Source organism: Tissierella creatinophila DSM 6911, assembly GCF_001940565.1.
In the GTDB taxonomy this organism is placed as follows: Bacteria; Bacillota; Clostridia; order Tissierellales; family Tissierellaceae; genus Tissierella_A; species Tissierella_A creatinophila.
In genome coordinates, this window is sequence record NZ_LTDM01000003.1 from 1 (window position 1) to 57,671 (window position 57,671).

Here is a 57,671-nt window from a genome sequence, read left to right on the forward strand (position 1 = left end):
TCAATTTCCGTTTTGAGTTATAAACAACTTGATACTGTATATATACCCAAAATCGGGGGAATCCCAGCCATTTCAATAGATTGAAATGCAGTAAAATAGCTCGCTACAGAGTTCTGCAACGAGCTATCAAATTTTTAATAAGGGGGCATGTAAATATAATGTCCATTTAAAGAAAATATATACTTAAATTAGTCTTGTTTAAAATAAATTTAAGTATATATTAAATTTCCACTTTTAGGGTATAATTATTAGAGGAGGAGATTAACATTGAAAACTTTTGAAAAATTTGAAATAAAAGATTTAACTCTTAAAAATAGAATAGTTATGGCTCCTATGTGTACCTATTCTTCAGATGAAGATGGACTAGTAAAAGATTTTCATAGAGTCCACTATGGTTCAAGGGCTATAGGTGGAACCGGACTTATAATAGTAGAAGCTGCTGCTATCATTCCTAATGGTAGAATATCAAATAGAGATTTAGGCATATGGGATGACAATCATATTGAAGGATTAAAATCTCTTGTAGAAAATGTACATGAATATGATTCTAAAATAGCCATACAACTTGCTCATGCAGGTAGAAAGAGTGATAGTGAAGATGAATATATAGTAGCACCTTCTGAAATTCTCCATAGTGAGAATTATAAACTTCCCTATGAACTTAAAAGCTGTGATATAAAAGATTTGATAATAAGATTTAAAGATGGCGCTAGAAGAGCATTAGAGGCAGGTTTTGATGCTATAGAAATCCATGCAGCTCATGGCTATTTAATCCATGAATTTCTATCACCTATTACCAATAAAAGAGTAGATGAATATGGTGGAAGCCTTGGAAACAGAACTAGATTTTTAAAAGAGATACTTTTAGCTATAAAAGAAGTTTGGCCAAAAGAAAAACCTATCCTTGTAAGATTTTCTGCTACAGATTATAAGCAAGGTGGAATAGACAAAGATGAAATTGTCGATATAATAAATGAAGTGAAAGAATACTTCGATATAGCCCATATAAGTACTGGAGGACTTGTAGATGTAGATATAAATACATTCCCTGGTTATCAAGTAAGTTTTGCAGAAAGAGTTAAAAAGAAATGTTCTATCCCAACTATATCAGTTGGACTTATAGAAAATTTTAATCAGATAGAAGAGATTCTTTCTAATAATAGATCAGACCTTGTGGCCTTAGGTAGAAAATTACTCCGTGACCCCTATGCACCACTTCATATGGCTTATGATCAAAACATTGATATAGATTTTCCACTGCAATACAAAAGAGCATATAGATAAAAAAAGAAGATCAATTGATCTTCTTTTTTTATGAATCTTTATTTATGATTTCTAGCAGCAGTTGTTTATCTATGTTTCCACCTGTTAAAACAACCGCTATATTTTCCCCTTTAAAAATTTCAGAATTAGTTCTTACTGCTGCTATACCTATAGCTGCTGCTGGTTCTACTATTATTTTTTCTTCTAAAAGAGCATATTTAATCGCATCTGCTATATCCTCTTCTTCTATTACCATTATATCGTCTATACATTCTTTAGCCATTTTATATGGAATATATCCCACTCCCCCAATTAGTGCATCACAAATAGAGTTTTCAGTTGGATAAGTTTCGTAGAACTTTTCATCTCTAAGAGAAGCCACCATAGCAGGGCAAGCTGATGTCTGAAGGCCTATAATCTTTATGTTGGGATTAATATGCTTAGCGGCTATACTTATACCTGTTATGATTCCACCACCACCTATAGGAACAAGTATGGTATCTATATCAGGTTGTTCTTCTAATATCTCTATTGCAATAGTACCTTGCCCTGCTATAACTTCTTTATCAGAGCAAGGGTCTATAAATATACCCCCTCCTTCCTTTATTTTCTCTAAGGCAAATTCGTGGGCTTCATCATAGTTTTTTCCTACCTTTACTACTTTTGCCCCATAGTATCCTATCTTTTCTACCTTACTCTTTGGAGTTGTAATAGGTACATATACAGTTGCTTTTTCAATTCCCAGTAAATTTGATACATAGCTTACTGCTGCTCCATGATTTCCTGAAGAAACAGCTACCACTCCTTTTTCTCTTTCTTCTTTAGTAAGGCTTGTTATTTTACTAGTTGCACCTCTAACTTTTGCACATCTCACCTTTTGTTGATTTTCTAGTTTAAGATATATATTTGTATTCTCATCACTTAGATGTATTGACTTTTCTAAAGGCGTATGATAAACATACCTCTCTATCCTATTCTTTGCTTTTTCTACATCATTAAAACTAATCATTTTTTACATCTCCTTAAAATAGTAAGTGAGCTACCAACACTATAATTGGAAGAGTTACAAGTGTTCTCTCTATAAATATTATAAATAAATCTTTAAGGGAAACTTCTATCTTTGAGCCCAGTATAACAGCTCCCGCTTCTGATAGATATACAAGTTGTGTTACAGAAAGTGTAGCAACTACAAATCTAGTCATTTCACTTGGGATGCTTGCCCCTATAACTGAAGGTAAAAACATATCTGCAAATCCTACCATTACAGTTTTAGAAGCTTCTACAGCATATGGAACTCTTAGAAGTTTTAGTATTGGAATAAATGGCATTCCTAGCCATTCAAATATTGGTGTATGCTCTGCAATTATAAGGGCTATAGTACCAAATGCCATAATAACAGGAAGAACTCCAAGCCATAAATCTAGTACTGATTTTGCACCATTTTTTATAAGCTTAAATATGTTTGAACTCTCATTAGCTCTGTCTATTGCAAGTTTTAGTCCCCACTCTACATTGGTATACCCCTGTGGTATATCTTCTCCTAAATCCTTTTTCTCTCCATGATAGTAAGTATCTTTCTTTCGAGATAATGGAGGAAGCCTTGGGATTATTATAGCTGCAACAACTCCTGTTAAAACTATAGTTAAATAATAAGGAGCAAATAGTCTCATTAAATTAACTTGCTTTAATACTACTAATGAAAAAGTAATGGATACAGCAGAAAATGTGGTAGCTATAATGCTTGCTTCTCTGGATGTATAATATCCTTCTTTATATTGTTTATTTGTAAGACTTACCCCTATAGTTCCATCTCCTATCCATGATGCCACACAATCTATTGAAGATCTTCCTGGCAATCCAAATAGGGGTCTCATAACTGGAGTAAGAAGTACTCCTACAAATTCTAAAAGTCCAAAGTCTGTTAAATATGGCAAAAGGAATCCTGCAAATAAAAATATGGAGAAGAGTCCAAGTATAAGGTCATGTAAAATAAGTCCTCCAGTATTTTCTGACCAAATCCACTCTGGCCCTATTTCAAAATATACAAGTGCTGCTAGTATAAATCCTATCAATCTTACCACTGTCCAAAATATACTTACATCAAATATTCCTTTTAAAAATTCACTTCTTTCTATTATATTGGGTTTTGCAGTTTTATAAATAAGAGTAACTATTGCAGTAAATGCAATAAAGATAAATATAATACTGGGAAGCGATTTTCCAAGTGCTCTTGTAACCCATCCAGCAAATAATGCTGCTGCAATAGTTGTTTCTCCCTTATAATTAAATGGAAACATCAATAATAACATTCCTATTATTGATGGAACTATAAATTTAAAATAATCCATAAATGAATATTTTTGTTTCATAAGTTTTTTCATATTCTCTCCTCCATGCTTTCACTTGTTTCTCGTTTTATCTCTTTCTTATTGTTATAGAGTTACCCATAATATCAAATGATATCACTAAATACTTTAATTTTTTTAGAAAAGTAATATCTCTCCTATAAAATGTTAAGATAGCTTAAAAAATTAAATGTATATTATATATACAAATAGAAACAATAGTATTGAAACTATTTAAATTTTAAAAGGAGTGAATTTTATGGATACAACTGCTTTAGTATTGGTTATAATTGGTGCTCTTAACTGGGGACTTATTGCTCTTTTTCAGTTTGACTTAGTAGCTAGTTTATTTGGAGGCCAAGATTCTTTTTTAAGTAGAATTGTTTACGGCCTTGTAGCTCTAGCTGGAATTTATTGTGTTAAATTTATATTTGATAGACGAAAAGTAATAGAATAGGCATATGCCTATTCTATTTTTTTAATTTTTCCTCTAATATCGTTTTGCTCATTTCTGGATTTGCGCGTCCCTTGGTCTCTTTCATTATCTTACCTATTATAGACTGAAGGGCTTTTTCTTTACCCGCTTGATATTCTTCTACAGCCTTTTGACTCTGTGAAATTATTCCATTTATTAAAGGTTCTAGTATCTCTCTACTATTTATTTGTTCTAGGTTTTTTTCTTTTATTATTTCTTTAGCAGTCTTTTGTGTTTCATTCATAAGTTTTATAATCTGTTTTGCACTATTATTGTTTATAGTTCCATCTTCTAAAAATCTTACTAGTTCTCCTAGATCTTGTGGAGAAATCTCTATATCAAATTCATCAGAAGTTGAAAGACCAAATATCTCACCTATTAAAATATTTGCTAATATCTTAGGTGATTTTACAAGTTCAACACACTCTTGGAAGTAATCTGCACTCTTCTTTGAACTTACAATCTGTTCTGCATCATAAGCACTTAAACCATATTTATCCATATACATCCTTTTTCTTGTATCTGGAAGTTCAGGAAGATTCTTAATTATCTTTTCTATTGTATCTTCATCTATCACTATAGGCATAAGATCAGGATCAGGAAAATATCTATAGTCTGTAGCATCTTCTTTTTCTCTCATAGAATATGTGATTCTTTTTTCATCATCATATCCACGTGTTTCTTGAACTAGCGTTTCTCCACTTTCGATTGCCTTTATCTGTCTTTTTCTTTCATATTCTATAGCCCTCATTATGGAGTTAAAAGAGTTTAAGTTTTTAATCTCTGCTCTTACCCCAAATTTTTCTTCACCCTTTTCTCTTATAGATAGGTTTACGTCACATCTAAATGAGCCTTCGTTCATCTTAGCATCTGATACATCTATATAGATCATAATAGTTCTAAGTTTTTGTAAATATGCTTTTACTTCGTGTTCACTTCTAAAGTCTGGTTCTGATACTATTTCTATTAGAGGAACTCCGCCCCTATTATAATCTATCAGTGTTCCAAGTTCAGGATCATGAACTAGTTTTCCCGCATCTTCTTCTATATGAATCCTTGTGATTCCTATTCTCTTTTGTCCATCTTCTGATTCTATATCTAGATACCCACCATGACAAATTGGAAGTTCATTTTGAGAAATTTGATATGCTTTACCAGAGTCTGGATAAAAATAGTTTTTACGATCTTGTTTGCCTCGTCTCGTAATTTCACAGTTTGTACTAACTCCAGCTTTAATAGCATATTCTACTACTTTTTCATTTAAAGTTGGAAGGGTACCCGGAAGTCCTATACATATTGGACAACAATGAGTATTTGGTTCTCCCCCAAAATCTACCTCACAACTACAAAATATCTTTGACTTGGTTTTAAGCTCCACATGTACTTCAAGTCCTATGACGGTTTCATATTCTTTACTCATCTTTTCCACCTTCCTCTTTACTGTTTAAAATTTTTTCTTCGTAGTTTAAAGCTAATTTAAATAGGAGTTCTTCATTAGAACTCTTCCCCATGATTCCAATTCCAAATTTTTCTTTTTCATAAATGCTTGGAAGACTTATTTCTGGTGTTCCTACTATATTAGCAATTACAGTATAGTTTATATCTTCTCCTACAATAGGGCTTAGGATTATATCGTATTGTTCAAACCTTTTATTTACTTCATCTTTTATAAGGGTTCTTATCTTTTGACTCTTTTCATAATAATCTTCATAGTTGTCCTTACTTAGTACAAAGTTTCCAAACATGATTTTCTTTTTAACATCTATTGAAAGTCCTTTGGTTCTATTTTGTTTAAAGAAATCTTCATTGTCAAGATGTCCTTTAGTTCTATATCCATAGAAAACTCCATCAAATTTTCCCATATCAGAAGAAAACTCTGCTGCTTGAAGGATATTATATATAGAAGAAGCATATTTTGCTGAAGGAATTGTTATATAGTCTATACTACAACCAAGTTTTTTAAATTCTTCTAAAGTCTTATCCATTTCTTTTTGTAGGGCTTCATCTAAGTCTTTTAGGTATTCTTTAGGTACTCCTATTTTTATCTTGTCTATACCTTTTAATTCGATATCTTTTCTATTAAATGTAGTAGAATCTTTTTTATCTTTTCCTGATATAGTATAAAACACCTTTTTCATAGTCTCTACATCTTTAGAAATAATACCTACTTGTTCAAGAGATGGTGCACTTCCTATAACTCCATATCTAGATATACTTCCATAAGTAGGTTTTAAACCATAAAGACCGCTCTCTACTGCTTCTATCCTTATCTCTCCTGATGTATCTCCTCCAATAGATACATCTGCCCCATCTTCTTTTAGTACTCTTCCCAAATTGGAATCTATTTTTTTGCCTACTCCAAATTCTCTTATATCTATCTTACCTGTTACTATGGCATCTTCATCTAATACCTTTTCTACTATAGTTGCATCAAAAGGAGGTATATAGTTCTCTAGCATCTTAGCTCCTACACTTGTGAGCATCTCCTTAGTTGATATGCTATCTTCTAGGGCTATACGCATTCCAAATAAATTGCCTAGTGTTTCACCATTTTCTTTTTTCAACTGCAATACTTTTTCTCTTTGTTTTATCTTTTCTCTATCTATAGTTTTATACAATTTATCCATTTTTTACCTCCCCCTTACTCAATCCCTTTTCTAATAATATATATCCATCATAGATACTATTTGCATGTTTTAAAAGTTCTTCTCTAGTAAAGTTTTTATCTACCTTATCTTCTCTAAAGCTGTTTTCTATAGGGTGAATATTTATAGTGGGAGTTAAACCAGAAACATCCACATCTTGTATATCTGATGTTTTTTCCATCATCTCTATTATATAGTCTTTATAAGCTTCCTTTTTATCTTCTAGATAAATATATGAACTAATCCCTAAAGCATCAATATCTATATCCTTTTTTATCAATTTTTCTTGAGCTGTTTTTTCTCCAGTTGCAAAACCAAAGTCTAAAACCTTTAACTGTTCTGGATCTACAGTACTTGGTGCTTCACTTAGTGGACAAACTCCATCCCCTGTCTTTGGAAATGCTATAACCTCACGAATTGATTCTGCTCCTGCCATCATCATAATTAGTCTATCTAGTCCAAAGGCAAATCCACCATGTGGAGGTGTTCCGTAAGAAAATGCCTCTAAGATAAATCCAAATCTTTCTTCTATATCTTCTTTACTAAGACCTAATACTTCAAACATCTTCTTTTGAATATCACTTCTATGAATACGAATACTTCCACTTCCAAGTTCTACTCCGTTTAACACTATATCGTAAGACTGAGATCTTACACTTTCTGGATCAGTATCCATTAAAGCTATATCCTCTTCATTCATCATTGTAAAAGGATGATGCATTGACATAAATCTATTTTCTTCTTCACTCCATTCAAATAGTGGAAAATCTGTTACCATTAAAAATTTGAAGTCATCTTTTTTTCGTTGACCTAGTTTATCCGCTATATCGAGTCTAAGTCCTCCTAGAGTTTTATTTACTACCTCTATTTTATCTGCTGAAAATACTATTAAATCTCCTGGATTTGATTCCATTTTCTCTAAAAGATCTTTCATTGTCTCCTTAGAAAAATACTTAGTAAGAATAGATCTTGTCTCCCCTGTTTCTTCTATTGCTATCCACGCCATTCCCTTAGCTCCATAGCCTATAGCCCAGGAAGTTAGTTCCTCTATTTCAGTTCTTGTAAAACTATTTCCACCTTTAATATTTATTGCTTTAACCTTTCCGCCTGTCTTTAAAGTATCTTTGAATACTTTAAAATCAGTATCTTTTAATGCTTCACTTAAATCTACTATTTTCATTCCAAATCTTATATCTGGTTTATCGCTTCCATAAAATTCTATTGCTTCTTTATAGGTAATTCTTTCAAAATCCTCTTTTATATCTATATTTAAAACTTCTTTAAATATCTCTTTAAACATCTCTTCTAGATATCCTAAGATCTCTTCTTGTGATGAAAAAGAAAGTTCCATATCTACCTGTGTAAATTCTGGTTGTCTATCTGATCTTAAATCTTCATCTCTAAAGCATTTAGCTATCTGATAATATCTATCTACTCCAGATGTCATAAGAAGTTGCTTAAATATTTGTGGTGATTGAGGAAGAGCGTAAAATTCTCCCTTGTGAAGTCTACTTGGAACTAGATAATCTCGTGCCCCTTCAGGAGTTGATTTAGTAAGTATTGGTGTTTCTACCTCTAAAAATTCTCTTTCCTCTAAAAATCTTCTAACTACCTTTAGAGTACTATGTCTTAATACTAGATTATTGTATAGTGAAGGTTTTCTAAGATCTAGGTATCTATGTTTTAGCCTTAACTCTTCTTTAATATTAGAACTTTCTTCTATCTGAAAAGGTAGTGCTTTAGATTTTGAAAGAATTTCAAGACTTAGTGCCTTTAATTCTATAGTTCCAGTTGGAAGTTTAGGATTATATGTGTCCATATCTCTTTTTCTTATAACACCACTAACAGCTATTACGTATTCATTTCTTATAGTTTCAACAGTTTTAAAAGTCTCAGGACTGAGGTTATTGAGATCACATACAACTTGAAGTATTCCAGTTTTATCTCTTAAATCTAAGAATATTATTCCTCCCATATCCCTTATATTTTGAACCCATCCGGTAAAGCACAGGTTTTTTTCTATATCTTCTTCACTAACTCTTGCAGCATATCTATCTCTTTTCATAAACTTTCCTCCTCTTTTAAAAAACATTAAAAAAACCTTTCAATCCCTGTAAAGGGACGAAAGGTTAAGTTTCGCGGTACCACCCAATTTGATTATAAATAATCCAAATCTCGATTCAATACGGGCTAAAAGCCGATATCTACTGATTTAACGCATCAGGTACGTCTCACCTACTAAAAAAATTTCTTTCAGATTGAAACTCATAGATGTTTTTGGGTTAAAATATTTGTATCTGTTTCTCACTATCACAGACTCACTTTGACTTATCCTTTAACTTACTCTTCTAATCCAAGTTTGTTTTAACTTTTTATATTACCATCACTTTACAACTTTATTTCCTCTTTGTCAAGTATATTTTTTAAAAACCTTTAAATCTTTATTGTTTATACCTTTACCATTATCCCTATTATTATACCGGTAAATAATGGTACATATCAAATTCACTCTTTTAAGATTTTAGAAGTTTTTAAAGCTTTAAAGACTAAATTTGCAGCTATAGCTCCTACAAGTCCTTGGATTAGATTTGCTGGAACTGAAACAATCGCACCTTTAGTTCCATACATAAATATTTCAAATATATAGTATCCAAAAGCCATCCATATACCAGCTATCATGGTGGCAATTAATGGATATTTTTTTCCTATGTTTGTATCTAGTAATCTTCCTGCTATAAATCCTTCTAAGCCTTTTACTATAAAACTTATAGGAGCATATAAACTATATCCTAAAAATATATCTGCCAAAAAAGAACCTATCCCTCCAACTATAAATGCATATTTTCTATTTAATAAAAGAGCAGTTATAAATATTACCATATCACCTAAATTTACATACCCATTTCCACCTACTATTGGAATACTTATTACCATTGTCATAAGTACTGTGAGTGCTATTAATATAGATATTTTTGTAATGATCTTAGTTTTATTATCTCCCATAAACTACATCCAACCTTTCTTCCTAAAGAATATTATCATATAGATAGTTATTATTATGCTTATAATCCAAAATGAAGGATATGAATATTTCCAATATAGTTCAGGCATATATTTAAAGTTCATTCCATATACCCCTGCTACAAAAGTTAGAGGAATAAAAATGGTAGAATAAATCGTCAGGATCTTCATTACATCGTTTGTCTTATTGCCTATACTTGAAAGATATATTTCAAGCATAGAAGAAGCTATTTCTCTATATGTTTCATTTATATCTATAATTTGAATTATGTGATCATATATATCTCTGAAGTAATATATAGTGTTTCCATTTATTATATCATATTCATTTTTAGAAATACTACTTATAGTGTTTCTCATGGGCCAAAGTATATTTCTAATGGAGATTAGATCTCTTTTTAAAAGATAAACTTTCCCAAGTATTGATCTATCAGGATTTTCTAATGTTTCATCTTCTAAATCATCTAATCTATCTCCTATATCTTCCATTATGTTGAAGTATCTATCTACTATTATATCTAAAAGTGCATAGAGTAAATCATCTGCCCCATTTTTTCTAAGGGCTGTTCCTGATTTAAGTCTTCCTTCTATTTCATCAAATATTCCAGTATCTTTATATCTAAAAGATATGAGTTTATCTCGATATATCATAAAGGAAATCTGTTCGCTTAATAATTCTTCTTTTTCTAATATGATATTTTTGGCTATAACAAATAAACCTTCCTCATAGTCTTCTACTTTAGGCGTTTGCTCCATATTTAATATATCTTCTATCACTAATGGATGTATTTTAAACTTTTCGCATATCTCTTCTAAAATACTTTCATCTGCAAGTCCTACTATATCTAACCATCTAACTTCTTTGTCTTCTATATCATTTAAAAATTCATCTATATTGCTTATCTTATTTCTTATAAATTCTTTTTCATCATATTTAGTATATATAAGTTCGGTCTGTTTTTCATCTACAGTAATATTTATCATAATTTCTCCTCATAAAAGTATATTTATATTTAATTATACCCCAAATTCTGCATTTTTGATAATAAAAAAAGTCCCTTTAAAAGGAACTCTTTTTACAATGAATATTTTAATTCTGCACTTGCAACTTTTTCTCTCTCTCTTTGTTTTTCTATTCTTATATTGAGTTCTAGACCTTCATTTCTTATTAGCATAAATGATGCTAAACTTGCTAAAAGATCTGATATTGGATAAGAAATCCATATACCCATAGCTCCAAGATCAAATACCTTTACAAACAAAATAGAAAGTGGAATCATTATTATAATTTGCCTAAGTCCTGATATGAGTATTGAAGTTCTAGCTTTTCCCATTGCTTGAAAGTAGAATATAGATACATAGTATATGCTTATAAGTGGAAATAGAGAAATAACTATTCTAAATGCTTTTGCTGCCTCTTCTATCAACAGTGCATCTTTTACGAAAAAAGATAGTAACTGCTTTGTAAATACTAATCCAATACCCCAAAGAAGTGCTGTGGTTGAAAAAGCATAAATAGTTGTCTTTTTCATAAGTGTTTTAAGCCTCTTATAGTTTTTAGCTCCTACATTAAAGGATGCAATAGGTTGCATAGCTGATGCTATACCCCACATTGTCACAAATAAAAACATATAGAGTTTAGAAACAAGTCCCAGAACTATTATTCCGGTATCTCCTGATGTGTGGGCTAATAGATTATTTAGCACACCCATAACTATCCCATCTTCTATTTCTACTACAAATCCTGCAAGACCTACTAAGAGTATAGGTGTGATTATGTTTTTCTTTATATTAAGCTTTGTATTTAAATTATATTTTTTATTTATCTTTAAGTAATTATAAAATGCATATAAAAATCCAATTATCTGAGAGATAAGAGTTGCAATAGCAGCTCCTTTTATTCCCATTTTAAAATGAACTATTAAAATATAGTCTAATATTATATTAAGTCCTGCTCCTATAGCATTACTTATTATAGAAACTTTATTGTTTCCAAGTGTTATACATATATTTGATATAAATATAGTTAAACTTAGGAAAATACTACCAAATATTATTATCTCTAAATATTCCATTGCTAATGGAAGAATATTTGGACTTGCTCCTAAAAATACGAGTATCTTTTCTTTAAATAAAGATACTATAAGGATTAAACCTATCATAATTAAAAGACAAAAAGAAAACCCACTTTGAAATATCTCTTTTGACTTGTCAATGTCTTCTTCTCCATTTGCTCTTGAAAATGCTGTTGATGTACCTGTTGATATCATAACACTTAGAGCTATTATAAGCCTTTGAATTGGAAACACTAAGACTAAAGCTCCAATAGCAAGGCCTCCGACATTTCTTCCTACAAACAATGTATCTACCATATTATATAATTCTGCAATCAAAAATGAAATTATAATTGGAATAGAAAATTTAATAAGAAGCTTTCCTATTTTTTCTTCTCCAAACATTTTACTTCCTTTACCCATAATAAAACCCCCATCTTTACTACTCTTATAATGATATCATAATGGGGGTAAGGTTATAACTCACTCTTTTACCTAGATTTAAGTACTATTTTAAGTTTTTAAAAAATCTTCTTTTTTCAAAAAACCTTAAAATAGTACTTATCTATTCAATTTCACTGTTTTTAAGAATAAAAAGAACTGCTCCTTCTGGCTTTACTCCAGTTAAAAAATTAAATACTAGGGATCTTTTCCCATAGTAAAATTTTATATCGGGATGAACAAATTCTTTTAAAAGATCCCAATACTCATTTTCTATTCGCTCAGGGCTTCCAAGAAACTTCCACTTATCAAAAGAAGAGCCATAATTTTTATTTAAATTATATTTTGTTATATGAAAATCTCCTTCCATATTGTAAAGGTTTATAGAGACCTTTTTAGCCTTTGGAGCAGATTTTTTATATCCTTCTAAGAATATACCTTCATTTAAGCCTTCTGGATTAAATAAAAGTATTTGATAACCATCTTTAGATTTTGTAACTATATAGCCTTCTTCCCTATAAATCACCTCATCTCCTAAAGATGAAAGTATCATAAATGCATAATATGAAGGTTTATTTAAATAATTGTTTGTATAGAGTCCATCTCCTCCAAAAAAGGTGTCATTTGAAAGAAAAGTGTCTCTATTTATCTCATCCATCATCTTTAAAACTACTCGTTTTTCTAAATTTACATAGGAGTTTATTATAAAAGGTACCATCTCCATAGTATCATATTTAGAATTTATATCTTCTTTTAAAAAAAATGGTTCTAAATCTTTTAGAGAAAAATCTAACCACTCTCTTACATCTTGATGAAATATATTTGAAAAGTTATCTAAAAAGTTATCTATTATATGTTTTTCTACTCCTTTAATATCTATTATTGGAAACAATTTTAGAGAAAGCAAAAACTCTATTATGTTTTCAACTCTAGTCCAGTTTATAAATCTATTGTTTTTCCCTCTATAGATATCCATATCAGCTGAAAACAGTCTATTTACAATAGCATATTTAAAGCCTATCTCCGCTTGTATCTCCCTCAATATATTTCTATTTTCTTCTTCAAGCAGAAGAGATATATCCCCTAAGTCTATAAGTTCTGGTCTTTTAAATTCATCTATCATCTCTTTATTTAAGTCTATATCAAGCTTTATTATTCTATTGTCATAGTTATATCTTTCATAGTGTTCTAGATAATTCTTTAAAAATGGAAGGGCTTCTTCTAATGGAAAATATTTTATAAATCTTTTTGAATCTAATTCATCTTGATCTAGTTCATATTTTTTCCTATACTGAAGAGGTGTCATATTATAATGGAGTTTAAAATGTTTATTAAAATATCTAACATGAGAAAATCCTACTTCCTCTGATATCTCTGAGATTGAAAGATCACTATCTAAAAGAAGTTTTGTAGATTCTTCTACTCTTATTTGATTTAAATACTCATTAAAACCTAGTCCAAATGTCTCTTTTATCTTATATGAAAGATACTGTGAACTTAAAAACTCTTTATCTGCTATATCTTGCAGGCTTACTTTATTCATATAATTATTACTTAAGTATTTTACAATTCTATGATATCTTTGAAGTTGAAGTTCATCTTCTTCTAAGTTTTCACCTTCATAAAAGAGATAGTGAAAGTTGTTTAAAAGGTGATACATCATTTGCAAGAGTGTTTCTTCTGTTAAATCTTCATAATCGTCCAATTTACTTACTACTTCAAATAAGAGTATAGATATATACTCTCTTAATTTATAATACTCTTCATCTTCTTGAACTCTTTTATTAGAAGAATCGGTATAAAAAAACGTATCTTCTGCATCATCATAATATCTTTTAAAAAAGCTTGGATCTATATCTATTATTAAGACTAAATTATCCTTATCATCAGAACTTATCCACGAGACTTCATTTGGATTTACTATTTCAATTTGTCTCTCCCAAAGTTCGTAATGTTCAGTTTCTATACCTATTTTTATCTTTCCTTTTAATACAAATAAGATCTCCAAGGAATCTTTCCAATGGATAGGATATTTTTGTATATTTGCAAGATGAATATTTATCCATAAATCCTTTAAGTATTCCGTATGCTCTTTTCGCATATATCTCTCTCCCAAAACTTTCTTATTTCTTTATATATATTGTATTATACTTTTTAAAAAATACAAGTAAGAGCTTAAATAGTTTTTATTGATATTTTATCATTTATGAGTTAAACTAAATATTACGCTATACATGAGTTAAGGAGGTTTTTAATTGACTAAAGAAAATGAAAAATATATACCAGAAGTTAAATCTATATTAAAATCTAGGATAATAGAAGTTCCAAAGGCCATATACAAGGCAAGTGGTATAACAATATTTGGAACTCGCATAAAATCGTTAATTTTTTCAACAGATGTAGCTATTATAAACAATAATAATGCAGGATCTATTATAGCAGTATACCCTTTTACACCACAACTTTCTATAATTCACTCTATACTTGAAGTGGCTTCAGTACCAGTGTTTGTAGGTGTAGGTGGAGGAGTTACAGGTGGACCTAGAGCTATAAATATAGCACTTCAAGCAGAACTTATGGGGGTATATGGAGTAGTTGTAAACTCTCCTACTAAAAATGAACTTATAAAAGAAATGAAAGAAATTTTAGATATTCCTATAATAGCTACTGTTGGCTCTATCTATGATGACTATCATGGAAAAATAGAAGCTGGAGCAAGAATTCTAAATGTATCTGGTGGTATTAACACTATCTCTCTTGTTAAAGAGATAAGAAATGAATACGGAAAAGAGTTTCCAATTATAGCTACAGGCGGACCTACGGAAGAGTCAATCTTGGCTACAATAGATGCAGGTGCAAATGCTATAACATATACTCCTCCAAGCACAGCTGAGATATTTACTGAAGTGATGAAGGGTTATAGAAAACAAAAAAGAGATAGCTAAAAACTATCTCTTTTTAATCTTCAAACGCTTCTCTATGATGAAGCCCTATCAGATCTTTTACAGGTAGGGTAAATATAATCCCGGTACCTGGTTTTTTAAGATCTCCTGCCTTTACCATTGCTTCTAATATCTGATTTTTCTTTTCTCTCTCTATTAGTATTAGAATTATCTCTTTTGAAGCTTCAATATGAACATTTAAAAACTTCTTTACTTCAGACTCTCCTGTTCCTCTTCCATAAAAAATTGTAGCTCCACTTGCACCTACTTCTTTGGCTGCTTTTACTATTCTTTCTGCCTTCCCTCTTTCTACTATTGCAACTATACATTTAATATCTAACATGAAGTCCTCCTATAAATTACTTAATATTCCAAGCACTAAAACTGATATCATCGCTCCAACAGATGTAAGCCCTACTATACCAAAACCTGAAAGAAGCGGATCTACCCCTTCTATAACACTTGCTATTCCTATGGCAAGCGCCATATTTATTGGAATATTTACAGGCCCTGTAGTTGCACTTGCTGAGTCCATTGCAATGGATACATACATCTTTGGGGATATAAATATTAAGATTAAAACTATAGCTAACAATGGAACTATTATCTTTATATAAGATATATTATTTATGATTTTAAATAATCCTATTCCCATGCCAAGTCCAAATCCTGCCGCAACTCCGTGTATTAAAACTCTCTGACTTATAGCCCCTGCTGATACTTCTTCTACTTCTAGGGCTAGAGTTCTAAGAGCTGGTTCTACAAGTGTTCCAAAATATCCAATTACAAATCCTATTAGCACTATAAAAATCTTTTTATCTAATAGATATAAGTTTCTACCTACTGAATCTCCCAGAGGAATAAGGCTCATGGTCGTCCCTTTTAAAAATAAATGAAGCCCTAAAATAGCTAGAATAACACCAATAGTAAATTCTGCTACATTTTCTATAGGTTTTTTTAATATGAAAACTTGAAAAACTACCATTATAATAGTAAGTGGCAATATACCCTTTACTGTCTCCCATAGTGGAGATAATATTTCTATGAATTTCAATTTCTCACCCCCGATTTTTTGTCTTTGTATTAATATTATAAACTATAGTAAGGAATAAAGGTAGAGATAAAAAAATAAGTACTTAAATTAAGCACTTATTTTTCTTCAAACTTACCCATATTCCTAAACTTTTCATATCTCTTATCTAATAAATCATTTTTATCTAGGGCTAAAAGCTCTTTAAGTTCTTTCGAAATATATGTCTTTATATTTTTAGCTGTAAAATCTATATCACGATGTGCTCCACCCAGTGCTTCTTTTATAATATCATCTATTACATCAAGCTCTAATAGATCTTTTGCAGTAAGCTTCATAACATCAGAAGCTTTACTTGCAAGAGTTGAATCTTTCCAAAGTATACTAGAGAGTCCTTCGGGAGATATAACTGAGTAAATAGCATTTTCAAGCATAGCTACCCTATCTCCTACTCCTAATGCTAAAGCTCCTCCACTTCCACCTTCCCCTATTATGATTGCTATGATAGGGGTCTTTAGAGTGCTCATTTCTAGTAAATTTCGTGCTATAGCTTCACCTTGACCTCTTTCTTCTGCCCCTAGTCCACAAAATGCACCGGAAGTATCTATAAATGTAATTATAGGTCTATTAAACTTTTCGGCCTGCTTCATAAGTCTTAGTGCTTTTCTATATCCTTCGGGACTTGCCATACCAAAGTTTCTAATTATATTTTCTTTTGTATTATTTCCCTTTTGATGACCTATTACTGTAACTGGTATTCCTTCAAAACTTCCTATGCCCCCTACTATAGCCTTATCATCACCGAAATATCTGTCTCCATGAAATTCTATAAATCCATCTATAAAGTTTTCTATATATAAAAGTGTACTAGGTCTTTCTTGAAATCTAGCCATATTTACTCTTTCCCAAGAACTTGGGTCTTCATAGAGTTTCTTTTTCATTTGAGAAACTTTTCTCTTAAGTATATATATTTCATTTTTTAAGTCAACTTCATTTTCTTTTGAAAACTCCATAAGTTCACTTATTTTTTCTTCTAGTTCTAGAATTGGCTTTTCACCTTCTAATATATTACCCATCTATTTCACCGCCTAATGGATGAAGACTTAAAATATGTGAAATCATATTCTTTAACTCTTCCCTCTCTACTATCATATCTATAAATCCTTTTTCGAGTAAAAACTCTGCTCTTTGAAATCCCTCTGGTAGTTTTTGTTTTATAGTTTGTTCTATAACCCTAGGGCCTGCAAAACATATAAGAGTATTTGGTTCTGAAATAATTATATCTCCAAGCATAGCAAAACTTGCAGTAACTCCCCCTGTTGTTGGATCTGTAAGTACTGAGATATAAGGCACGCCTTTTTCCTTTAATCTACCAAGAGCTGCTGAAGTTTTAGCCATCTGCATTAGAGAAAGTATTCCCTCCTGCATCCTAGCTCCCCCGGAAGCTGTAAAGATTATAATTGGCAATCTTTTTTCTTCTGCTTTTTCTATAGCTCTTGTTATCTTTTCTCCTACTACTGATCCCATACTTCCCATCATAAAATTAGGATTCATCACACATATAATAATCTTTCTACCGTCTATATCTCCCTCACCGGTTATAACTGCTTCAGTTTCACCAGTATTTTCCTTTGCTATATCTATCTTTGCCATATATTCAGGAAAATCTAAAGGGTTTGTGGTTTTTAAGTTTTTATCATATTCTTGAAATGTATCTTTATCTATTATACTTTCTATTCTTTCTCTAGCACCAAGTCTAGAATCCTTAAGCTTATCATGAGAAGTACTCTCTTTTTTATTTTCTTCTATCTTTTGTACTTTGATCTCCAAGGGTTTTTCTTTTTCTTCTTTATCTTTTATACCTATTTCGGCATATTTTTTTCTATTAAAGAAATCCTTTAACATCCTCTACCTCCTAATCCTCTTTCTTAAATATCTCTTTTTCTATGAAGGAAGTATCTATATCATTTTTTAAAAATCTTTCATTATTTAAAATAGATTTTTGAAATTCTATATTAGTCTTTACTCCCACAATAACCATCTCATCTAATGCCCTTTTCATCCTATCTATAGCTTCTTCTCTGTTTTTTCCCCAGGTTATTACTTTTCCTATCATAGAGTCGTAAGTAGGTGGGATTGTATAGTCGTTGTATATATGACTATCCACCCTAACACCATATCCTCCAGGCGCAAAATAACCTTCTATAGTTCCAGGTGATGGCCTAAAGTTCATACTCGGATCTTCTGCATTTATTCTGCATTCTATAGCATGACCATTCATCTTGATATCTTCTTGAGTGAACTTTAACTTTTCTCCAAAAGCTACATTTATCTGCTCCCTTATAAGGTCTAGTTCCACTATCTCTTCTGTAATAGGATGCTCCACTTGTATTCTAGTATTCATCTCTATAAAATAAAAATTGTTCTCCCTATCAAGCAAAAACTCAATAGTTCCAACACTTTCATAGCCCACTGAACGCGCAGCTTTAAGTGCAGTATCTCCCATCTTTTTTCTTAGAGAAGGATCTATAACACTGCAAGGTGCTTCTTCCAAAACCTTTTGATTTCTTCTTTGAAGTGAGCAGTCTCTTTCTCCTAAATGAACTACATTTCCATAGCTATCTCCCAGTATTTGAAATTCAATATGACGAGGGTTCTCTACAAATCTTTCTATATACATAGAGTCATCGTTAAATCCTATTTCTGATTCTGATTTAGCCATATTAAACTTTTCTTTAAATTCTTCCTTATTATAGACTATTCTAAGGCCTCGTCCACCGCCCCCACTAGATGCTTTTACCATAAGTGGAAATCCAACTTCAAGAGCTATTTCATATGCTATTTTTTCATCATTTGTAGCTTCTTTAGAACCAGGTACAACTGGAACTCCTGCCTCTATCATAGTCTTTCTTGCCATAGATTTATTTCCCATCATTTCCATATGCAAAGCTTTAGGTCCTATGAATTTTATCCCATTTTTATCACATGCCTCTACAAGCTTTATGCTTTCGGATAAAAATCCATATCCAGGATGAATAGCTTCAGCACCAGTTACAATAGCTGCTGATATAATATTGTCTATATTTAAATAGCTTTTTTGACTTTTGCTAGGTCCTATACAAATAGATTCATCTGCCATATGCACATGAATAGAATCTTCATCTATATCTGAATATACAGAAACTGTTTTTATACCCATTTCCTTACAAGTTCTGATAATTCTAACGGCTATTTCGCCCCTATTTGCAATTAGTATTTTTTTAAACATTTAAATCCTCCTAAGCTTTAATAGAGCCTGACCATATTGAATTATATCTTCATCTTGGGCATATATCTCTACAACTTCTCCATCTATTTCGGCTTCTATTTCATTCATGATTTTCATAGCTTCAACAATACAAAGAGTATCTCCTTTTTTGACTCTCTGACCAACCTTTACAAAGGAGTCTGAATTAGGACTAGAAGCAGAATAGTAAATGCCCACTATAGGAGACTTTGCTATAAAGAAGTCCTCTTGGTTTTCTGGAATTTCCGTAGACTTTGGTTCATCTTTTACTATATCCTCATATTTATTCTTATCTTCATAAAGATACATATCATCAGAGTTTGTATTTCCTCTTGAATTGATTGTTCCAGTGTTTTTATATATATTTATCTTTATATCATCTTTTTCTATCTCTACTTTTTCTATGCTTGTTTTGTCTATTGCTAGTATTAGATCTTTTATATCTTTTAAATCCAAATTTACACCCCCATAATATTATGATTATTTATCTTAACTATTATATCATAATAAGGTCAAGTAAAACAATTGACTTTTAAATGCAAATTCGACATATCTCTTATCTGTACTCCATCAAACATCTTCCATAATGTTTTTTCAAATATTTGTCTTCAATTACGGAGATTATTTTAATTTTAAAGGATATTAAAAATATCATTTCCTTGGATATATAATATACTAGAAATTAATAATAATATTCCCAGTGGTAGAAATAGAGTAACTTCCCATTCTAATAGAACAAAAACTTTACTATATATTCCTTTATAATCTTTAATATACAGTAAAATACTTTTATATGCGAATATTAGAGATATAAAGCTTAAAATTAATAGAACTAAGCCAATAAAAACATTCATTCCATCACTCCATATGTTAGATTACTAGGATTCACTACCATTTCTGGATTGGAAACTTAATACCAATTACAGATATATATTTTAAAGTATTTAACACTATTATTCTCCCTTCACCTTACCTAATTATGTATCATGTGTAATAAGTCCCCGTGGGGATATAATAAATCTCTATCTACATAATTAAACCACTAGAAATGAGTTAACAATCTTTACAAAAGCTTATTTCTATTTTTTCTATATTATATTATAATAAAAAGGGTATAAATTTACTATTAAAGCTAAAGGGGGAGGTTTCTTTGAAAAAGAGGTTTTTATTGTCTGTACTTATTTTATTTACCGCTATTATTCTATTTTCACCTATATCTTTTGCCCAAGATGATTTAAATATAAATAGGTGGTTAGTAGATGGTACATTACTTAAAAGTGGTGATTTAAAGATTTCAGAAGATATTACATTTAATTTTAATGATGATTTTAATGGAGTATATCGAGATATTATTTTAAAGGGAACAGATGGGGTAAAAGATGTATCTATTTCTGAGATGATAGATGGAAAAGAGGTGTTGTACAAACAAGTTAAAGATGCTAAAAAGGGTGATCGTGATAAATTTACTTCATATATAGATGGTAGCAATCTAGAGTTAAAGATATTTTCACCTTCAAAAGACGAATCAAAGACCTTTAGATTAAAATATACACTTAAAAATGTTGCATTAAAGCATAGTGATACTGGTGAACTCTACTATAAATTTTTAGGTAAAGAAAATGAAACTCATATAGATTACTTTTCAGTAAACCTACACTTACCACAGTTTGAAAAAGAAAAGATAAAAATATTTGCCCATGGACCACAAGAAGGTAAGATTTATTTTTCAGATGAAACTATAAAATCTGAAGTAACGGATGTAGAAGGTGGTGAATTTATAGAAAATAGAATTTTGTTTCCAAGGGAATATATCCCATTAAGTGAAAATATAGGAGAAAAAAATTTTAATTCTATTTTAAAAGAAGAAAAAGCTTTTGCTCAAAAAGTTGAAAAAGAGATAGAAGAAAAAGCAAAGAGAAAAGATTTGTTTTCTAAAATCTCTATATATTTAGGCGTACTTGCAGCACCTTTATTTATGCTTTTGTTTTATAAATTCAGAAGAAATGAAGATGTATTTGAAAAAATGACAAGCCCTTATCCAGATGATATAACACCTGCTGAACTCTCCCTCTTTATGAATAAAGTCATCTCACCAAGAGCATTTTTAGCTAGTTTATTCCAGCTCTCTTATAAAGGTTATATCGATATAAAGGAAATAGAAGGAGATAAAGGTTCTAAAGAATATGAATTTAAAAGAATACAAAAGACTCCAAAAGATTTAAAGGCGAACGAAGTTTTTCTTTTGGATTGGATATTTGATAGTGCACAAAACGATAATACCGTAACTACTTTAGAATTAGAAGAATATAGGAATAAAAACTCTACTATGTTTTATCGTTCTCAAACCCAGTGGAATAAACTTGTAAGGGAGGATTTGAAATCTCAAGATTACTATGACCCGTTAGCAAAAAAGTGGGGAGTCTCTATTATAGTTTTAAGCTTGATATGGATTGTTATCGCAATTATAACATTCGTTTTTGAATCAGTTTACGGACTTGTTCCTCTAGTAACTGGTATAGGGATACTTATATATGGTATAGTTTTGATCTATAGCCCTAATGAGAGGGGATATATACAAGCCAATTTATGGAATGACTTTAAAGATCAGATACAAAAGAAATCCAAGAAAAATATAGATATTTCTGATGATAAAGCTCTTATATATGCTATTGCTCTGGATTTACCTATGAAAAATTTAAATAGTTTTAGAAATTCAGTAGGCAATGAATATTATCCATTGGGCTGGGGCTATCTGTTTTTTTTAACAAATAAAAGCGGAGGATCCCAGTTTGAAGATAAATTTACTAATAGATTTTATGGATATGCAGAAAATAGCTCTTCTGGATCTTCTGGCTTTGGCGGAGGCGGAGGATTTACTGGAGGAGGCGGTGGTGGTGCAGGTGGCGGAGGCGCCGGGGGATTTTAAAAGGCATAGTGGAAAATTCCACTATGCCTTTTAAATTAAATCTTTTAAATCCCCTATTATCTTATAGTCCGCTGTCTTTAATTCTTCAATGTTTTTCTTACCCATAAGCATCATAATCATTTTTATCTTATATGCTAATCCATCAAGATAATTTTTCGCATTGTCATATCCCCCATGGATTAGGTAGGAAAGTAGTTCACCACTTATTCCTACAATATCTGCCCCTAAAACTAGAGACTTTACTATATCTTTACTACTTTTAATTCCACCACTTGATACAATTTTTAAATCACTTGAGAGTTCTCTACATTTTATTAGAGATAGTGCTGTAGGTATACCCCAAGAGTATAATTCAGATAAATCGATGTTCATATTTCTAAGATTTTCAATTTCAATAAAGTTTGTACCACCGTGTCCTGATATATCTACATATCTTACACCTATTTCATAGAGCTTCTGGGCAACATTTTTAGATATACCAAACCCTACTTCTTTAACAATTACTGGTTTATCTATATTTTCTAATATATTTCTTATATTTTCATATATACCAGAAAAGTCCCTATCTCCTTCTTCCATTGCAAGTTCTTGTGCTACATTTACATGAAGTTGAATAGCATCTCCATGGATTAAATTTAAAGCTGCCTTTACTTCTTCTAAAGAAGCCGCCGCACTTAAATTCGCAAAGACCAGACCGTTCTGTCCTATTGTTTCTCTTACTATTTCAAAAGATTTCCTGCACCCTTCTTCTTCACATAGTGCTATAGTTTCGGACCCAACCGCCATGGCTATATTGAATTCTTTAGCCAAGAGAGATAATTCCCTGTTTATCCCTTCGGAAAATTCTGTACCGCCTGTCATAGCATTTATGAGTATAGGATAATCAATGGTCTTTCCTAAGAATGTAGTCTTAGTATCTATTTCAGAAAAGTTTAATTCTGGTAATGAGTTATGTTCTAAAAACACATCACCAAAAAGGGTATCTCCTTGAAAACTAGTCTTTAAATAATTTTCCACATGTTCCCTTTTCCTTTTTTTCCTCAATTAATTCACCTCTATCTACCAGTTTTAAAAACTTGTATCAGAGGGAGCTTTAGACTCCAGCTGATATAGTGGTTTGTCTCATTTTAAATATGGACAAACCTTTATATCTAAATAATACTACATATTTCGATAATTTACAATTGAAAAGATTGATTTGTTTAAAGAAAACTTGTATCAGATGCTTTTCTGATGCAAAGTTGCACTTATCCAGGAGCTATGCAATTGCCTACTCTAGATTCTTTTGATAGAGTACTGCAATTGTAAGCTATCGGATAAAGAAAACTTGTATCAGATGCTTTTATAAACTATATTGCCCTTTGCTATGGTCATCTTTACTTTTCCCTTTAACTTTTCCCCTAAAAATGGAGAATTCCATGATTTAGAGAGGAAATCTTCTACCACATATTCTTCATCTGGGGAAAATATTACCAAATCAGCCCTTTTGTTTTCCTTTATATATCCTCTATCTAGATTATAAAGGCGAGCAGGATTTATAGTAAGTTTTTTAAGCATCTCTATCATACTTAAATGTCCCTTATCTACCAAGTTTGTAATAGATAGGGCAAGGGCGGTTTCAAGCCCTATAATGCCACTTGGCGCTAAAGTTATATCTTTATCCTTTTCTTCTTGGGTGTGTGGAGCATGGTCTGTAGCTATTATATCGATTGTATTATCCTTTAATCCTTCAATGATCTTATTCTTATCCCAAGGGGTTCTAAGAGGAGGGTTCATCTTAGCTAATGATCCATACTTTTCCAAAGCATCTTCAGTAAGTGTAAAGTGGTGAGGAGTAACTTCTGCGTAAATATTTGCACCCATCTTCTTTCCCCATCTTACCAGCTCTACTGAAACACCTGAGCTTATATGCTGAATATTTACCTTTGAACCTACAGCTATAGCAAGAGATATATCTCTACTTACCATTACATCTTCCGCTACATGAGGAGAAAATTCATTTATTCCATTTTCCTCTATTAGTGATGGATCTTCTTCATGAAGGCTTATTGGCATATCTAACTCTTTTGAAATCTTCATAGCCGTCTTTAAAACTCTAGTATTCATAATAGGTTTTCCATCATCAGAAAAACCTACTGCACCTGCATCTTTTAAAGCTTTTAAGTCATTTAAGTTTTCTCCATTCATTCCCTTGGTAACTGTACTAACTTGAAGGACTTCTACTTTTAAATCTTTAGCCTTTTCCAATATATATTTAAGCGTTTCTACATTGTCTACCACTGGATTAGTGTTTGCCATACATACGACGCTCGTAAAGCCTCCTCTTGCAGCAGCATCACTACCAGTTACCAGATCTTCTTTAAACGTCTGTCCAGGGTCTCTGAAGTGAACGTGTACATCTATAAGACCAGGAGCTATTATAATATCTGTTGCATCTATTAGGGTATATTCTTCCTCTACTTCAATGGATTTTTCTATCTTTATAATGTTTTTTCCATCTATCAATATATCTAGATGTTCATCCGTTCCACTTAAAGGATCAATAACTCTTCCGTTTTTTATTAAAATCATTTTTTCCTCCTTGAAATGGTATTAAAGGATTATCTTTCTGCTTCCTGGCTTTATAGGAGTACTTCCCTGTTTACACATTGGACAATCTTCTTTATCATAAGTGTTTAAATCTACCTTTACCGCACTATATAGTGGATATTTTATATCTCCAGTGCTTCTATTTACAATTGAAGCTATACCTACTACAACTCCGCCATGTTCTTCTACTACTTTTATGGCTTCATATGCAGATTTTCCTGTAGTTACAACGTCTTCAGTAATTAAAACCTTTTGTCCTTTTTCTATAGAAAAACCTCTTCTAAGTTTCATCTCACCATCTTCACGTTCTACAAATATACTGGGCTTACCTGTTTGTCTAGCAAGTTCATAACTTACTATAACTCCTCCCATTGCAGGACCTACTACTATATCAAAGTCTACCCCTTGGAGCTTTTCTACTATAAGCTCTACTGCCTTTTCTGCCTTTTGAGGATGCATTAGTAGTTTTGCACATTGTACGTATCCATCACTATGTTTTCCTGAAGATAATAAAAAGTGCCCCTCAAGAAGTGCTTCTGTTTCTTTTAATAAATCTATTAACATAAGTTTTCTCTCCCTATTATTCCTTTTATTTCGCTTAAGTCTCTTATACCCTGTTTTTCCATAAAATCTTCTATTCCATCTATTATATCTAAACTTATCGTTGGATTTATAAAGTTCCCACTACCTATTTGAATTAAATCAGCTCCTGCCATTATAAATTCTATAGCATCTTTATAGTCCATTATTCCACCCATTCCTATTATAGGCACATCTACTCTTTTAGATACTTCATAGACCATCCTAAGTGCTATAGGTTTTATACAAGGCCCTGAAAGGCCTGCTATAGTATTGTCAAATACTGGCTTTCTTCCATATATATCTATAGCCATGCCACTAAAAGTATTTACAAGAGAGAGGGCATCTGCACCAGATTCTACACAAGACTCTGCCATATCTCCTATATTTTCCGCATTTGGAGATAGTTTTACTATCAATGGCTTTTTACATATAGTTTTAACTTCTTTTACAACTCTTTCTGCATCAACGCATCTTATCCCAAAAGCCATACCACCTGATTTTACATTTGGACAAGAAATATTTAATTCTATCATATCTATATCTGTATAGTTTAGTTTTTCTATCATCTTTAGATATTCTTCTAAACTCCCTCCACCTACATTTGCAAGTATCACAGTGTTTTGCTCTTTCATAAATGGGAGTTCTTCTTCAATAAAGGCATCTACTCCAGGATTTTGAAGCCCTATAGAGTTTAAAAGTCCTGAAGGAGTTTCATGAAGTCTTATACCTTTATTTCCATCCTTTTTGTTTAAAGTAAGCCCTTTAGAACTAATTCCACCAAGACGTGATAAATCAAAGTAGTCTGCATACTCCCTTCCAAATCCAAAAGTACCAGAGGCTGTAATCACTGGGTTTTTAAAGTCTATACCACATATATTTACTTTAGCATTAGCCATTAAAGATCACCTCACTACCTTTAAAAATAGGACCCTCTTTGCATACTCTTTTCATTCCATCACGAGTTTCTATAGTACAGCCAAGGCAAGCTCCTATTCCACATGCCATTTTGCTTTCCATAGATACCTGCACTGGAACTATACCCTTGCAAAGTTCTATTACTCTTTTCATCATAGGTATAGGACCACAAGTTAAAACTTCATCATATTTTGTAGGGTCAAACTCATCAATACAAAACCCCTTATGACAAACACTTCCATCTTCAGTTGATATAAATACAAAATTTGAATGTTCTTTTACCTTGTCCATCCAGTAAACTTCACTTCTAAATCCTGCATAAAAGTCTATTTCACCTTCTAAGTTTTTCAATAGATAGACCATAGGAGCTATTCCTATACCACCTGATACTATAGCTTTTTTACCAGCTCCCTTTAAGGAAAATCCATTTCCAAGAGGTCCTAATATATCAAGTGTATCTCCTTTACAAAGCTTAGATACTATATGAGTTCCTCTTCCCCTTACTTCATATAGAAATGTTAAAGTGTTTTCTTCTACATCTGCTACACTTATAGGTCTAGGTAAAAATGGATCATTAGTTTCCCATCCTCTTATCATAAAAAACTGACCTGGCTTTATTTCTTTTTCCAAATCCATCTCTAGTTTTATTTCAAAAATATTAGTAGAAATTTCAGTGTTAGATTTTATGGTAAGCGATTTATAACCATCTAGCATTTAAAAGATCCTCCTTCATTTTTAAAACTGCCTCTCTTGCATATTTGTGGAAGTTTTCTTCACCATCTTCATATTTTTTATAATTAGTTATAATTCCTCTAGATGAATTTACAACTCCACCGTTCCCATCATTTAAATAAAGATTAACATCTTCACCTTTAGCCCCTTGAGCACCATAACCAGGGATCAAAAAGAACATATCCTTATATCTGTTTCTAATTTCTGTTGCCTCATCCGTGTGAGTTCCCCCTACAACCATACCAATAGGACTATAACCTGAAGCTCCCTTATATTTTGAAGCGAGTTCTTGTAGCTTGTCCCCTACGCTATAGTATAGAGGTTCTCCAGATACATCTAGGTATTCAAAATCTTTAGCTCCTGGATTAGAAGTTCTAACTAAGACAAATATTCCTTTATCACCTTCTTCTATATATTTTAAATAAGGCGTGATACTATCCATTCCCATATAAGGGTTTAAAGTTATAAAGTCTGCTTCAAATTCTCCATCTAAATGAGCCTTTCCATACATTTCGGCGGTAGATGCGATATCTCCTCTTTTGATGTCCCCTATAGAAAGAGCGCCGATTTCTTTTATATATTTTAATGTATTTTTATAAGCAATAAGTCCTTCTATACCATATGCTTCATAATAAGCTATTTGAGGCTTATAGATTGTCACTATATCTCGTGTCTCATCTATTATTTTTTTATTAAACTGAAATATTATCTTGCTTATATCTCTATATTTTTCTTTTAAGCCTTCCGGTATAAACTCAAGTCTACTATCTAGTCCTAAACATATATTTCCTTTTTCTTCTACTGTATTATACAATCTATCTATAATCAAAGTTTAAACCTCCCAATTATATATATTATCGCAATAATCACATTTATAGCTGAGTTCTTCCTTATCTAAAAGGCTAAACTTTTGAATGACGCCTTTTTCTGTAGATGTAACACATCTTGGGTTTTTACATTTCATTACATCTTCAACACTTTCTGGTGGTGAGATCTTTATCTTTTCTACAATCTTTTCATCTCTTATAATGTTTACCGTAACTGTTGGATCTATAACGCCAAGAACCCTTAAGTCTAAATCTATATTGTTTTCAATCTTTAGTACATCTTTTCTTCCTTCCTTTTTACTTGGTGCATTTATAATCAGTGCCACAGTAAAGTCGGATTTATCTAATTTCAGATACTCAAATATTCTAAAGCCAAGTCCTGGAGTTATATGATCTATTACTATTCCTTTTGAAATACTATCTATATAAAGCATTTATATCGCCTCCATCATTTTAATTATTAGAGCCATTCTTATATACATTCCATATTTTGCCTGCTTAAAATATGCAGCTCTTGGATCATCATCTACTTCTGGACTTATTTCATTTACCCTTGGAAGTGGGTGAAGAATTGCTAAATCTTGTTTTGCACTTTCTAGCTTTGCTTTATCAAGTATATATGTGTCTTTAAGTCTAAGATAATCTGCCTCGTTAAAGAATCTTTCTTTTTGTACTCTTGTCATATAAAGTATGTCAAGAGAATCTATAGATTCTTCTATAGTTTCAACTTCTACAAATGGTATATTGTTCTTTATAAGTACTTCTTTTCTTATATATTGTGGTATTTTAAGTTCTGGAGGTGAGATTAAAACAAATTTTATTCCTTTATACCTTGATATGGACTTTATAAGAGAATGAACTGTACGACCAAATTTTAAATCTCCACATAGTCCAATGGTTTGATCCTCAATTTTGCCTTTTATTTCTCTAATAGTCAAAAGATCTGTAAGTGTTTGAGTGGGATGTTGATGTCCTCCATCTCCAGCATTTATGATGGGAACTTCTGATTTAAATGATGCATATTTGGGAGCTCCTTCTTTAGGATGTCTCATTACGATAAGGTCTGCATAACAACCAACTGTACGAATAGTATCTGGTATACTTTCTCCTTTTGAAACTGAACTTGAACCTACTTCTGAAAATCCAATTATTTGACCTCCAAGTTTTAACATAGCAGCTTCAAAACTAAATCTAGTTCTAGTGCTTGGTTCATAGAAAAGTGTACCCATCAGTTTGTTTTTACAAACATCTCTATATTTGTTTTCATTTTCAATAATATCTCTTGTCAGTACGAATAGTTCTTCTAATTCTTCTAGGGATAAATCCATAGAGTCTATTAAGTGTCTCATTTTTTTCCTCCTCTTATTTGCGATATAATTTAAAGGATTTCGTAAAAAATGCCTTCCTTTAAAGGAAGGCATAGATATGCTCTAGGTTTACGCGCTCCTTTCTAAACTCTCGGTTTAGTTTAAAGGTTATCTATATAAAACTATCATAATCTTATCTGCTTGTCAATAAATTTTAAGCTTATTTTGCTATTGTTTGGGTCTTTACATCTTTTTCTATATTTTCCTTAGCTGTTGAAAGCATAAGCTTTATTCTATTTATTTGATTTACAACACTTGCACCTGGGTCATAGTCTATAGGAGCTATATTTGCATTTGGATATATATCCCTTATTCCCTTGATCATACCCTTACCAGTTATATGATTTGGAAGACATCCAAAGGGTTGAACGCATATTATGTTTTCTACTCCTTCAGATACAAGCTCTATCATCTCTCCTGTAAGAAGCCATCCTTCTCCAGATTGATTGCCTAAAGAAATAAGTTCTTCAGCTTTTTTTCCTATTTCTTGTATTGTTATAGGCGATGTAAATCTATTGCTCTTATCTAGTGCTTTTCTGATAGGTTCCCTATAGTGCTCAATATATTTTATACCCAAATCGCCAAATACCTTAGCTTTATAACTTTTACCCAAGTTTTTATTTTTAAAATCTGCATTGTATAGACAATATAATAAAAAGTCTGTAATATCGCCAACCACTACTTCGGCTCCTTCTTCTTCTAATATCTTTACAAGTTGATTATTTGCTCCTGGATGATATTTTATAAGTATTTCACCAGCAATAGCCACCTTTGGCTTTTTAATATCTAAGACCTCAATATTATCAAAGGATTCCACTATCTCATTTACAAGCTTTGTTAATCTGTTTTTATTTAAAACTTTTAGCTCTTTTTCTATATTTTCCATCCACTTTTCTACCAATATATCAGTAGAGTTTTGAATTTTTTCATAAGGTCTAACTCTCAAGGATACTCTTGTTAAAAGGTCTCCAAGTAGTATGGATACAATACATCGCTTAGTCATATTTGGTGAAAACTTAAATCCAGGATTTTTTTCTATATCTTGAGTACTTATACTTATAACTGGTACCTTTTCAAATCCAGCTTCTTTTAGAGCCTTTCTTAAAAATGCCACATAATTAGAAGCTCTACACACTCCTCCTGTTTGAGTAAGTATAAGAGAAGTATTATCTAAATCATATTTACCAGATTTAAGTGCTGCTAGAAATTGTCCTACTACAATTATAGATGGATAACATGCATCATTATTTACATATTTTAATCCTTCATCAGCTTCATTTCCATAAGTCTCCAATAAGACTGCTCGGTATCCTGAAAGTTTAAGAGACTTTTCTATAAGCCTAAAATGAATAGGCGCCATCTGAGGAATCAATATTGTATGGTTTTTCTTATCTTCTTTAGTAAATGGTCTTACCTTATATTCAAAAGACTTCTTTTCTACTTCCCTATCATCTTTTTCTTCTAATGCAGCTTTTAAAGACCTTACCCTTATCTTTGCGGCTCCTAAATTGCTTATTTCATCTATCCTAAGCCCTGTAGATATCTTACCTGCTGCATAGAGTATTTCTTGAACTTGATCCATACTCACTGAGTCAAGCCCACATCCAAAGGAATTAAGTTGTATCAGCTCTAAGTTTTTATTTTCACTCACATATTTAGCTGCCCTATAGAGTCTAGAATGATATGTCCATTGATCTAGAACCCTTAGTTTTTCATCTAATTTTGCTAGATGTTCTACACTATCTTCAGTTAAAACTGCCATGCCAAGAGATGTGATTAGTTCTGGAATTCCATGGTTTAAACCTCCATCAATATGATAAGGTCTACCACCTAGTACAATGCCTTTTATGCCCTGTTCTTTTATATATTTTAAAGTTTCCTCTGACTTATTTTTTATATCCAATTTATACTTTTCCATCTCTAAAAAACCTTTTTCTATGGATTCTACTATTTCTTTTTCACTTATATTAAACTCTTTAAAACTATTATAAAGCTCTTTTTCTAAACTCTTCTTGTGATCAAAGGTTATAAATGGATTTAAAAACTTTATGTTTTTTTCTTTAAGTTCTACAATATTTGTCTTTATAAGCTCTGGATATCCCGTAACTACCGGACAATTTAAGTGATCATCCGATAGGCTACTCTCTCTTTTTTCATAGAATACTGAAGGATAAAATATAAAATCAAGCTCTTTTTCTATCAAATCCATTATATGACCATGCACCATCTTAGCAGGATAACAAGCAGTTTCACTTGGAATAGAAGCTAGTCCCTTTTCATATACTCTTCTACTTGATTCACAGGAGAGTTCTACACTAAATCCTAAGTTCTTGAAAAACTCACTCCAAAATGGATAGTTTTCAAATATGTTTAAAACTCTAGGTATACCCACTCTTCCCCTGGGTGCATTTTCTAAGGGAAGTGGCTGATAGTCAAATGTTCTCCTATATTTATATTCATATAGGTTTGGAAGCTCTTCTTCTATGCTTTGTATTCCTATAGCTTTTTCACATCTATTGCCCGTTATATACTTTGTTCCATCTGAAAACTTATTTATAGTGAGCTGACAATTGTTTGTACATCTTCCACACTTTCCTTTTATAGATTTATAAGTTAAACTATTTAATTGTTCCGACTTTAGAATACCAGATTCTTTTCCACTATATCTTTCCTTAGCTATTATAGCTGATCCAAGGGCTCCCATAAGTCCAGTTAAATTTGGTCTTATAGCCTCTCTTCCTGATATAATTTCAAATGTCCTAAGAATTGCGTCCCCATAAAAAGTACCACCTTGTACCACGATTTTTTCTCCTAGTTCTTTAGGGTCTCTTATCTTTATTACCTTTTGAAGTGCATTTTTTATAACAGAATACGAAAGCCCTGCTGCTATATCTCCCACAGTGGCTCCTTCTTTTTGAGCTTGTTTTACCATCGAATTCATAAACACAGTACATCTTGAACCTAAATCAACTGGATTTTTAGCAAATAAAGCCGATTCTAAAAATTCACCTACACTCATATTTACATTTTTAGCAAATGTTTCAATAAAAGAACCACATCCTGAAGAACACGCTTCATTTAAAAGTATGTCATCTATAACGCCATTTTCAATCTTCATAGATTTCATATCTTGCCCACCGATATCAAGGATAAAATCTACATCTTTTTGAAAGAGTTTTGCACCCTTATAGTGAGCTAGAGTTTCTACCTCTCCTTCATCTATACCAAGTGCTGCCTTTATAAAGTCTTCTCCATACCCTGTAACACATGAGTATGTAATAGGAAGATGAGGCATCTCTTTGTAGATTTCTTTTACTATACTGATAGATTGATCTAATGGTTTACCCTTGTTATTTCCATAATAAGAGTATAAAACTTTATTCTCTTGGGATATTAATACTGCTTTTGTAGTGGTTGAACCTGCATCGATTCCTAAGTACACACTTCCAGTATATTCTTTAGGATCTAATTCCTTTATATTATATATTTGATGACGATGTTTAAACTCTTCATATGATTTTTCATCCTTAAATAATGGTTCTAGTTGTTTTATTGTCTTTGTATTTGTTTCTTCTGGAGTCTGAAGTTTATTCTTTAGAGTTTTAAATTCTATAGGAGTTTCACTTACAGATCCTATAGCTGCACCTATTGCCACATAGAGTTGTGGATCTTCTGGATAGATGATTTCATCATCAGATAGATTAAGTGTCTTAATAAACCTTTCCCTAAGCTGGAAAAGAAAATGAAGAGGTCCTCCTAAAAATGCTACTTTTCCCTTTATAGCTCTTCCACACGCTAAGTTTGATATAGTTTGGTTTACAACAGATTGAAGCACACTTACTGCTATATCTTCTTTTAAAGCGCCTTGATTTATAAGGGCTTGTATATCAGTTTTAGCAAAAACTCCGCATCTAGATGCAATTGAATAAACAGTTTTATGAGACGCTGCTAGAGTGTTTAAACCTTCAGCATCAGTTTCAAGGAGAGAGGCCATTTGGTCTATAAATGCTCCAGTTCCACCTGCACATATACTGTTCATCCTTTGTTCTATGTTTCCACTCAAATAAGTGATTTTAGCATCTTCTCCACCTAATTCAATGGCAACTTCAGTTTCTGGAATTAAAGTTTGTATACTCTTTGTAGAAGCTATAACTTCTTGAATAAAGGATATATCGAGCCAATCCTTTACTGAAAGTCCCCCAGAACCTGTTACCATTATAGTTACTCTATCATTTTTAAATCTTCTATACCCTTCGGTAAGAACTTCTATTATAGTCTTTTTTATATCAGAAAAATGCCTTGTATAGCTTTTATACATTATATTAAATGAGTTATTTAATACTACAAGTTTTACAGTAGTTGAGCCTACATCTAAACCAATATGAAATGTTGACAATGATTTTTCCTCCTTAAACTTGACATTTTTTCATCTACATTATTATACCATTACTAGAGAGTATATCCACTCTTTAATAAAAAAACCCTTCGAATAATCGAAGGGTTTTTTGTATCAAACAAGAGGGGTACTCGTTTAACACATACTAGGAACGCATATTTGCTTACCTACTATAAAATCTCCTGGTGAGAGATTGGAGTTTATCATCATTATATTTGCTACAGTTGAATTAACTTTTTCTGCTATAACCATTACTACAGGCATACCTGGTTTAACATCATCTGCAATTATAGTATAGGATTCTGTTCCCATGGGACAAGGGCAACCTCTCTCTTCATGGGGAAGTATACATAGTTTTTGACCTGGTTTAAGATTATATAAATCTACTCCTGCATTTCCTGCCATTAAATCCATTACAGAAATATTATATCTTAAAAGAATAGTAGCAAGAGTTTCTCCCATCACAACTGTGTGAACAGTTCCTCCAGGACAGATACATGAATCTTCTTTTTCTGGGATACAGATGAGTTGACCTACCATTAAGTTATACGGATCTACTCCTGGATTTGCCGCCATAAGTTCTGCAAGGCTTATGCCATATTTATGTGCTATAGAATAAAGAGTATCTCCTGGTCTTACTACATAGTATGTTCCATCACAGTCTGGAGCTGGTTTTTCACTTGGTATACATATTACTTGCCCTATTTGTAAGTTATCAGGATTAATTCCTGGGTTTACCATAAGAATAGCTTCTACTGTTGTATTATACGCTTTAGCTAATTTATATATAGTGTCTCCCTGTTTTATTGTGTACGCAAATGTTCCCATTGGACATTTCTGAGGAGTTTCACCTGGTATACAAATTATCTGACCTATTTGTAAGTTATCAGGGTTGATTCCTGGGTTTACCATAAGGATTGCTTCTACTGTTGTATTATACTTTTTATCTAAATTATATATAGTGTCCCCCTGCTTTATTGTGTACGCAAATGTTCCCATTGGACATTTCTGAGGAGTTTTACCTGGTATACAAATTCTTTGACCTATTTGTAAGTTATTTGGATTTATTCCAGGGTTTATCTTTATTATAGCCTCCACTGTTGTTTCATAAGTTATCGCTAATTTGTATAATGTATCTCCTGACTTTATTACATATGGAAAACTTCCTGCGGGACACTTTACCTCTGGACAATTTCCACCTACTCCATAATAATCTCTCATATTTATCACCTTTCCTTCAATTTTTCTCTGCATTATATATTATGCAAAAAGATGATTAAGAGTTCCTATGGATTTATAAAATTTTAAACGATTATAAACTTTTACTAGGTAAGAATGATAAATTACAAAAACGATCGTAAAGCTTATAATTTAAGAAGTATAGTCACACGTAAAAAAATAAGCATCCAATTCCGCTAAAGCTCCAATGGAATGCTTAAACAATTTTTTTACTTAGTGAATACTTCTGGTAAATTTAAAGCAACATACGAATCTTATTTTATAATTTATCATTTTACTTTACTTAAGATATTTAATTTTCATCTCAGTTAAAATTCTTTTATTTCATAAATTCTATCTGCCGATTTCATTGATAAACTATCTATCATATCCAAATAAGTACCCGTTTTCCCTGTGGTGAAGATTTCAAAAGTGGAGTTTGTTTCACTTCCACTTATGCCTAATTTTTTTATTATATTATCTACATATAGAGTCTGTTCATATGCAGGGTTTATGAAGTTTATATTTGGGGAGATCTTTTTAAACTTCTCTAAGACTATTGGATAATGGGTACATCCAAGGATTATATCTTTTACTGCTGTTTTTCTAAGTATATTATCCATATGTATATTTATGGTTTCCATTATTTCTTTAGATTCATAGTCTCCCCTATCTATTATGGTAGCAAGAGTGGGACAGCTTTCTGAAACCACAGTTAAACTTTTATCTTTTTCATTTAAAAGTTTTTCATAAGTCTTTGATTCTATAGTAAATTTTGTAGCCATTACACCTACACTTTTAAGCCTTTTTTTATCTACATAATCTGTTACTGGTTTTATAATGCTTACTATGGGAATTGTATAGTCTAAAAAATGTCTATCAAGTATAGATGAAATAGTATTACATGCTACTGCTATTAACTTTACATCTCTTTGTATTAAAAAATCTATCATCTTTTTAGTAAGATAATATATTTCTTCTTCTTTTTTATTTCCATAAGGCACATTTTTATTGTCGCCTAAATATATTACATTTTCTTTTGGTAATAATCTTCTAAACTCTTTGGCAACTGTAAGTCCACCAACGCCTGAATCAATTATTCCAATTTTCCTATTGTCCTTCATATTGTCCTCCAAATTAAAAGCATCTTCGTTTTTTACATATACTCACTATTATATGCTAAAAACCTAAAAAAATAAAGAGGATAGTATTACTATCCTCTCTTAAATTCAGTCTATAATTTCGCTACAAATTCTCTACCGAACTCTTTGCAATTTTCTATCGCTTCTATATTAGGATTCCAAAGTTCTCTTGGTCCTCCTTCTATTAATTCAAGTTTTGTATCTCTTAGTTTTTCTTCTATAAGTTTTACAGATTCACCAGACCAACCATATGATCCAAATGCGGCTGTCTTTTTCTTTTTAAATCCAATCCCACGTATCATCTCTAGAATTCCACCTGTGGCATGCATTATACCTTTATTTACAGTTGAAGAACCAAACATAAATGCCTTAGACTTAAATAGCTCTGTTATCATTTCGTTTTTATCCGTCTTAGCTGCGTTAAATAGTTTAACGCTTACATTATCATCTACTTCTTTTATTCCCTCTGCTATAGCTTCTGCCATTCTTCTAGTTGCTCCCCACATAGTATCATATATTAAAACAATTTGATTTTCCTGATAACTCTCAGCCCATTGTAAATATTTTTCAACTATTTGAGCTGGATTATCTCTCCAAATAACTCCATGACTTGGAGCTATCATATTTAGAGGAAGCTTAAATGCTAATATTTCTTTTATTTTGTTTGTAACAAGAGGACTAAAAGGTGTAAGTATATTAGCATAGTATTTTATAGCTTCTTGAAATAGTTCACATTGGTCTACTGTATCATTGTACATTAGATCTGAAGCATAGTGCTGTCCAAATGCATCATTACTAAATAAGATATTGTCTCCATCCATATAAGTCATCATACTATCTGGCCAGTGAAGCATTCTAGCTTCTACAAATGTAAGTGTAGACTCACCAATATCTAGTGTATCTCCAGTTTTTACTATCTTAAAGTTCCATCCTTCTTCGTGGAAATGAGCCTTTATAATCTTTTCTCCATTTGCTGTACAATATATTGGCACATCAGGGATTTCCTTTATTATAAGAGGTAGAGCGCCACTATGGTCTATTTCATTGTGTTGAGCTATTATATAGTCTATATCTTTTAAATCTATTTCTTCTTTTAATCTTTCTACATACTCCTGAGCAAAAGGTGCCCAAGCAGTATCAATAAGTACATTTTTCTTATCTTTAATCAAATAGGAATTATATGACGAGCCTCTATGTGTAGAATACTCTTCACCATGAAAGCTCCTAAGTTCCCAATCTATCTTTCCTACCCAAGTTACTTTATCAGTCATTTTAAAACCCATAATTACTCCTCCTTGTGTTTTTATTAACCTTTATATAAACACATACCCATATTAGAAGATAAATATCCTTTAAAGATATTTATCTTCTAGAGTTTCTAATAGGTCTATATATTTTTGTTGTAAGCCTTTATCGCTTGCTTCTTGTTCTAGTTTTCTAGATTCTTCTTCTATAAAGCTTTTAGATTCTTCATCTAGCATTTTTTCTGCAAATTTATACATAGCTGTATTTTCTTTTTCAATATGTCTATCCAAAAGATTTGCATATCCTATAGCATTTGCTATTATATCAAGTCTAGCTTCATCACTTCCCTCACTATATGCTTTTACAGCCATCTCTAAATCTTGCATATAAAGTCTACCAAGGTCATGTTCAATATACATTCCAGTTATTGCGCCTGCTTTTCTAAGTCTTTCAATTTTTTCATTCATAGTTTTAAATAGTATATCTTCTTCTTTCCCATGATGATGTTTATCGGCATAAGTTCTTACAAAATCGATTATCTTTGGAATATCTTCTATATCAAATTCTTCAAGTGTCATAATCTTATAGCACAAGCTTCTTACTACTTTTAACATTCTTCTTATATTTGCATGTTCTTCTACCATTATTTCTATAGTTTGCATGACTTCACCCTTTTCTTACTGAATTTTTTCTAGTGCGTATCGATTTAATATATTTATCTTTCTTTGTCCTATAAGTTTTATAATTCCTAGTTCTTGAAATGTTGAAAGTTTTCGGCTTAGTGTTTCACTACTCATACCTATTTGAGAAGCCAAATCTTTTTTACTCATCTTTAAGTCTAGCTTTCCATCTTCACCTGCGAGTTCTAGTAGTATATCTGCTAATCTTTTTTCTACTGAACTAAGGTTTATGTTTTCAATTAGTGATTCTGCTCTTTCAAGTCTTTCACTTAGCTCTTCCATTATTTTAAAAGATATAAGGGGATATTTTTTCAGTAGATCTTTTAAATCTTTTTCAGCTATAATGCACATCTTTGTATCGTCTAAGGCTTCTGCATTATCCATTAATGGAGATGATTTAAATATAGATAGTTCACCCATAAATTCACCAGATTCTAATATCCTAATAACTTGTTCTTTTCCTGAACTAGATATTCTTGTGATCTTAACCTTGCCACTGTTTATAACATAAAGGTTTCCACTTTTTTCTCCTGCCATATAGATAAGTTCATTCTTTTTAAACTCTCTATGACTTATGATAGATGAAACTTCATTCATCTCTGATTTATCTAGATTACTAAATATAGGGACTTTTTCTATACAAGATTTTTCTTCATTTGAATTACAAGTACAACTCATAAAACCTCCTCCTATTATAACCAAATAGCTACAATTAAAACCAATATTTCTTTACCTATTCAAGTTTATACCTCTCCCCAGACTCCAAAACCTAATGCTATAATTTTTTCTTCTATTTCCTTTGATGTTATGACCTTTTCGTCAAAATATACTCTTGCTTTTGAGGAGTCAAATATAACTTCACCTGAGTCTATACCTTTAGTTTCTCTAAGCATATCTTCTATCTTGGACACACTGCTTGGACAAGTTAATTTTTTTAATTGATAAGTTGTATTTTTCATTTCTTATTCCCCCAATTATTTTTTATCTTGTTTTTTATTCCATTTCCTTTATAGCTTTTATAAATTTATCTATATCTTCTTTCTCTGTATCAAAAGAGGTTACAAGTCTAACTAAATTAGTCTTTTCATCTATTATATAAAAACCAAATTCATCTTGCAAATTATCCATGATTTTTTTATCCATATTTGCAAATATCATATTGGTTTTAAATCCTTCTTGTACCTTTACACTTTTACATTCTCTTAATCTTTCCTTTAAATATGATCCCATTTCATTTGCATTTGTTGCACATTCTCTCCATACCCCATCTTCTAAGTATGGAATAAACTGACAAGAGACAAACCTCATCTTGGATAATAGCTGCATACCTTGTTTTCTATAGTATTTGAAGTTTTTACTTATTTCTTTATTAAATGAAACTATGGCTTCTCCTATCATCATTCCATTTTTAGTTCCACCAAAAGATAAAAGATCTACTCCTGTATCAGCTATCATCTCTTTAAAAGAAGAATCTAAGGCTATTATAGCATTTGCAAGTCTTGCACCATCTAAATGTAGGTACATGTTATTGCTATGGGCGAAATCTGCAATTTCTTTTATTTCTTCAACTGAGTATAAAGTACCTGTTTCTGTAGTTTGAGATATAGAGATTATCCTAGGCTGAACTCTGTGTTCATCATCTGGATGAGTTAAAAACTTCTTTATATTTTCTATCTTTAACTTTCCATCATCTTCAGGAGTGTAGAGTATTTTAGATCCACTAAAATTTTCAAATGTTCCACACTCATCTGTATTTATATGTGCTGTTTCAGTACATATAACCGCTTCAAACGGTCTTAAAATACCACTTAATCCTATTACATTTGCCGCAGTTCCAAGTAGCGTAAAGTATACATCTACATCTTTTTGGAATAAATCTTTTATAATATCTATAGCTCTTTTGCTATAGGTGTCCGCTCCATAAGGACTTTCATGTCCTATATTTGCTTCTTGTATTGCATTTAATATTTTGGGGTGTACCCCTGATACATTGTCTGATTTAAACATTTTCATCATATCACCTCTAGTAAGTTTTTAAACATATATTAATTATACCATATTTATATTGGAAGTATTTGTAAGAATAAAAGATTGATATATAAAGAAAAAAGTAGGAGCTAGCTCCTACTTTTTTAATACCATCCTCTAAGCTTCATCACTTCTGCTACTTTTTTAACACTAAACATATAGGCAGCTTTTCTTAAATTTACTCCATACTCTTCTTTTATTTTCCAAATATTTTCAAATGCATCTACCATGGCTTTTTCTTGTCTTTCTATTACCTCTTCCTCACACCAATAATAGCCGTATAAGTTTTGTACCCATTCAAAGTATGAAACAGTAACACCTCCTGAATTGGCAAGTATATCTGGAGCAACCAAGATACCTTTTTCTTCTAAAACCTTATTTGCTTTTGGAGTTATAGGTCCATTTGCAGCTTCTGCTATTATTTTAGAGTTTATAAGATTTACATTTTTTTCTGTTATTGCATTTTCTATTGCAGCAGGAATTAATACCTCTACATCTAAAGACCAAAAATCTTCTAGAGATATAAGTTTAGCATCTTTAAAATCTATTAAGTCTTTATTTATATTTAAATGATTTTTTAAATCCTCATATTTAAATCCTTCTTCACAATAAATAGCATTTTCTCTAAGTCCTATAGCTACTACTTTAGCACCTAAGTTTTCTAAATGCTTTACTGTAAAGCTTCCAACATTTCCAAAACCTTGAACCCCTACACTTAGTCCTTTAATATCTAGCCCAAGTTTTTTACATGATTCTCTTACAACTAGTGCTACTCCAAAACCTGTAGCTTCATTTCTTCCCTTTGAGCCACCAAATTCTAATGGTTTTCCAGTTATTACACCTAGTTCATGATTTCCAGTAAGTTTTATATATTCATCTACCATCCAAGCCATTATCTGACCATTCGTATTTACATCTGGTGCTGGTATATCTATCTTTTCTCCTAAGTACTTATGAAGACCTCTTATATATCCTCTTGCTAGTCTTTCGAGTTCACCATTTGATAAATCCTTTGGATTTACTGTAATTCCTCCTTTAGCTCCCCCGTAGGGAATACCTGTTATACCGCATTTAAAAGTCATCCAAATTGAAAGTGCCTTTACCTCTTCTAAATCAACATTTTCATGAAACCTAACTCCACCTTTTCCAGGACCCACTGCATTATTGTGAAGAGATCTGTAACCTTTAAACACCTTCACAGTTCCATCATCCATCTTTACTGGAATTGAAATTTCTATAACTCTTTGTGGTTCTTTTAATAATTCATAAACACTTTGTTTTAAACCTAGTGCATCACAAGCTATTTTGATTTGTTCCTGAGCTGCTCTAAGCGGACTTAAATTTTCCTTACTCATAAAATCACCCCTGATTTGAATTATATAGATATGATTATTATATACTATTTTTTAGTAGAATAGAAAATTTTTTTCTTTACTATATATAAATTAGATAAGTTTTCATCATTAAACATAAAAAAACTCACAATCCAAGTTGATCGCAAGTTTTTTACATCTATTTTCTTCTAGGGTTTGCTATTTCTACTCTTACGCGAGTTCCCTTGATCTCTTCATTATTTAATGAATCTATAACTTTTCTAGCCTCGTTTTTATCTACTTCTACAAACGAAAACTTATCGTATACATCTATTTTACCTATAGCACCTTTATCTACACCGGCTGTTTGAGTAATAGCTGCTAGTATATGTCTTGGTCTTACGCCTTTTCTGTTTCCAATACCAATATGAATTCTTTTCATATCTCCTGATTTTCTGCTTGAATGTGATTGAGATTGTGATTTAGAGCTTGATCCTTGAGATTTTTTCCCAAAGTCTACCATGTCTAACTCTTGATGTTTGTTTGATTTATCAGAACCCATATAAAACTTTAAAAGAACTGACGCTATATCTACAGAAGTAAGACCTTCTTCTATAAGTCCATCTATAGTCTTTTTATATTTATTTAAATCTTCATCTTCTATACCTTCTTTAATCTTATCTAGCATAGTAGTTGTATAAGTTTCTTCCATATCTTTTAATGTAGGTACATCTTTTCTTTTTATCTTTATATTTGCATATCTTTGTATATTTCTTAGTTTATTATTATCTCTATTTGTTACAAAGCTTATTGCCACACCTTCTCTACCTGCTCTTGCAGTTCTACCTATTCTATGAACATAGTATTCTTCATCTTGAGGTATATCATAGTTTATAACAAGGTCTATATCATCTACATCAAGACCCCTAGCTGCAACATCTGTAGCCACAAGTATATCTATAGAACCTCTTCTAAACTTATTCATTACAGTGTCTCTTTGATTTTGTTTTAAATCTCCATGAAGTCCATCTACAAGGTATCCTCTAGCTGAAAGTTCTTCATTTAATGCATCTACTTTTCTCTTAGTATTACAGAATACTATAGATAGTTTAGGATTATATATGTCTATAGCCCTACTTAAAATCTCAGTTTTCATATGCTCTTTTACTTCATAGTAGAATTGCTCTATCTGAGGTATTATAAGTTCTTTATGAGTTACCTTTATTATTTCAGGATTCTTTTGATATTTAGATGCAAAGTTTATTATGTCCTTTGGCATAGTAGCTGAGAAAAATATAGTTTGCCTATCTTCATGAAGTTTATCCATTACAAGTGCTATATCGTCTCTAAAACCCATATCAAACATTTCATCTGCTTCATCTAATACCATAAATTTTACATTATCAACTTTTACAGTTTTTCTTCTTATATGGTCTATAAGCCTTCCTGGAGTTCCAACTATTATCTGAACACCTTTTTTTAATGCTCTAATTTGTCTATCTATTGGCTGACCACCATAAACTGGTATTACTTCAATTCCTCTTTTAAACTTTCCAAGCTTTTTCATCTCTTCTGCAACTTGAATGCAAAGCTCTCTAGTAGGACATAGAACAAGCGCTTGTACAGATCTATCCTTACTATCTACCATCTCTAATATTGGTATACCAAAGGCTGCAGTTTTACCTGTACCTGTTTGTGCTTGCCCTATAATATCCTTACCACTTAATACGACAGGAATAGCCTTTTCTTGGATTGGAGACATTTCTTCAAATCCCATTTCAGAAACACTTCTTTGCATTTCTTCGGTTAGGTCTATTTCGTTAAATTTTAATTTTGACATTCCGTTCCTCCTTATTGTATATAACTTATAAATTATATACTTAAAATATACTTATTGCAAGTGATTTTAAAACATAGACAATATAATTAGTATATTTTCCCCTTAAAAGCACATATTATTCTTAATTGGATGATTTTATGGTATAATAATTTCCGAAGCTAAATAACTGAGAGGTGTTAAAATATGAGATGGAGTTTAGATGAACTTTACTCTGATTTTGAATCAGAAGAGTATAAAAATGATTTTGAAAGATTAGAAAAATTAATTGAAGGTTTTACAGATTGGGCTGAAAACGAATTAAACCTAGATGGAGATAAGATAGTTTTGCTTGAAGACTATATAAAGTTCTCTGAAGAAATCCTTACTACATTTATAAAGCTTAGAGGTTTTGCATCTCTTTCATCTAGCGTGGATGCAAGAGATGAAAAAGCTATACAAGAAATGGACAAATTGTCCCTTGTTTATACTAATCTTACCAAGCCAGAAGTAGATTTTAAAAACTTTTTAAAAGAAGTCAATAATTTAGATGAACTTATAAATGAGTCTGAGCTTTTAAAAGAGCATAGATTTATATTAAAAGATATGAAAGAAGATACAAAGTATCTTCTAAGTGAAAAAGAAGAAATCCTTATATCCAAGATGAAAAACACAGGCTCTAACGCTTGGGGAAACCTTCAAAACCAACTTTCTTCAAAACTCCTTGTGGATATAGTAATAGATGAAGAAGAAAAAAAATTACCTCTTTCTGTAGTTAGAAATTTAGCTTATAGTAAAGACTCCCAGGTGAGAAAATTAGCATACTATGCAGAAATTAAAGCTTATAAAAAGATAGAAGAGTCTTCTGCTGCTGCTCTAAATGGTATAAAAGGAGAAGTTATAACAGTATCAAAGCTTAGAGGATTTCAATCACCATTGGATGAGACTTTAGTAAAATCTAGAATGGATAAAAAAACTCTCGATGCTATGATCGATGCTATGGAAGAATTTCTACCAGTCTTTCATAAATACTTTAAGAAAAAAGCTGAAATTTTAGGTCATAGAGATGGGCTTCCCTTCTATGGTATCTTTGCTCCTATAGGAGAAGTTGATATGAGGTTTACCTATGATGAGGCAATTAACTATATAGTAAAAAACTTTAATAAATTTAGCGAAAAACTTGGATCTTTTGTGCAAGAAGCTTATGATAAAAATTGGCTAGATGTAGAACCTAGAGAAGGAAAAAGAGGAGGGGCATTTTGTTCCAATCTTCATCCAATAGGTGAAAGTCGTATTCTTTCAAATTTCGATGGAAGTTTTTCCAATATGACAACTCTAGCACACGAACTAGGTCACGCTTATCACGGCTCAACTCTTATGGACGAATCCATACTAAATAGTAGTTATCCTATGCCTATAGCTGAAACAGCTTCGATATTTTGTGAGACAATAGTTGTAAATGCAGCTCTTGAAAATATAAGTAAAGAAGAAGCTTTAAGCATTCTTGAAAGCTCTATATCAGATGCAGCACAGGTTATAGTTGATATCTATAGTAGGTTTGTATTTGAAAGCATGTTATTTGCAGCAAGAGAGAGTCACCCTCTATCTGTAACTGAATTAAAGGAAACAATGATGGAAGCTCAGAAAAAGGCATATGGAGATGGATTAGATCATTCTCTACTTCATCCTTATATGTGGATAAATAAACCGCATTACTATTCTGCTAGCCTTAACTTCTATAACTTTCCATATGCCTTTGGACTACTTTTCTCTAAAGGATTATATGCAGAATATTTAAAACGCGGAGATGAATTTGTAAAAGAATATGATGCACTATTAAATGCTACAGGTAAAAACAATATAAGAGATGTAGCCCTTAGAATGAATATAGATATACACAATCCAGAGTTCTTTAGAAACTCACTAAAACTTATAGAAAGTGATATAGAAAAGTTTATAAGCCTAGCTTAAAATAAGAAGCTACCTATATAGGTAGCTTCTTATTTTTTTACTTATTTGAAATAAAGCGATCAGTACTAGGTAGACTTACGACTTTGTCATCTATCTTTACAAATCCACTTTTTATTATCTTAGTGAATATTACATTCATAAATAGATTACAAGTTTCCCCAGATTGAATTAATTTGCATTCTTTAAAGCATCTCTTTCCAATAGCTGTTACTTCTTGAACTGTTTCACCTATTTGAAGTCTTTGACCTATTTCTATGTTTTTAACTTCTAAATCTTTAATAGTAATATTTTCATAAAATCTAAATAAACAAAGTCCCTCAAATTCTTCTTCATCTATTAAATTTCTTATTCTTTCACTTAATATAGAGATTTGTCTGTTCTTTTCTCTTTTAGGAAATTCCCCAATCATACCCAGTTCTTTGTCTATTATAGCTTGTCTTAAGTAATCAATATGACCATCTTCATCCTTCAATTTAAGTGCTACAACTTTCAAATCAAATCACCTCGATGGAGTCACCCTCCTTTATTTTTCCAGGAACTATTATCTTTGTAAATATTCCCTCTTTTGGCATCACACATTTTCCAACTTTTTTAGCTATTTCGCATCCACTGTGACACTCTTTTCCTATCTGAGTTACCTCTTGAATTGTTTCACCTATTTTTAAACGCGTTCCTACAGGTAGAGTGAAAAGTTCTATACCTTCTGTCGTTATATTTTCTGCAAATATTCCAGGTACCAGTCCCTCTACTCCTAATTCTTTCATCTTTTGAAAACTCTCTAAGGCAAGTAAACTTACCTGTCTATGCCAATTCCCTGCGTGTGCATCTCCTTCTAGTCCAAAATCTTCTAAAAATGTTCCTTCTTCTAATGGGTGTTTTACCACTCCTTTTTCCTGTGAAATATTTACTGATATTACCTTGCCTTTTGATTTTCTCATATATTCTCCTGATTTTCCACCCTTTTTTTCCAAAAGTTTTACATCCACTATCTCCATCTCCTTATCCACCGCTTTACACATATCGTATATAGTAAGTAAGCTTGTAGTAACCGCTGTTAAAGCCTCCATTTCAACTCCAGTTTTACCTTCAGTTTTCACCACTGCCATTACCTTTACACCATTATGCAAGATTTCAAAATCTATATCTACTCCAGTTAAAAATATATTGTGACACATTGGAATGATTTCACTGGTCTTTTTAGCTGCCATAATTCCAGCAACTTGAGCCACAGAAAGCACATCTCCCTTTTTCATCTTTCCTTCTTTTATCATAGAAAGGATTTTGTCCGATAAGAGAATGATTCCCTCTGCCTTTGCTACTCTTTTAGTTATTTCCTTTTCCCCTACCTCTACCATATATGCTCTACCTTTATCATTAAAGTGAGTAAATTCCATCTTCTAACCCCCTATTTGATTCATGTTTTTATCTAAAAATTCTCCATCCTCTAAATGATGAGATTCTTCCTTTTTTAAGACTGATTTCAATATAAAGCTTTTTAAATCTTCTCCATCCCTTAATGCTTTTTTTAAATCTATCTCTTTATTGGAATGAAGACAAAGTTTTAATAAACCCTCAGATGTAAGTCTTACTCTATTGCAGTTATCACAAAACTTACAAGATATAGGATTTATTATACCGACTTTACCCAAGGCATTTGGAAGTTTATAGTAAACCGCTGGTGAAGAAGGGTCTTCTCTTTCTATTGGAATTAAAGTCTTAACCTTTTCCAATATTATATCATTAGAAATAAACTTGTCCTTAGCCCAAGCTGAAGCTTCACCTATTGGCATGAGCTCAATAAATCTTACATCTATTTTTTCATCAAGAGTTAAATTTACTAGAGTTTCTATTTCACAATCATTAAATCCACCAATAAGAACTGTGTTTATCTTTATAGGTGTAAGACCTACTCTCTTTGCCTCTTCTATTCCAGATAGAAAATCTTCTAATCTTCCTCCGCGAGTTATCTCTTTATATTTATGAGGATCTAAAGTATCAAGGCTTACATTTATTCTGTGAAGGCCTGCCTGTTTTAAATCCTTAGCAAATTTTTTTAAAAGTATTCCATTGGTAGTCATGGCGATATCTTTTATCCCATCTAATTTTGAAACTTTCGATATAAGTTCTACTATACCCTTTCTTGCAAGGGGTTCACCCCCAGTAAACCTTATCTTATCTACACCAAGGGATACAAAGCTTTTTATTATTTCATATATTTCTTCTAAACTCAACATATCATCATGAGTAAATTTATCTATACCATCTTGGGGCATACAATATTTGCATCTTAAATTGCATCTATCAGTAAGTGAAACCCTTAGATAATTTATCTCTCTTCCAAAAGAATCTTTCAATATTATCACCTTTTTCTATTATATATCATTATATTATAACTCTTTATCTATCCTACTAAGACTCTATATGGATTATCTCTCCAGCATCTATAAGTTTATACCCTCCTAGAGATAGTACTCTTGTCTCAAACGCTTTAGATGAAAGTGCCCTTATAAAACTCTTTATTTTTTCATCTTCTAGCATACTTGTTTCAACTAAAAAGTCATAATCTTCATAAGTTACTTCTACAAAGTCTAAGTCCATAGCTTTAGCTGCTGAATATATTCCAAGGCCTACAGTCTTTTTACCATCTTTTACAGCTGAAGCCACTGCCATATGGGTATTTAACTCTCTATTATATCCATTTATGCTTTGGGGATCTATACCTTCTAATTTAAGATGATAATCTAGTAGTACTCTTGTACCTGCTCCTCTTTGTCTATTTACAAAAGAAATTTCCTCTTTTAAAAGATCTCTAAATGTTTTAACAAGTTCCTTATCTTCCTTTTTTATCATAAAACCTTGTAATCTTTTAACCCCTTTTATTAAAGACATCTCTTTACCTTTAAAGTATTTTTTTATATAGCTTATATTGTACTCTCCAGTTTTTTCGTACAATAGGTGAATTGGGGCTATATGGCACTCTCCCCTTCTCATAGCCATGATTCCACCCATACTTCCCACATGACCTGAGGAAAGAAGCGTCATATCTCCTAGTATGTCCATTATGAGATCATGACTACCTATAGAAACTACTGTTTCTTTTATCTCCTCTAGTGGCTTTAAGAGCTTTACATCTATCTCTTCTCCTGCTTCTGCTCCTTCAACATTTTGGGGTATTATGCCAATTCCATCAGCTTTTACAAGGCTCATAGTAACTCCCGCACCACTAGAGAGTGGAGTTGCTATAAGTTTATCACCGACTTCACCTAAATTAACTCTTATAAGTTCTCTATTTTTAAGTGAAGAAACTATACGTTTTGCAATAGTTGCCTTTATAAGATTTTCTCGTTTCTCTTTTTTACCTAAAAATTTATGTATTAAAGGTTTTACAAACTCTTCAAACACCAAATAACTTGATACAGGATAGCCTGGAAGTCCTATTACAGGCTTACCCTCTATTATCCCAAGTATAGTTGGTTTTCCAGGTTTCATTGCTATACCATGGACTATCGTCTCTCCAAGTTCTTTTATTATATTTACAGTATAGTCCTTACTTCCTGCTGAAGAACCTGCATTTATAAGCATTATATCATTTTCTCTTACCATCTTTAATATATTAGTCTTTAGAAGTTCATAATCATCTTCTATGGGAGAATATCTAAAAGGATCTCCCCCAAGTTTTAAAACTTCACCCTGGAAAACTCTAGAATTTGAATCAATTATATTTCCCATCTTTAAGTTTTTTAAATCATCTACTATTTCTGTTCCAGTTGGAAGTATGCCTACCTTTGGTTTTTTAAAAACTTTTATGCTCTCTACCCCACCAGAAAGTAATGCTCCTATATCAATAGGTCTTATCTTATGATTTGAAGGAATTATCATTTCACTTTTAACTATATCTTCCCCAATTTGTCTTATATGTTGCCATGGATAACTAGATTTTATAATTTGAACTTTTCCATCTGGAAGCTCTATACAATCTTCTATCATAATAACTGCATCAAATGGTTCTTTTATCACATTACCTGTATTTATATAGTAAAAGTCTTTTTTCTCTTCTAAGATTACTGGATTTACTTCACTTGCATTAAGAGTTTTAGCTGAAACAACTGCTATTCCATCCATTGCAGCAGCATTATAATTTGGTGAAGACATAAGAGCTTCTACCATATCAAAACTTATTCTATCTATACTGTTTTCTACTTTTACATATTCAAATGTAGGGTTTATATTTAATTTATTAAAATATGTATCCTTTGCTAAATCTACATCCATATTATCTATATATATATTTCTTTTCATCATATAAAACCTCCTTATTAGAGAAGAAAGACCGTTCTTTCTTCACCTTTATATATTCCTTCTTCATGTTTTTCTAAAAGTATATATCCATCAGAATCTTTTAAAAGACTTATCATAGAACTCTTTCCAAAACTTGGAGTAGCAAAATATTTTCCATCTTCTTTTCTAAGTGTTACCATCTGATATGTAAGTTTTCCAGAAGATGATGGAAAATTAAAATCCATGGTAGCCCTTATCTGTGGCTTAATTTCTTTTAAATTCATCTTTTGTTTTACAAAGTCTTCAACTAAAACTTTAAATATTATAATTGAAGAAACAGGATGACCTGGAAGACCAAATATTAATTTTCCCATTCCCTCCCCTACAATAGTAGGTTTACCAGGTTTTACAGATAGACCGTGGATAAACACTCCTTTTCCTTCAAAACTATCTATTACAGCCTTAGTAAAATCCCTGGTTCCAACTGAACTTCCTCCTGATATAAGAACTATATCTGAAATGTTTACTGCCTTTTCTACTTCAGTTTTTAAAAGGTTAAAGTCATCTTTAACAATCCTCTTACCAACTACTTCTCCACCAAGTGCACTAATTGAACCAAAAAGGGCAAATGAATTTATATCTCTTATCTTTCCAAACTCTAGTTTTTCTTCTATATCTATTATTTCATCTCCTGTTGAGATTATATAAAATCTTGGTTTTTTAAAAACTTTTACTTTTCTCTTACCCAGCGCCCCTAAAACTCCCATTGCTTCTGGAGATATCTTTTTTCCCATTTCAAGAACGAGACTATTTTTTTTCATATCATCTCCTTTATAGATGATGTTTTCTCCAATGGAAATTGGTTTATTTAAAAGCAATGTTTCTTCATCTAGTTTTTCAGTGTTTTCTATCATAATAACACCATCAGCTCCATTTGGAACCATCCCTCCAGTGGGAACATAGATTGCATTTCCAGAAATTATTCCATCCTCTATAGTCTCTCCCATATGCACTTCTCCAACTATATTTAAAACACTTGGTATAGAATCACTTGCACCATGACTATCGCTTGCTACAATCGCATATCCATCTACTGTAGACCTGTTGAACTCTGGTACATCTATTTCACAGTAGACTTCTTTTCCTAATACTCTCCCCAAGGAATCTAGGATATCTACCTCTTCAAGTTCAAATTTGTATTCTCTAAAATTATTCATTATAGTTTCTCTTGCCCCTTCTACAGTTACCACTTTAAAAAAATCCATCAATTAATCACCCTTCCCCGCTCTAACTTTATAATATTATCACAAAGTCTTTTAGCTTGATTTATATTATGAGTTACTATAATCACAGTCCCTTTATTTTCCTTATTATATTTAAGTATTGCCTTTTCCATATGTTCTATATATTCAGGATCTATATTTGATGTAGGTTCATCTAAAAGTAATAGTTCTGGATTAAAAACCAATCCCCTCGCAAGAGCCACCTTTTGAGTTTCTCCTCCTGAAAGTTTACTTCCTATTTTCATCTTTAAATCTTCAATCTCTAAGATTTTTAAGAGTTCTAAAACTTTTTGTTTTATTTTTTCTTCTTTTACTCCCCTTACCTCTAAAGGGTAAGCTATATTTTTGTAGACAGTTCTTTTAAAAAGGTATGCCTTTTGAAATACTAAAGTCATCTTTTTTCTAATATCACTATCTATTAACTCTCCATTATATAGTACTTGTCCATCATACTTATCATCTAACCCTGCTATTATGTTTAAAAGAGTAGACTTCCCAGATCCATTTGGTCCTATTATCCCTGTGATCTTTTCTCTCTCTAAATTTAAACTCTCTATATCTAAAACCTTTTTTTCTCCATAAGTTTTTGCTAAGTTTTTAATTTGAATTTCCATTTAATCCTCCTTGCTATAGGAATAAATTGCGCTATGAACTATAAAGGATATCAAAAGTAAAATAATTCCAAGAGCTATAGCCATTGGATAATCTCCCATAGAGTTCATCATAGATATGGTTGTCGTTATAACCCTTGTGTGATACTTTATATTTCCTCCAACTATCATAACAGCTCCTACTTCAGAGATTGCCCTAGAAAATGAAGTAGCTACGTTAACAAGTATATCTACCTTTAACTCTCTTATTATAAGCATTATACTTTGATATTTATTTGCGCCGAGGGTTATAGCTACCTTCTGTATTTCTTTTCCACGACTTTTAGATAAACCAAAGCTTAGTCCAAAACTTAAAGGCATAACAAGAAAGGTCTGGGCTATTATCATAGCCTTTGTAGTATATAAAAGTTCAAGTCTTCCAAATGGTCCTCTTCTAGAGAGTGTAATGGCAACTAATAACCCAACTACAACTGAAGGTATACTCATCATTGTATATGTAATTCTACTAAAGAGCCTCTTTCCTCTAAATTTTTTTATTCCAAAACTAATCCCAAGTGGTATCGATATCATAGATGCAAGAACAGTAGCAGTAGTGGAGACAAACAGAGAAAGAAAAACTATATCAAATATCTCTTTATTAAAGCTTATTATTAAATTTATAGCCTGTTTAAATCCATCTAATATGTAATCCATTTAATTCCTCAATTCTAATCAATTCTAATTTTTGTTTTTTAAAGGCTGGTTTAAACCAGCCTTTTAATGTTTTTATTTTGCATTGGGAATAAATAACGGTTCACCGTATTCTTCTACTCCATATTCTTTTATCAAGTTTTGTCCTTTTTCTGATATAATCCAGTTCATGAATTCTTTAGCACCTTCATTATTTATTTTATCAGAATTTTCTCCTAAAACTTCAGGATTTACTGGTATTACACCATATTGATTTAATAAGTCTTCATCTTTTTCTATTACAATTTCAAGATCTAAATCATCTTTCATACTTAGATAAGTTGCTCTATCTGTAATAGTATATGCTTGTTTTTCATTTGCCATCTTTAATACATCACCCATGCCAGCACCTGCTTCTATATACCAATCTCCACTAGGTTTAATATTGGTTGCTTCCCAAATCTTTAATTCTTTTTTATGTGTTCCAGAGTCATCTCCTCTAGATACAAATTTAGCTTTTTCATCGCTTATCTTCTTTAATCCTGACTTTATATCAGACGGACTATTTTCTTTAAGCTTTAATGGATCATCCTTAGGTCCTACTAAGATAAAGTCATTATACATTACATCTTCTCTTTCAGTTCCAGATCCTTCTTCTACAAATTCTAATTCTGATTCTTTAGCATGTACAAGCAGAACATCAGCTTCTCCATCCTTACCCATTTGAAGTGCCTGACCTGTTCCTACAGCTACAGTCTTAACTTCTATACCAGTATCTTCAGTGAACTTAGGTAATAAAAATGTAAGTAATCCTGAATCCTCAGTACTAGTTGTAGTAGATAGAATTATACTACCCTTTGCTTCTGGTTTCTCTTTACTAGGAGTTTCAGTTCCTGGCTTATCTTCAGGCTTGTCCCCTGATGTGTCTGTCTTTGGTGTACATCCTATCATAGAAAATACTAATAGGAATGCCATCATCATTGATAATACTTTTTTCATTTATTTATCTCTCCTTTAAATTATATAAAAAAAGGCAAGCCAAAAGGAAGGTTGCCTTATTTTTTCCTTTCCAACTGTGGGAGGCATATAGATTTCTCTTGATACACCCATCGGCTAAAATCTCATGACTATCTTGTTAAAAGTTTTAGAGATATAAGCTCGGAATATTAATATGTATTTATTTTTTAAGTATTTACAATTATAATACTTTTAGTATATCATATTTTTTTATATAATCTACATCTAACCAAAACTTTTTTTGAAAATTATTTAACACAGTAGATGTTTTGTTGTTATTGCTAAGCGTCATACTTATTTTAAGATAAAAAAACCCCTTAACAAATTTGTTAAGGGGTTTTTTAAAAATTATTCTTTTATATCTTCTCCGTAAAATGAAGATTTGAAAATCATTTCAACTAACTTAGGATTTGATTCTCTAGGGTTAGTAGCAGTACATGGGTCTTCATAAGCATTTTTACTCATTCTTTCTAAGACCTCATTAAATTTTTCTTCATTTATATCTACTTCTTTTACATCTTTAAAATTTAAAGGTATATCTAATTTTTTATTTAGTTCTTTTATATATTCAGGTAAATTATCAATACCTAATTCTTTCTCTAATTCAGAAACCTTATTTGTTGCTTTTCTATTAAATTGAATGATATATGGAAGTAATATGGCATTTGTTAATCCATGAGTTACACCAAATTCTCCACCTATTTTATGTGCTAAGCTATGAATTAATCCAAGGGATGCATTTGTAAAAGCCATTCCTGCTAATGCAGATGCATTATGCATATTAATTCTTGCTTCCATATTATCTCCATTATTATAAGCTTCAACTAAGTTATCTAAAACCAATCTAGTAGCTTTAACAGCTAGTGCATCTGTATAAGGAGAAGCAGCAGTAGATACATAAGCTTCAACTGCATGGGCTAATACGTCCATACCAGTATTAGCTGTTATATGTTTAGGCATTTTTCCAGGCAGAGCTGGGTCTAGTATAGCCACATCTGGAATCATCTCTGTAGAAACAAGAGGATATTTTATGTGGTTTTCTGTATCAGTTATTACTGAAAAAGCTGTAATTTCTGAAGCAGTACCACTAGTAGATGGTATAGCTACCAATCTTGCCTTATTTCTAAGTTTAGGAAGAGATCCTGGTTCTATTATATCTTCAAATTTAAGTTCAGGATGCTCATAAAATGCCCACATTACTTTTGCCGCATCTATTGCAGAACCTCCACCTATTGCTACTATCCAATCAGGTTCAAAGTCAATCATAGCTTTAGCGCCTTTTTTAACTGTTTCTATTGATGGATTAGCTTCTACCCCATCAAATATTTCAACTTTCATATTAGCTTTTTCAAGTTGCTCTTGAGCTTTTTCTAAAAACCCAAATTTTTTCATAGAATTTCCACCAGTTACTAGAATTGCTTTTTTACCTTCTAAGTTAGATAAATAACTCAGTGCATCTTCTCCAAAGACTATATCCTTTGGAATTCTAAATGAACCTAATGACATATAAATCACTCCTTTTAGTTTATTAATGATTTAGTAAATTTAATATATATATAAAAGTATTTTTACTTTTATAACCTTTTAACCTCCTCCAACAGGAGGAAATAGTGATAAGACATCTCCATCTTTTAGCTTTCTATCTACATCACCATCTACCCCATTTAGGAGGATTAAGCTTGCATCTTCTCTATCTATATTAAGTTTATTTAGGATATCTAGTATATTAGTTTCTTTTGGTAATTCAAAAAAATATTTTCTCTCTCTATTTTCTCTAAAAGTTGCAAAGAGTCTAACTTCTATTTTGATCAAGTAAATACCTCCTAAAAGCTTAAAGCTCCTTCAGAATCACTCTCTTTATCTATATATTTGCTATATTCTTCTAAGCCTAATCTATTTAATGTCTCTAAAGTAGGAACTCCTTCTTTATCCCATCCTCTTACAGAGTAATATTCTGGAAGTAGTTCACTTAACTTATGAACATGTCCTTTAGAAGGGCCATTAGGTATTGGGTCTTCTACAAGTCTCTTTGGAAGTTTGTCATCAGAACTACTAAATCCTTCGCGTATATTAAATAGTTTTTCAAGATTCCATATTCGCTCTCCTGCTTCAAGTAGACTCTCATTTGTATGAACATCTCCTACAACTGCATTATACATATCTACATAGTCAGGCAATCCAAGTCCAAAAGTAGTAAATACACAAAGACCTATTGAGTCGATAACAGCTGTTAGATCTAAGAATATCTTAGTATAAGCTGCTTTTCCCTCCAAAGAAAATCTGTCAAGTTTTTCAGGATATCCCAATATTTCAGGACTTATCATATAACCTTTAATATGACAACCTCCCCTATTGTTTACTGCATATGATAATCCATGACCTTGAATTGCTCTTGGGTCATATGCAGGTAGTTCTTGTTTTTTAACAGACATAGATAATTCTGGTGCACCATAAGAAGTTGCAAGTCTAAAAGAACCATCTGCAAGCTTATCTCCAAATCCTTCACGTGTAGCCATTTTCTTAGTCCAGCCTAGTACCGCTTCAGCATCTCCCCAGTTTAAACTAAGTCCATCTGCTGCTATGTCTTCATCTTTTATAAATCCTCTTTGATATAATTCCATAGCTGCTGCTATAGTTGCCCCTGCCGATATAGTATCTAGACCATAATCATTACAAATCATATTTGCCTTATTTATAGTTTCTAAATCATATAAACCACAATCTGCACCAAATGCCCATATTGTCTCATACTCAGGTCCTCCTACTACTGTTCCATCATCTAGTTTTACAACTCTTCCACAAGCGATAGGACATCTATAGCAAGCAGATTTTTTTACTAAGTGATGTTCTGTTAGAGATTCTCCTGAAATGGTATCAGCTTCATCAGTATATGCCTCTTGGAAGTTTTTAACTGGAAAAACTCCACTTTCATTTATGATATTTACTAATACTGCACTTCCATAAGAAGGTAATCCACTTCCTGCTACTGGATCGTTTCTTAAAGTACTTACTTTAGATTTAGATACTTCTTTGGTTTTTTCACTATCAAATATAGGAATCTTGTTGCTACCCTTTACAACAATAGCCTTTAAGTTTTTAGAACCCATAACAGCCCCAACTCCACCTCTACCAGCGGCTCTATCAACATCATTCATTATAGCAGAGATTAGGGAAAGTTTTTCTCCAGCAGGCCCTATAGCCATAACTTTAAATCCTTCTAATTCCTCATTTATAGCTTCTGTTGTCTCTAAAACAGTCTTACCCCATAAATGATTTGCATCTCTTATTTCAACTTTATCATCCTCTATATATAAGTATACTGGACTATCAGCTTTTCCTTCAAATATTATTAAGTCATGTCCTGTAGCCTTAAAACTAGGGCCCCAATGTCCCCCTGAATTAGAAATAGCTATAGTTCCTGTTAAAGGTGACTTTGTAATAACCATATATCTTCCTGATGTAGGAATTGGAGCACCAGTTAAACCACCAGAAGCAACTATTATCTTGTTTTCTGGACTAAATGGATCTGTCTTTGCAGGTACTTCATCCATCATAATCTTAACACCTACACCTCTAGCTCCTAAATACTTTTTACCAAATTCAAAATCAAAGTCCTCTGTTGAATATGTTCTATTTGTCAAGTTTACTCTTAAAATCTTACCCATATAACCATACATTTTAAGCCCTCCTTTTAAAATCCATTTCATATGAAAATTCATAACATACTAAATATATGCAATATTCATGCCAAATATAAAAGGTTTGATTTTAGTAATTTAATTATATTTAAAATTTGTATGTATCGTAATAGAACAATATATTTGTTCTATATTGGATCAACGTTCTAATTTAGAACATCTATATTGTACTTTTCTATTTTCCTATATAAAGTATTTCTTCCTATTTCTAAGGTTTTAGCTGTTTTAGATATATTTCCATCATTTATTTTAAGTATTTTTATAATATGCTGTTTTTCAAGCTCTTCTAGTGAGTAATTATAATCGATATTACTTGATTCAACTATTTCCTTATCTCTTTCATTTAAAAGATTATCTGGTAGGTATCCTAGATTGATTATAAATTCTATTAGATTTTCAAGTTCCCTAACATTTCCAGGCCAATTATATCTTATCATCTTATCCAATACATAATCATTTAATTTTACTCTGTTTTTATTTAGTTTCCTAGATATCTTTTCCATAAAAAAACTAGCTAATAGGGGTATATCATCTTTTCTTTTTCTAAGTGGTGGAATAGTTAAAGGAAGTACGTTTAGTCTATAGAATAGATCTTCTCTAAATCTACCTTCCTCTACTTCTTTTTTTAAATCTCTATTGCTAGCAGCTATAATCCTTACATCTACTATTATTTGATCTATACCCCCAACTCGTGTAACTATACCTTCTTCTATCACTCTTAATAAACGTGTCTGAAGTTTAAGAGGCATTTCTCCAATTTCATCTAAAAATATAGTTCCTTTATTTGCAAGTTCAAACTTACCAGCTTGTCCAGATTTTTTGGCTCCCGTAAATGCTCCTTCTACATATCCAAATAGTTCTGACTC

Annotated in this window: 50 protein-coding genes, 1 pseudogene, 1 riboswitch and 1 other annotated feature (1 of these 53 running past the window's edge); of the genes and pseudogenes, 5 read left to right on the plus strand and 46 right to left on the minus strand. The window is 31.6% G+C overall.

Annotated features, from left to right (window positions below; all coding sequences use genetic code 11):
- The first annotated feature begins 267 nt into the window (after positions 1-267).
- Positions 268-1,284: an NADPH dehydrogenase NamA gene (gene namA, locus TICRE_RS00985; protein ID WP_075724219.1), complete on the plus strand. Its 1,017-nt coding sequence runs from the start codon at positions 268-270 to the stop codon at positions 1,282-1,284.
- Positions 1,285-1,312: 28 nt separating this feature from the next.
- Here namA and TICRE_RS00990 read toward each other — a convergent pair whose 3' ends face one another.
- Positions 1,313-2,272: a threonine ammonia-lyase gene (locus TICRE_RS00990; protein WP_075724221.1), complete on the minus strand. Its 960-nt coding sequence runs from the start codon at positions 2,270-2,272 to the stop codon at positions 1,313-1,315.
- Positions 2,273-2,285: 13 nt separating this feature from the next.
- Entirely contained in the window at positions 2,286-3,644 is a 1,359-nt protein-coding gene (locus tag TICRE_RS00995) for a YjiH family protein (RefSeq protein WP_075724223.1), read from the minus strand.
- 223 nt (positions 3,645-3,867) lie between these two features.
- Here TICRE_RS00995 and TICRE_RS01000 point away from each other — a divergent pair, with 223 nt between their 5' ends.
- Positions 3,868-4,065 (plus strand): DUF378 domain-containing protein, encoded by a 198-nt coding sequence (locus tag TICRE_RS01000; protein WP_075724225.1) that lies wholly within the window; start codon positions 3,868-3,870, stop codon positions 4,063-4,065.
- 13 nt (positions 4,066-4,078) lie between these two features.
- On the opposite strand, the gene gatB is transcribed toward TICRE_RS01000, so the two are convergent.
- The 7 genes from gatB to TICRE_RS01035 all read right to left on the minus strand — a co-directional run bounded on the left by gatB (position 4,079) and on the right by TICRE_RS01035 (position 14,345).
- Positions 4,079-5,503 (minus strand): Asp-tRNA(Asn)/Glu-tRNA(Gln) amidotransferase subunit GatB, encoded by a 1,425-nt coding sequence (gene gatB, locus TICRE_RS01005; protein WP_075724228.1) that lies wholly within the window; start codon positions 5,501-5,503, stop codon positions 4,079-4,081.
- Positions 5,496-6,710: an amidase family protein gene (locus tag TICRE_RS01010; RefSeq protein WP_075724230.1), complete on the minus strand. Its 1,215-nt coding sequence runs from the start codon at positions 6,708-6,710 to the stop codon at positions 5,496-5,498. Before TICRE_RS01010 ends, gatB begins: the two co-directional genes overlap by 8 nt.
- The gene (gene aspS, locus TICRE_RS01015) at positions 6,703-8,793 is read right to left on the minus strand and encodes an aspartate--tRNA ligase (RefSeq protein WP_075724232.1); all 2,091 of its coding nucleotides are present in this window, start codon (positions 8,791-8,793) and stop codon (positions 6,703-6,705) included. The genes TICRE_RS01010 and aspS overlap by 8 nt, the downstream gene beginning before the upstream one ends.
- Positions 8,794-8,842: 49 nt before the next feature.
- Positions 8,843-9,093, minus strand: a binding site (T-box leader).
- Between the two features lie 140 nt (positions 9,094-9,233).
- On the minus strand, positions 9,234-9,731 hold the full coding sequence (locus TICRE_RS01020) for an ECF transporter S component (RefSeq protein ID WP_075724234.1): 498 nt from the start codon (positions 9,729-9,731) through the stop codon (positions 9,234-9,236).
- 3 nt (positions 9,732-9,734) lie between these two features.
- Complete coding sequence (gene corA / locus TICRE_RS01025) at positions 9,735-10,733, minus strand: magnesium/cobalt transporter CorA (RefSeq protein ID WP_075724236.1); 999 nt, start codon at positions 10,731-10,733, stop codon at positions 9,735-9,737.
- Positions 10,734-10,825: 92 nt separating this feature from the next.
- Positions 10,826-12,226 (minus strand): MATE family efflux transporter, encoded by a 1,401-nt coding sequence (locus TICRE_RS01030; RefSeq protein WP_075724238.1) that lies wholly within the window; start codon positions 12,224-12,226, stop codon positions 10,826-10,828.
- Between the two features lie 142 nt (positions 12,227-12,368).
- Entirely contained in the window at positions 12,369-14,345 is a 1,977-nt protein-coding gene (locus TICRE_RS01035) for a helix-turn-helix domain-containing protein (protein WP_075724240.1), read from the minus strand.
- A gap of 154 nt (positions 14,346-14,499) precedes the next feature.
- On the opposite strand from TICRE_RS01035, the gene TICRE_RS01040 reads away from it, so the two are divergent.
- The gene (locus tag TICRE_RS01040; protein ID WP_075724242.1) at positions 14,500-15,189 is read left to right on the plus strand and encodes a hydrolase; all 690 of its coding nucleotides are present in this window, start codon (positions 14,500-14,502) and stop codon (positions 15,187-15,189) included.
- Between the two features lie 13 nt (positions 15,190-15,202).
- Here TICRE_RS01040 and TICRE_RS01045 read toward each other — a convergent pair whose 3' ends face one another.
- The 6 genes from TICRE_RS01045 to accB all read right to left on the minus strand — a co-directional run bounded on the left by TICRE_RS01045 (position 15,203) and on the right by accB (position 19,958).
- The gene (locus tag TICRE_RS01045) at positions 15,203-15,529 is read right to left on the minus strand and encodes a P-II family nitrogen regulator (protein ID WP_075724244.1); all 327 of its coding nucleotides are present in this window, start codon (positions 15,527-15,529) and stop codon (positions 15,203-15,205) included.
- 9 nt (positions 15,530-15,538) lie between these two features.
- Positions 15,539-16,240 carry a DUF1538 domain-containing protein gene (locus TICRE_RS01050; protein WP_075724246.1) on the minus strand — a complete coding sequence of 234 codons (702 nt, stop codon included), beginning with the start codon at positions 16,238-16,240 and terminating at the stop codon, positions 15,539-15,541.
- 95 nt (positions 16,241-16,335) lie between these two features.
- On the minus strand, positions 16,336-17,292 hold the full coding sequence (locus TICRE_RS01055; RefSeq protein WP_075724248.1) for an acetyl-CoA carboxylase carboxyltransferase subunit alpha: 957 nt from the start codon (positions 17,290-17,292) through the stop codon (positions 16,336-16,338).
- Positions 17,285-18,121, minus strand: a complete 837-nt coding sequence (gene accD, locus TICRE_RS01060) for an acetyl-CoA carboxylase, carboxyltransferase subunit beta (RefSeq protein WP_075724250.1) — start codon at positions 18,119-18,121, stop codon at positions 17,285-17,287. The genes TICRE_RS01055 and accD overlap by 8 nt, the downstream gene beginning before the upstream one ends.
- Before the next feature lie 10 nt (positions 18,122-18,131).
- On the minus strand, positions 18,132-19,484 hold the full coding sequence (locus tag TICRE_RS01065) for an acetyl-CoA carboxylase biotin carboxylase subunit (RefSeq protein WP_075724252.1): 1,353 nt from the start codon (positions 19,482-19,484) through the stop codon (positions 18,132-18,134).
- On the minus strand, positions 19,485-19,958 hold the full coding sequence (gene accB, locus TICRE_RS01070) for an acetyl-CoA carboxylase biotin carboxyl carrier protein (protein ID WP_075724254.1): 474 nt from the start codon (positions 19,956-19,958) through the stop codon (positions 19,485-19,487).
- Between the two features lie 694 nt (positions 19,959-20,652).
- Here accB and TICRE_RS01080 point away from each other — a divergent pair.
- A complete protein-coding gene (locus TICRE_RS01080; protein ID WP_158016374.1) occupies positions 20,653-22,428 on the plus strand; it encodes a DUF2207 domain-containing protein in 1,776 nt (591 codons plus the stop codon).
- A 30-nt stretch (positions 22,429-22,458) separates the two neighbouring features.
- On the opposite strand, the gene fni is transcribed toward TICRE_RS01080, so the two are convergent.
- From fni to TICRE_RS01170, 18 genes are all read right to left on the minus strand, one after another.
- Positions 22,459-23,472, minus strand: coding sequence for a type 2 isopentenyl-diphosphate Delta-isomerase (gene fni / locus TICRE_RS01085; protein WP_075724258.1), 1,014 nt, complete (start codon positions 23,470-23,472; stop codon positions 22,459-22,461).
- A 288-nt stretch (positions 23,473-23,760) separates the two neighbouring features.
- Positions 23,761-24,999 carry a dihydroorotase gene (locus tag TICRE_RS01090; protein ID WP_075724260.1) on the minus strand — a complete coding sequence of 413 codons (1,239 nt, stop codon included), beginning with the start codon at positions 24,997-24,999 and terminating at the stop codon, positions 23,761-23,763.
- Between the two features lie 21 nt (positions 25,000-25,020).
- Positions 25,021-25,581, minus strand: a complete 561-nt coding sequence (pyrE, locus tag TICRE_RS01095; RefSeq protein ID WP_075724262.1) for an orotate phosphoribosyltransferase — start codon at positions 25,579-25,581, stop codon at positions 25,021-25,023.
- Positions 25,575-26,495: a dihydroorotate dehydrogenase gene (locus TICRE_RS01100; protein ID WP_075724264.1), complete on the minus strand. Its 921-nt coding sequence runs from the start codon at positions 26,493-26,495 to the stop codon at positions 25,575-25,577. Before TICRE_RS01100 ends, pyrE begins: the two co-directional genes overlap by 7 nt.
- Positions 26,488-27,228, minus strand: a complete 741-nt coding sequence (locus TICRE_RS01105) for a dihydroorotate dehydrogenase electron transfer subunit (protein WP_075724266.1) — start codon at positions 27,226-27,228, stop codon at positions 26,488-26,490. Before TICRE_RS01105 ends, TICRE_RS01100 begins: the two co-directional genes overlap by 8 nt.
- Complete coding sequence (pyrF, locus tag TICRE_RS01110) at positions 27,212-28,075, minus strand: orotidine-5'-phosphate decarboxylase (protein ID WP_075724268.1); 864 nt, start codon at positions 28,073-28,075, stop codon at positions 27,212-27,214. Before pyrF ends, TICRE_RS01105 begins: the two co-directional genes overlap by 17 nt.
- Before the next feature lie 3 nt (positions 28,076-28,078).
- On the minus strand, positions 28,079-28,507 hold the full coding sequence (locus tag TICRE_RS01115; RefSeq protein WP_075724270.1) for an aspartate carbamoyltransferase regulatory subunit: 429 nt from the start codon (positions 28,505-28,507) through the stop codon (positions 28,079-28,081).
- A complete protein-coding gene (gene pyrB, locus TICRE_RS01120; protein ID WP_075724272.1) occupies positions 28,508-29,422 on the minus strand; it encodes an aspartate carbamoyltransferase in 915 nt (304 codons plus the stop codon). It abuts the gene before it with no gap.
- Between the two features lie 178 nt (positions 29,423-29,600).
- Positions 29,601-33,836, minus strand: coding sequence for a 2-hydroxyacyl-CoA dehydratase (locus TICRE_RS01125; RefSeq protein ID WP_075724274.1), 4,236 nt, complete (start codon positions 33,834-33,836; stop codon positions 29,601-29,603).
- A 135-nt stretch (positions 33,837-33,971) separates the two neighbouring features.
- Positions 33,972-35,090, minus strand: coding sequence for a LysM peptidoglycan-binding domain-containing protein (locus TICRE_RS01130; RefSeq protein WP_233120116.1), 1,119 nt, complete (start codon positions 35,088-35,090; stop codon positions 33,972-33,974).
- Positions 35,091-35,383: 293 nt separating this feature from the next.
- Positions 35,384-36,178 (minus strand): glutamate racemase, encoded by a 795-nt coding sequence (gene murI / locus TICRE_RS01135; RefSeq protein ID WP_075724278.1) that lies wholly within the window; start codon positions 36,176-36,178, stop codon positions 35,384-35,386.
- Positions 36,179-36,288: 110 nt separating this feature from the next.
- Positions 36,289-37,479, minus strand: a complete 1,191-nt coding sequence (locus tag TICRE_RS01140) for an anaerobic nitric oxide reductase flavorubredoxin (protein WP_075724280.1) — start codon at positions 37,477-37,479, stop codon at positions 36,289-36,291.
- A gap of 69 nt (positions 37,480-37,548) precedes the next feature.
- Positions 37,549-38,103 carry a hemerythrin domain-containing protein gene (locus TICRE_RS01145; RefSeq protein WP_075724282.1) on the minus strand — a complete coding sequence of 185 codons (555 nt, stop codon included), beginning with the start codon at positions 38,101-38,103 and terminating at the stop codon, positions 37,549-37,551.
- Positions 38,104-38,118: 15 nt separating this feature from the next.
- A complete protein-coding gene (locus TICRE_RS01150; RefSeq protein WP_075724284.1) occupies positions 38,119-38,799 on the minus strand; it encodes a Crp/Fnr family transcriptional regulator in 681 nt (226 codons plus the stop codon).
- 65 nt (positions 38,800-38,864) lie between these two features.
- Positions 38,865-39,080: a heavy-metal-associated domain-containing protein gene (locus tag TICRE_RS01155; RefSeq protein WP_075724286.1), complete on the minus strand. Its 216-nt coding sequence runs from the start codon at positions 39,078-39,080 to the stop codon at positions 38,865-38,867.
- A gap of 34 nt (positions 39,081-39,114) precedes the next feature.
- Positions 39,115-40,134, minus strand: coding sequence for a threonine aldolase family protein (locus TICRE_RS01160; RefSeq protein WP_084191694.1), 1,020 nt, complete (start codon positions 40,132-40,134; stop codon positions 39,115-39,117).
- Positions 40,135-40,253: 119 nt separating this feature from the next.
- Positions 40,254-41,504: a Glu/Leu/Phe/Val family dehydrogenase gene (locus TICRE_RS01165; protein WP_075724290.1), complete on the minus strand. Its 1,251-nt coding sequence runs from the start codon at positions 41,502-41,504 to the stop codon at positions 40,254-40,256.
- Positions 41,505-41,661: 157 nt separating this feature from the next.
- Complete coding sequence (locus tag TICRE_RS01170) at positions 41,662-43,302, minus strand: DEAD/DEAH box helicase (protein ID WP_075724292.1); 1,641 nt, start codon at positions 43,300-43,302, stop codon at positions 41,662-41,664.
- A 183-nt stretch (positions 43,303-43,485) separates the two neighbouring features.
- Here TICRE_RS01170 and TICRE_RS01175 point away from each other — a divergent pair, with 183 nt between their 5' ends.
- Positions 43,486-45,249, plus strand: a complete 1,764-nt coding sequence (locus TICRE_RS01175; protein ID WP_075724294.1) for a M3 family oligoendopeptidase — start codon at positions 43,486-43,488, stop codon at positions 45,247-45,249.
- Positions 45,250-45,286: 37 nt separating this feature from the next.
- Here the strand turns inward: TICRE_RS01175 and TICRE_RS01180 are convergent, their stop codons facing one another.
- From TICRE_RS01180 to TICRE_RS01235, 13 genes and pseudogenes are all read right to left on the minus strand, one after another.
- The gene (locus TICRE_RS01180) at positions 45,287-45,742 is read right to left on the minus strand and encodes an MOSC domain-containing protein (protein ID WP_075724296.1); all 456 of its coding nucleotides are present in this window, start codon (positions 45,740-45,742) and stop codon (positions 45,287-45,289) included.
- A 1-nt stretch (position 45,743) separates the two neighbouring features.
- The gene (locus tag TICRE_RS13570) at positions 45,744-46,187 is read right to left on the minus strand and encodes an MOSC domain-containing protein (RefSeq protein ID WP_233120119.1); all 444 of its coding nucleotides are present in this window, start codon (positions 46,185-46,187) and stop codon (positions 45,744-45,746) included.
- A gap of 3 nt (positions 46,188-46,190) precedes the next feature.
- Positions 46,191-46,643: pseudogene (gene moaC / locus TICRE_RS13575) on the minus strand (cyclic pyranopterin monophosphate synthase MoaC); the annotation flags it as partial.
- Positions 46,644-46,646: 3 nt separating this feature from the next.
- Positions 46,647-47,603, minus strand: a complete 957-nt coding sequence (gene moaA, locus TICRE_RS01190) for a GTP 3',8-cyclase MoaA (protein WP_075724300.1) — start codon at positions 47,601-47,603, stop codon at positions 46,647-46,649.
- Between the two features lie 55 nt (positions 47,604-47,658).
- Positions 47,659-49,548, minus strand: coding sequence for a molybdopterin biosynthesis protein (locus tag TICRE_RS01195; RefSeq protein ID WP_233120117.1), 1,890 nt, complete (start codon positions 49,546-49,548; stop codon positions 47,659-47,661).
- A gap of 17 nt (positions 49,549-49,565) precedes the next feature.
- Entirely contained in the window at positions 49,566-50,792 is a 1,227-nt protein-coding gene (locus TICRE_RS01200; RefSeq protein ID WP_075724304.1) for a molybdopterin molybdotransferase MoeA, read from the minus strand.
- Positions 50,792-51,424, minus strand: a complete 633-nt coding sequence (locus TICRE_RS01205; RefSeq protein WP_075724306.1) for an energy-coupling factor ABC transporter ATP-binding protein — start codon at positions 51,422-51,424, stop codon at positions 50,792-50,794. The genes TICRE_RS01200 and TICRE_RS01205 overlap by 1 nt, the downstream gene beginning before the upstream one ends.
- Complete coding sequence (locus tag TICRE_RS01210; protein WP_075724308.1) at positions 51,425-52,114, minus strand: ABC transporter permease; 690 nt, start codon at positions 52,112-52,114, stop codon at positions 51,425-51,427.
- 72 nt (positions 52,115-52,186) lie between these two features.
- The gene (locus tag TICRE_RS01215) at positions 52,187-53,089 is read right to left on the minus strand and encodes a substrate-binding domain-containing protein (protein ID WP_075724310.1); all 903 of its coding nucleotides are present in this window, start codon (positions 53,087-53,089) and stop codon (positions 52,187-52,189) included.
- Between the two features lie 47 nt (positions 53,090-53,136).
- Positions 53,137-53,267: riboswitch (molybdenum cofactor riboswitch) on the minus strand.
- A 188-nt stretch (positions 53,268-53,455) separates the two neighbouring features.
- Positions 53,456-54,613: an iron-containing alcohol dehydrogenase gene (locus tag TICRE_RS01220; RefSeq protein ID WP_075724311.1), complete on the minus strand. Its 1,158-nt coding sequence runs from the start codon at positions 54,611-54,613 to the stop codon at positions 53,456-53,458.
- Between the two features lie 78 nt (positions 54,614-54,691).
- The gene (locus TICRE_RS01225) at positions 54,692-54,919 is read right to left on the minus strand and encodes a MoaD/ThiS family protein (protein ID WP_198927452.1); all 228 of its coding nucleotides are present in this window, start codon (positions 54,917-54,919) and stop codon (positions 54,692-54,694) included.
- Between the two features lie 11 nt (positions 54,920-54,930).
- Positions 54,931-56,784 carry an aldehyde ferredoxin oxidoreductase family protein gene (locus TICRE_RS01230; protein ID WP_075724313.1) on the minus strand — a complete coding sequence of 618 codons (1,854 nt, stop codon included), beginning with the start codon at positions 56,782-56,784 and terminating at the stop codon, positions 54,931-54,933.
- 167 nt (positions 56,785-56,951) lie between these two features.
- On the minus strand, positions 56,952-57,671 hold the 3' portion of the coding sequence (locus TICRE_RS01235; RefSeq protein WP_143583000.1) for a sigma-54 interaction domain-containing protein. It continues 597 nt past the right edge of the window; the window shows 720 of its 1,317 coding nt (coding positions 598-1,317); its start codon lies beyond the right edge, outside the window; it ends in the stop codon at positions 56,952-56,954.

What these genes read in the sequence shown, in the direction of transcription:
- TICRE_RS01055 (WP_075724248.1), bottom strand. Translation starts at nt 17,292, where the DNA reads ATGGGTAATATATTAGAAGGTGAAAAGCCAATTCTAGAACTAGAAGAA.
- gatB (WP_075724228.1), bottom strand. Translation starts at nt 5,503, where the DNA reads ATGAGTAAAGAATATGAAACCGTCATAGGACTTGAAGTACATGTGGAG.
- TICRE_RS01010 (WP_075724230.1), bottom strand. Translation starts at nt 6,710, where the DNA reads ATGGATAAATTGTATAAAACTATAGATAGAGAAAAGATAAAACAAAGA.
- TICRE_RS01195 (WP_233120117.1), bottom strand. Translation starts at nt 49,548, where the DNA reads ATGAAAAGAAATATATATATAGATAATATGGATGTAGATTTAGCAAAG.
- TICRE_RS01140 (WP_075724280.1), bottom strand. Translation starts at nt 37,479, where the DNA reads ATGGGTTTTAAAATGACTGATAAAGTAACTTGGGTAGGAAAGATAGAT.
- TICRE_RS01230 (WP_075724313.1), bottom strand. Translation starts at nt 56,784, where the DNA reads ATGTATGGTTATATGGGTAAGATTTTAAGAGTAAACTTGACAAATAGA.
- TICRE_RS01145 (WP_075724282.1), bottom strand. Translation starts at nt 38,103, where the DNA reads ATGCAAACTATAGAAATAATGGTAGAAGAACATGCAAATATAAGAAGA.
- TICRE_RS01160 (WP_084191694.1), bottom strand. Translation starts at nt 40,134, where the DNA reads ATGAAAATGTTTAAATCAGACAATGTATCAGGGGTACACCCCAAAATA.
- TICRE_RS01045 (WP_075724244.1), bottom strand. Translation starts at nt 15,529, where the DNA reads ATGTTAGATATTAAATGTATAGTTGCAATAGTAGAAAGAGGGAAGGCA.
- TICRE_RS01105 (WP_075724266.1), bottom strand. Translation starts at nt 27,228, where the DNA reads ATGCTAGATGGTTATAAATCGCTTACCATAAAATCTAACACTGAAATT.
- TICRE_RS01170 (WP_075724292.1), bottom strand. Translation starts at nt 43,302, where the DNA reads ATGTCAAAATTAAAATTTAACGAAATAGACCTAACCGAAGAAATGCAA.
- TICRE_RS13570 (WP_233120119.1), bottom strand. Translation starts at nt 46,187, where the DNA reads ATGAGAAAATCAAAAGGCAAGGTAATATCAGTAAATATTTCACAGGAA.
- TICRE_RS01130 (WP_233120116.1), bottom strand. Translation starts at nt 35,090, where the DNA reads ATGCAGAGAAAAATTGAAGGAAAGGTGATAAATATGAGAGATTATTAT.
- TICRE_RS01100 (WP_075724264.1), bottom strand. Translation starts at nt 26,495, where the DNA reads ATGGCTAATGCTAAAGTAAATATATGTGGTATAGACTTTAAAAACCCA.
- corA (WP_075724236.1), bottom strand. Translation starts at nt 10,733, where the DNA reads ATGATAAATATTACTGTAGATGAAAAACAGACCGAACTTATATATACT.
- TICRE_RS00990 (WP_075724221.1), bottom strand. Translation starts at nt 2,272, where the DNA reads ATGATTAGTTTTAATGATGTAGAAAAAGCAAAGAATAGGATAGAGAGG.
- TICRE_RS01175 (WP_075724294.1), top strand. Translation starts at nt 43,486, where the DNA reads ATGAGATGGAGTTTAGATGAACTTTACTCTGATTTTGAATCAGAAGAG.
- TICRE_RS00995 (WP_075724223.1), bottom strand. Translation starts at nt 3,644, where the DNA reads ATGAAAAAACTTATGAAACAAAAATATTCATTTATGGATTATTTTAAA.
- murI (WP_075724278.1), bottom strand. Translation starts at nt 36,178, where the DNA reads ATGAAGGACAATAGGAAAATTGGAATAATTGATTCAGGCGTTGGTGGA.
- TICRE_RS01150 (WP_075724284.1), bottom strand. Translation starts at nt 38,799, where the DNA reads ATGAGTTGTACTTGTAATTCAAATGAAGAAAAATCTTGTATAGAAAAA.
- TICRE_RS01215 (WP_075724310.1), bottom strand. Translation starts at nt 53,089, where the DNA reads ATGAAAAAAGTATTATCAATGATGATGGCATTCCTATTAGTATTTTCT.
- TICRE_RS01020 (WP_075724234.1), bottom strand. Translation starts at nt 9,731, where the DNA reads ATGGGAGATAATAAAACTAAGATCATTACAAAAATATCTATATTAATA.
- TICRE_RS01115 (WP_075724270.1), bottom strand. Translation starts at nt 28,507, where the DNA reads ATGCTTTATATAGATAGTATTTCAAAAGGAATAGTAATAGATCATATA.
- accD (WP_075724250.1), bottom strand. Translation starts at nt 18,121, where the DNA reads ATGTTAAAGGATTTCTTTAATAGAAAAAAATATGCCGAAATAGGTATA.
- TICRE_RS01165 (WP_075724290.1), bottom strand. Translation starts at nt 41,504, where the DNA reads ATGAGTAAGGAAAATTTAAGTCCGCTTAGAGCAGCTCAGGAACAAATC.
- TICRE_RS01220 (WP_075724311.1), bottom strand. Translation starts at nt 54,613, where the DNA reads ATGTCATTAGGTTCATTTAGAATTCCAAAGGATATAGTCTTTGGAGAA.
- pyrE (WP_075724262.1), bottom strand. Translation starts at nt 25,581, where the DNA reads ATGTTAATAGATTTATTAAAAGAAACAGAAGCACTTCTTGAGGGGCAC.
- TICRE_RS01000 (WP_075724225.1), top strand. Translation starts at nt 3,868, where the DNA reads ATGGATACAACTGCTTTAGTATTGGTTATAATTGGTGCTCTTAACTGG.
- aspS (WP_075724232.1), bottom strand. Translation starts at nt 8,793, where the DNA reads ATGAAAAGAGATAGATATGCTGCAAGAGTTAGTGAAGAAGATATAGAA.
- TICRE_RS01035 (WP_075724240.1), bottom strand. Translation starts at nt 14,345, where the DNA reads ATGCGAAAAGAGCATACGGAATACTTAAAGGATTTATGGATAAATATT.
- TICRE_RS01065 (WP_075724252.1), bottom strand. Translation starts at nt 19,484, where the DNA reads ATGTTTAAAAAAATACTAATTGCAAATAGGGGCGAAATAGCCGTTAGA.
- TICRE_RS01155 (WP_075724286.1), bottom strand. Translation starts at nt 39,080, where the DNA reads ATGAAAAATACAACTTATCAATTAAAAAAATTAACTTGTCCAAGCAGT.
- TICRE_RS01030 (WP_075724238.1), bottom strand. Translation starts at nt 12,226, where the DNA reads ATGGGTAAAGGAAGTAAAATGTTTGGAGAAGAAAAAATAGGAAAGCTT.
- TICRE_RS01200 (WP_075724304.1), bottom strand. Translation starts at nt 50,792, where the DNA reads ATGGATTTTTTTAAAGTGGTAACTGTAGAAGGGGCAAGAGAAACTATA.
- TICRE_RS01090 (WP_075724260.1), bottom strand. Translation starts at nt 24,999, where the DNA reads ATGATTTTAATAAAAAACGGAAGAGTTATTGATCCTTTAAGTGGAACG.
- TICRE_RS01205 (WP_075724306.1), bottom strand. Translation starts at nt 51,424, where the DNA reads ATGGAAATTCAAATTAAAAACTTAGCAAAAACTTATGGAGAAAAAAAG.
- TICRE_RS01210 (WP_075724308.1), bottom strand. Translation starts at nt 52,114, where the DNA reads ATGGATTACATATTAGATGGATTTAAACAGGCTATAAATTTAATAATA.
- pyrB (WP_075724272.1), bottom strand. Translation starts at nt 29,422, where the DNA reads ATGAGACACTTAATAGACTCTATGGATTTATCCCTAGAAGAATTAGAA.